The 57,243-nt window shown below is 52.7% G+C and carries 53 protein-coding genes, 1 other RNA gene and 2 pseudogenes; 30 read left to right on the plus strand and 26 right to left on the minus strand.

The window, feature by feature from the left end; genetic code table 11:
- Window positions 1-19: 19 nt before the first annotated feature.
- The 3 genes from EGO56_RS04710 to EGO56_RS04720 are packed head-to-tail and all read right to left on the minus strand — an operon-like array spanning window position 20 to window position 3,155.
- A complete protein-coding gene (locus EGO56_RS04710) occupies window positions 20-802 on the minus strand; it encodes a transglutaminase family protein (RefSeq protein ID WP_135907827.1) in 783 nt (260 codons plus the stop codon).
- Entirely contained in the window at window positions 799-1,725 is a 927-nt protein-coding gene (locus EGO56_RS04715; RefSeq protein WP_013358779.1) for an alpha-E domain-containing protein, read from the minus strand. Before EGO56_RS04715 ends, EGO56_RS04710 begins: the two co-directional genes overlap by 4 nt.
- Entirely contained in the window at window positions 1,719-3,155 is a 1,437-nt protein-coding gene (locus EGO56_RS04720) for a circularly permuted type 2 ATP-grasp protein (RefSeq protein WP_135910523.1), read from the minus strand. The genes EGO56_RS04715 and EGO56_RS04720 overlap by 7 nt, the downstream gene beginning before the upstream one ends.
- A gap of 236 nt (window positions 3,156-3,391) precedes the next feature.
- Here EGO56_RS04720 and EGO56_RS04725 point away from each other — a divergent pair, with 236 nt between their 5' ends.
- Window positions 3,392-3,727: a TroA family protein gene (locus EGO56_RS04725; RefSeq protein WP_135907828.1), complete on the plus strand. Its 336-nt coding sequence runs from the start codon at window positions 3,392-3,394 to the stop codon at window positions 3,725-3,727.
- Between the two features lie 264 nt (window positions 3,728-3,991).
- Here EGO56_RS04725 and oxlT read toward each other — a convergent pair whose 3' ends face one another.
- From oxlT to EGO56_RS04760, 8 genes and pseudogenes are all read right to left on the minus strand, one after another.
- A complete protein-coding gene (gene oxlT, locus EGO56_RS04730) occupies window positions 3,992-5,266 on the minus strand; it encodes an oxalate/formate MFS antiporter (protein WP_135907829.1) in 1,275 nt (424 codons plus the stop codon).
- Window positions 5,267-5,720: 454 nt separating this feature from the next.
- Window positions 5,721-6,017 carry a contact-dependent growth inhibition system immunity protein gene (locus EGO56_RS04735; protein ID WP_135907830.1) on the minus strand — a complete coding sequence of 99 codons (297 nt, stop codon included), beginning with the start codon at window positions 6,015-6,017 and terminating at the stop codon, window positions 5,721-5,723.
- A gap of 7 nt (window positions 6,018-6,024) precedes the next feature.
- Window positions 6,025-6,681 carry an RNase A-like domain-containing protein gene (locus tag EGO56_RS04740; protein ID WP_238348997.1) on the minus strand — a complete coding sequence of 219 codons (657 nt, stop codon included), beginning with the start codon at window positions 6,679-6,681 and terminating at the stop codon, window positions 6,025-6,027.
- A 22-nt stretch (window positions 6,682-6,703) separates the two neighbouring features.
- A pseudogene (locus EGO56_RS04745) lies at window positions 6,704-6,862 on the minus strand (SOS response-associated peptidase family protein); the annotation flags it as partial.
- A gap of 121 nt (window positions 6,863-6,983) precedes the next feature.
- Window positions 6,984-7,310, minus strand: a complete 327-nt coding sequence (locus EGO56_RS04750; RefSeq protein WP_135907831.1) for a hypothetical protein — start codon at window positions 7,308-7,310, stop codon at window positions 6,984-6,986.
- A 253-nt stretch (window positions 7,311-7,563) separates the two neighbouring features.
- On the minus strand, window positions 7,564-7,827 hold the full coding sequence (locus tag EGO56_RS04755) for a hypothetical protein (protein WP_135907832.1): 264 nt from the start codon (window positions 7,825-7,827) through the stop codon (window positions 7,564-7,566).
- A gap of 20 nt (window positions 7,828-7,847) precedes the next feature.
- Window positions 7,848-7,988 (minus strand): hypothetical protein, encoded by a 141-nt coding sequence (locus tag EGO56_RS22250; RefSeq protein WP_167493417.1) that lies wholly within the window; start codon window positions 7,986-7,988, stop codon window positions 7,848-7,850.
- 158 nt (window positions 7,989-8,146) lie between these two features.
- Window positions 8,147-8,761 (minus strand): DUF6338 family protein, encoded by a 615-nt coding sequence (locus EGO56_RS04760; protein WP_135907833.1) that lies wholly within the window; start codon window positions 8,759-8,761, stop codon window positions 8,147-8,149.
- A gap of 367 nt (window positions 8,762-9,128) precedes the next feature.
- On the opposite strand from EGO56_RS04760, the gene EGO56_RS04765 reads away from it, so the two are divergent.
- Genes EGO56_RS04765 through EGO56_RS04775 form a run of 3 tightly spaced genes read left to right on the plus strand, consistent with a single transcriptional unit; the run spans window position 9,129 to window position 13,509 of the window.
- Entirely contained in the window at window positions 9,129-11,693 is a 2,565-nt protein-coding gene (locus tag EGO56_RS04765; RefSeq protein WP_135907834.1) for an AAA family ATPase, read from the plus strand.
- A gap of 26 nt (window positions 11,694-11,719) precedes the next feature.
- The gene (locus tag EGO56_RS04770; RefSeq protein WP_135907835.1) at window positions 11,720-12,826 is read left to right on the plus strand and encodes an AAA family ATPase; all 1,107 of its coding nucleotides are present in this window, start codon (window positions 11,720-11,722) and stop codon (window positions 12,824-12,826) included.
- Window positions 12,823-13,509: an HNH endonuclease gene (locus EGO56_RS04775; protein WP_135907836.1), complete on the plus strand. Its 687-nt coding sequence runs from the start codon at window positions 12,823-12,825 to the stop codon at window positions 13,507-13,509. The genes EGO56_RS04770 and EGO56_RS04775 overlap by 4 nt, the downstream gene beginning before the upstream one ends.
- Before the next feature lie 876 nt (window positions 13,510-14,385).
- Here the strand turns inward: EGO56_RS04775 and EGO56_RS04780 are convergent.
- On the minus strand, window positions 14,386-15,345 hold the full coding sequence (locus EGO56_RS04780) for a hypothetical protein (RefSeq protein ID WP_135907837.1): 960 nt from the start codon (window positions 15,343-15,345) through the stop codon (window positions 14,386-14,388).
- A 436-nt stretch (window positions 15,346-15,781) separates the two neighbouring features.
- Here EGO56_RS04780 and EGO56_RS04785 point away from each other — a divergent pair, with 436 nt between their 5' ends.
- Window positions 15,782-16,399, plus strand: coding sequence for a hypothetical protein (locus tag EGO56_RS04785; RefSeq protein WP_135907838.1), 618 nt, complete (start codon window positions 15,782-15,784; stop codon window positions 16,397-16,399).
- 152 nt (window positions 16,400-16,551) lie between these two features.
- Here the strand turns inward: EGO56_RS04785 and EGO56_RS04790 are convergent.
- The 3 genes and pseudogenes from EGO56_RS04790 to smpB all read right to left on the minus strand — a co-directional run bounded on the left by EGO56_RS04790 (window position 16,552) and on the right by smpB (window position 18,837).
- A pseudogene (locus tag EGO56_RS04790) lies at window positions 16,552-17,745 on the minus strand (integrase domain-containing protein).
- Window positions 17,746-17,949: 204 nt separating this feature from the next.
- Window positions 17,950-18,311: a transfer-messenger RNA gene (gene ssrA / locus EGO56_RS04795) on the minus strand.
- Between the two features lie 43 nt (window positions 18,312-18,354).
- Window positions 18,355-18,837 carry an SsrA-binding protein SmpB gene (smpB, locus tag EGO56_RS04800; RefSeq protein ID WP_010257694.1) on the minus strand — a complete coding sequence of 161 codons (483 nt, stop codon included), beginning with the start codon at window positions 18,835-18,837 and terminating at the stop codon, window positions 18,355-18,357.
- A 158-nt stretch (window positions 18,838-18,995) separates the two neighbouring features.
- Between smpB and EGO56_RS04805 the strand changes: the two genes are divergently transcribed.
- Window positions 18,996-19,430 carry a type II toxin-antitoxin system RatA family toxin gene (locus EGO56_RS04805; RefSeq protein ID WP_013358774.1) on the plus strand — a complete coding sequence of 145 codons (435 nt, stop codon included), beginning with the start codon at window positions 18,996-18,998 and terminating at the stop codon, window positions 19,428-19,430.
- Entirely contained in the window at window positions 19,423-19,716 is a 294-nt protein-coding gene (locus EGO56_RS04810; protein ID WP_013358773.1) for an RnfH family protein, read from the plus strand. Before EGO56_RS04805 ends, EGO56_RS04810 begins: the two co-directional genes overlap by 8 nt.
- A gap of 91 nt (window positions 19,717-19,807) precedes the next feature.
- Here EGO56_RS04810 and bamE read toward each other — a convergent pair whose 3' ends face one another.
- The 3 genes from bamE to nadK form a co-directional block, all read right to left on the minus strand.
- The gene (gene bamE / locus EGO56_RS04815) at window positions 19,808-20,155 is read right to left on the minus strand and encodes an outer membrane protein assembly factor BamE (RefSeq protein ID WP_013358772.1); all 348 of its coding nucleotides are present in this window, start codon (window positions 20,153-20,155) and stop codon (window positions 19,808-19,810) included.
- Between the two features lie 186 nt (window positions 20,156-20,341).
- On the minus strand, window positions 20,342-22,003 hold the full coding sequence (gene recN / locus EGO56_RS22255; protein ID WP_143813124.1) for a DNA repair protein RecN: 1,662 nt from the start codon (window positions 22,001-22,003) through the stop codon (window positions 20,342-20,344).
- Between the two features lie 84 nt (window positions 22,004-22,087).
- Window positions 22,088-22,966 carry an NAD(+) kinase gene (gene nadK, locus EGO56_RS22260; protein WP_003848582.1) on the minus strand — a complete coding sequence of 293 codons (879 nt, stop codon included), beginning with the start codon at window positions 22,964-22,966 and terminating at the stop codon, window positions 22,088-22,090.
- Window positions 22,967-23,088: 122 nt separating this feature from the next.
- Between nadK and grpE the strand changes: the two genes are divergently transcribed.
- A complete protein-coding gene (gene grpE, locus EGO56_RS04825) occupies window positions 23,089-23,670 on the plus strand; it encodes a nucleotide exchange factor GrpE (RefSeq protein ID WP_003848585.1) in 582 nt (193 codons plus the stop codon).
- A 59-nt stretch (window positions 23,671-23,729) separates the two neighbouring features.
- Here grpE and ung read toward each other — a convergent pair whose 3' ends face one another.
- A complete protein-coding gene (ung, locus tag EGO56_RS04830; protein ID WP_033783913.1) occupies window positions 23,730-24,410 on the minus strand; it encodes a uracil-DNA glycosylase in 681 nt (226 codons plus the stop codon).
- A 242-nt stretch (window positions 24,411-24,652) separates the two neighbouring features.
- On the opposite strand from ung, the gene grcA reads away from it, so the two are divergent.
- The gene (grcA, locus tag EGO56_RS04835; RefSeq protein WP_013358769.1) at window positions 24,653-25,036 is read left to right on the plus strand and encodes an autonomous glycyl radical cofactor GrcA; all 384 of its coding nucleotides are present in this window, start codon (window positions 24,653-24,655) and stop codon (window positions 25,034-25,036) included.
- A gap of 217 nt (window positions 25,037-25,253) precedes the next feature.
- On the opposite strand, the gene srmB is transcribed toward grcA, so the two are convergent.
- A complete protein-coding gene (srmB, locus tag EGO56_RS04840) occupies window positions 25,254-26,582 on the minus strand; it encodes an ATP-dependent RNA helicase SrmB (protein ID WP_033783912.1) in 1,329 nt (442 codons plus the stop codon).
- Window positions 26,583-26,746: 164 nt separating this feature from the next.
- On the opposite strand from srmB, the gene trmN reads away from it, so the two are divergent.
- Window positions 26,747-27,496, plus strand: coding sequence for a tRNA(1)(Val) (adenine(37)-N(6))-methyltransferase TrmN (gene trmN / locus EGO56_RS04845; RefSeq protein WP_135907839.1), 750 nt, complete (start codon window positions 26,747-26,749; stop codon window positions 27,494-27,496).
- Here trmN and nadB read toward each other — a convergent pair.
- Complete coding sequence (gene nadB / locus EGO56_RS04850; RefSeq protein ID WP_135910525.1) at window positions 27,481-29,100, minus strand: L-aspartate oxidase; 1,620 nt, start codon at window positions 29,098-29,100, stop codon at window positions 27,481-27,483. The genes trmN and nadB overlap by 16 nt on opposite strands.
- Window positions 29,101-29,514: 414 nt before the next feature.
- Here nadB and rpoE point away from each other — a divergent pair, with 414 nt between their 5' ends.
- From rpoE to acpS, 11 genes are all read left to right on the plus strand, one after another.
- Window positions 29,515-30,090, plus strand: a complete 576-nt coding sequence (gene rpoE / locus EGO56_RS04855; protein ID WP_013358764.1) for an RNA polymerase sigma factor RpoE — start codon at window positions 29,515-29,517, stop codon at window positions 30,088-30,090.
- Between the two features lie 30 nt (window positions 30,091-30,120).
- A complete protein-coding gene (gene rseA, locus EGO56_RS04860; protein ID WP_135907840.1) occupies window positions 30,121-30,774 on the plus strand; it encodes an anti-sigma-E factor RseA in 654 nt (217 codons plus the stop codon).
- The gene (gene rseB / locus EGO56_RS04865) at window positions 30,774-31,730 is read left to right on the plus strand and encodes a sigma-E factor regulatory protein RseB (protein WP_135907841.1); all 957 of its coding nucleotides are present in this window, start codon (window positions 30,774-30,776) and stop codon (window positions 31,728-31,730) included. The genes rseA and rseB overlap by 1 nt, the downstream gene beginning before the upstream one ends.
- A complete protein-coding gene (gene rseC / locus EGO56_RS04870; RefSeq protein WP_033783909.1) occupies window positions 31,727-32,191 on the plus strand; it encodes a SoxR-reducing system protein RseC in 465 nt (154 codons plus the stop codon). The genes rseB and rseC overlap by 4 nt, the downstream gene beginning before the upstream one ends.
- A 218-nt stretch (window positions 32,192-32,409) precedes the next feature.
- Window positions 32,410-34,209: a translation elongation factor 4 gene (gene lepA / locus EGO56_RS04875; RefSeq protein ID WP_013358760.1), complete on the plus strand. Its 1,800-nt coding sequence runs from the start codon at window positions 32,410-32,412 to the stop codon at window positions 34,207-34,209.
- 9 nt (window positions 34,210-34,218) lie between these two features.
- Window positions 34,219-35,193: a signal peptidase I gene (gene lepB, locus EGO56_RS04880; protein ID WP_033733550.1), complete on the plus strand. Its 975-nt coding sequence runs from the start codon at window positions 34,219-34,221 to the stop codon at window positions 35,191-35,193.
- 131 nt (window positions 35,194-35,324) lie between these two features.
- Entirely contained in the window at window positions 35,325-36,005 is a 681-nt protein-coding gene (rnc, locus tag EGO56_RS04885; protein WP_010257656.1) for a ribonuclease III, read from the plus strand.
- A 144-nt stretch (window positions 36,006-36,149) separates the two neighbouring features.
- Window positions 36,150-37,055: a GTPase Era gene (gene era / locus EGO56_RS04890; RefSeq protein ID WP_135907842.1), complete on the plus strand. Its 906-nt coding sequence runs from the start codon at window positions 36,150-36,152 to the stop codon at window positions 37,053-37,055.
- A 4-nt stretch (window positions 37,056-37,059) separates the two neighbouring features.
- A complete protein-coding gene (gene recO / locus EGO56_RS04895) occupies window positions 37,060-37,788 on the plus strand; it encodes a DNA repair protein RecO (RefSeq protein ID WP_135907843.1) in 729 nt (242 codons plus the stop codon).
- Between the two features lie 72 nt (window positions 37,789-37,860).
- Window positions 37,861-38,592 (plus strand): pyridoxine 5'-phosphate synthase, encoded by a 732-nt coding sequence (pdxJ, locus tag EGO56_RS04900; RefSeq protein WP_013358756.1) that lies wholly within the window; start codon window positions 37,861-37,863, stop codon window positions 38,590-38,592.
- The gene (gene acpS / locus EGO56_RS04905) at window positions 38,592-38,972 is read left to right on the plus strand and encodes a holo-ACP synthase (protein WP_013358755.1); all 381 of its coding nucleotides are present in this window, start codon (window positions 38,592-38,594) and stop codon (window positions 38,970-38,972) included. The genes pdxJ and acpS overlap by 1 nt, the downstream gene beginning before the upstream one ends.
- Here acpS and EGO56_RS04910 read toward each other — a convergent pair.
- The gene (locus EGO56_RS04910) at window positions 38,969-39,217 is read right to left on the minus strand and encodes a YfhL family 4Fe-4S dicluster ferredoxin (protein ID WP_110330757.1); all 249 of its coding nucleotides are present in this window, start codon (window positions 39,215-39,217) and stop codon (window positions 38,969-38,971) included. The genes acpS and EGO56_RS04910 overlap by 4 nt on opposite strands.
- 55 nt (window positions 39,218-39,272) lie before the next feature.
- Window positions 39,273-40,112 carry a MurR/RpiR family transcriptional regulator gene (locus EGO56_RS04915; protein WP_010257643.1) on the minus strand — a complete coding sequence of 280 codons (840 nt, stop codon included), beginning with the start codon at window positions 40,110-40,112 and terminating at the stop codon, window positions 39,273-39,275.
- Window positions 40,113-40,267: 155 nt separating this feature from the next.
- On the opposite strand from EGO56_RS04915, the gene yfhb reads away from it, so the two are divergent.
- Both yfhb and tadA read left to right on the plus strand, forming a co-directional pair.
- Window positions 40,268-40,906 carry a phosphatidylglycerophosphatase C gene (yfhb, locus tag EGO56_RS04920; protein WP_033733545.1) on the plus strand — a complete coding sequence of 213 codons (639 nt, stop codon included), beginning with the start codon at window positions 40,268-40,270 and terminating at the stop codon, window positions 40,904-40,906.
- 87 nt (window positions 40,907-40,993) lie between these two features.
- Window positions 40,994-41,461, plus strand: a complete 468-nt coding sequence (tadA, locus tag EGO56_RS04925) for a tRNA adenosine(34) deaminase TadA (protein WP_041457032.1) — start codon at window positions 40,994-40,996, stop codon at window positions 41,459-41,461.
- Here tadA and mltF read toward each other — a convergent pair.
- Window positions 41,458-42,915, minus strand: a complete 1,458-nt coding sequence (gene mltF, locus EGO56_RS04930; protein WP_013358751.1) for a membrane-bound lytic murein transglycosylase MltF — start codon at window positions 42,913-42,915, stop codon at window positions 41,458-41,460. The two genes, tadA and mltF, sit on opposite strands and share 4 nt — an antisense overlap.
- A 267-nt stretch (window positions 42,916-43,182) precedes the next feature.
- Between mltF and purL the strand changes: the two genes are divergently transcribed.
- The 5 genes from purL to glnB all read left to right on the plus strand — a co-directional run bounded on the left by purL (window position 43,183) and on the right by glnB (window position 51,590).
- The gene (purL, locus tag EGO56_RS04935; RefSeq protein ID WP_135907844.1) at window positions 43,183-47,070 is read left to right on the plus strand and encodes a phosphoribosylformylglycinamidine synthase; all 3,888 of its coding nucleotides are present in this window, start codon (window positions 43,183-43,185) and stop codon (window positions 47,068-47,070) included.
- A gap of 563 nt (window positions 47,071-47,633) precedes the next feature.
- Window positions 47,634-49,061, plus strand: coding sequence for a sensor histidine kinase (locus EGO56_RS04940; RefSeq protein ID WP_061063128.1), 1,428 nt, complete (start codon window positions 47,634-47,636; stop codon window positions 49,059-49,061).
- 3 nt (window positions 49,062-49,064) lie between these two features.
- On the plus strand, window positions 49,065-49,733 hold the full coding sequence (gene qseG / locus EGO56_RS04945) for a two-component system QseEF-associated lipoprotein QseG (RefSeq protein ID WP_107320023.1): 669 nt from the start codon (window positions 49,065-49,067) through the stop codon (window positions 49,731-49,733).
- Window positions 49,733-51,067: a two-component system response regulator GlrR gene (glrR, locus tag EGO56_RS04950; RefSeq protein WP_135910526.1), complete on the plus strand. Its 1,335-nt coding sequence runs from the start codon at window positions 49,733-49,735 to the stop codon at window positions 51,065-51,067. Before qseG ends, glrR begins: the two co-directional genes overlap by 1 nt.
- Before the next feature lie 184 nt (window positions 51,068-51,251).
- The gene (gene glnB / locus EGO56_RS04955) at window positions 51,252-51,590 is read left to right on the plus strand and encodes a nitrogen regulatory protein P-II (protein WP_003848647.1); all 339 of its coding nucleotides are present in this window, start codon (window positions 51,252-51,254) and stop codon (window positions 51,588-51,590) included.
- Between the two features lie 283 nt (window positions 51,591-51,873).
- On the opposite strand, the gene hmpA is transcribed toward glnB, so the two are convergent.
- On the minus strand, window positions 51,874-53,058 hold the full coding sequence (gene hmpA, locus EGO56_RS04960; protein ID WP_135907845.1) for an NO-inducible flavohemoprotein: 1,185 nt from the start codon (window positions 53,056-53,058) through the stop codon (window positions 51,874-51,876).
- A 327-nt stretch (window positions 53,059-53,385) separates the two neighbouring features.
- Here hmpA and glyA point away from each other — a divergent pair, with 327 nt between their 5' ends.
- Window positions 53,386-54,639 (plus strand): serine hydroxymethyltransferase, encoded by a 1,254-nt coding sequence (gene glyA, locus EGO56_RS04965; RefSeq protein WP_013358744.1) that lies wholly within the window; start codon window positions 53,386-53,388, stop codon window positions 54,637-54,639.
- Between the two features lie 128 nt (window positions 54,640-54,767).
- Window positions 54,768-55,916 carry a 3-phenylpropionate MFS transporter gene (locus tag EGO56_RS04970; protein ID WP_135907846.1) on the plus strand — a complete coding sequence of 383 codons (1,149 nt, stop codon included), beginning with the start codon at window positions 54,768-54,770 and terminating at the stop codon, window positions 55,914-55,916.
- Here EGO56_RS04970 and csiE read toward each other — a convergent pair.
- Complete coding sequence (gene csiE, locus EGO56_RS04975) at window positions 55,898-57,166, minus strand: stationary phase inducible protein CsiE (protein ID WP_135907847.1); 1,269 nt, start codon at window positions 57,164-57,166, stop codon at window positions 55,898-55,900. The genes EGO56_RS04970 and csiE overlap by 19 nt on opposite strands.
- Window positions 57,167-57,243: the final 77 nt, after the last annotated feature.

A 57,243-nucleotide genomic window follows, 5' to 3' on the forward strand; every position in this document is an offset into this window, starting at 1 on the left:
ACCATCAGCAAGTCGCGATTTACATCATTTGTACGGCAGCAATCGCGCACATATCTTCGTATCCCCCGCCAATCCGTAAACCGCGCACCGGACAGGCATCCAGGTAATCAATGCCGACGGCAAGCTTAAGATGTTGATCAGGGATACGGGTGTTGTTGGTGACGTCAAAGCAGTGCCAGCGGTCTTCTACCCAGACTTCGGCCCAGGCATGCGTGGCGACATGGGTAGAATCTTTGCTGTGCAGGTAACCGCTGACATAGCGTGCCGGTATATTCAGGCTACGACAGCAGCTCAGAAAGACATGCGTATGATCCTGGCAGACGCCGGTACGGGCGGCGAAAGCCTCCGCGGCACTGTCGGTCACCAGGGTAGAACCTGGGGTGTAAGGCATCCTGAGCAGCAGGTCTGCCATCAGGTTTTCCAGGGCGGCCAGAATCGCCTGAGGCTGATGATAACGCAGGGCAAACGCCTGAATCGCTGCATCGGGCTGGGTCAACGGGCTATGGCGCAGGAAGACCAGCGGCGACAGATGCCCCTGAGCCTGATCTTCAATGCCGTGTTTAATCTCGACCACGCCATGTGCCTGAATGGTGATGGACTCATGCGGTTCATCGAGTGTCAGAACATGCATGATGTTGCCGAAGGCATCCGTGGTGCAGACCGCCTTCTCCGGCAAGGTCAGTTGCCAGGAAAGTATGCGTTGATGAGGCGATTCCTGAGGCGTCAGACGCAGGTACTGGATACTCCGTTGCACTGCCTGGTCGTAGCGATAGTGCGTGTTGTGCTCAATGCTAAGTTTCATTGCGCCTCCAGATACGTGTGATGAATACTTTCGGCGATCTCGTTGACCTGGGCGAGAAAGGCTTCCAGCCAGTTGTTCAGCCCGATTCTGTTCAGGTCTTTCATGGAACTGAAGCGCAGCTCGGCGTGCAGGATATGCGCCAGGCGGCGTGGCGGATTTGCACGGCCCCCAATCAGCTCCAGTTGCTGAACCATGTCGTTAATACACGCCAGCAACGAACGCGGCAGCTCGTTGCGCAGGATCATCAGTTCGGCGATAGTCTCCCGGCTCAGTGGCTGCTTATAAATACTATGGTAGGCTTCGCGCGCGCTCACCGCCTGCAGCAGTGTGTCCATGCGGTAATATTCGCGCACCGGGTCGTCATCAATGTCCATCAGTCGGTTTTTCACCTCCAGCAGACGGGCGGTGCCATCAGCCCGTTCCAGCAGCGTCCCCAGGCGGATAAAGTGCATCGCATCGCTGCGGAGCAGGGTACCGAACATGGCACCGCGGAACAGATGAGAGCGCTCTTTGACCCAGTCAAAGAAGGCGTCGGCACCGTCTGAGCCGATGCCCTGACGGCGTATCGATTTCATCCCGATCCAGGTGGCATTGATACACTCCCAGACTTCGGATGACAGGCTGCCACGCACCGCATGCGCGTTGTTCCAGCCCATCTGCAGGCAACTGAAAATGCTGCTGTGATTCCGGTTATCCAGAGCGAAAAAACTGACCAGATTAGGCATTGTCAGTGTCGGGTAGGTCTCAGCATACAGCCCGCTGGTGCTGGTCAGGTTGAGCGGTACCAGCAGATCATGCGTACCCCCGTTACGGATTGGCATCATCGACAGCTTGTTGGTGACGTCCAGCACCCGGGCGATATTTTCTGCCCGCTCCAGATAGCGGGCCATCCAATAGAGTTCACTGGCTGTCCGGCTCAGCATAGATCATCCTCCAGTACCCAGGTGTCCTTGGTTCCGCCGCCCTGAGATGAATTGACGACCAGCGATCCTTCCGTCAATGCGACGCGGGTAAGCCCGCCGGAAACCAGTCGGATCTCCGCGCCACTGAGCGCAAAGGGCCGGAGATCGATATGACGTGGTGCCAGACCGTCGTTGACAAACGTGGGGCAGGTGGACAACGCCAGCGTGTTTTGCGCGATGTAATTCTGCGGACGCGCCAGCAACAGGTCACGGAAGTGGGCAAGCTCAGCTTTGCTCGCGGCGGGGCCAATCAACATGCCGTAACCCCCAGCGCCATGAACTTCTTTCACCACCATTTTTTCGAGGTTGGCCAGCACATACGACAGCTCATTTTTATGCCTGCACTGCCAGGTTGGGACGTTGTTGAGGATCGGTTCTTCCTGCAGATAAAAGCGCACCATATCCGGTACGTAGGGGTAGATAGATTTGTCATCAGCCACGCCCGTGCCGATGGCATTGGCCAGAACAACATTGCCAGCCCGGTAAACCGACAGCAGTCCTGGCACGCCGAGCATGGAGTCCGGGCGGAACGCCAGCGGATCGAGGAAGGCGTCGTCAACCCGACGATAGATCACATGCACTCTGCATGGCCCGGCGGTCGTGCGCATAAACAGCATGCCATCCTTCACAAACAGATCGGCGCTTTCAACCAGCTCAACGCCCATTTGCTGGGCCAGGAAGCTGTGTTCGAAGTAAGCGCTGTTAAAGCGGCCTGGGGTTAATACCACCACGGTGGGATCGTTGACGGGTGAGCTTTCGCGCAGCGTTTGCAGCAGATGCGACGGATAGCGTTCTACGGGCGCAATGCGTTGCTGGGCAAACAGTTCCGGATAGAGCCGCATCATCATCTTACGGTTCTCCAGCATGTAGGAGACGCCGGAGGGGGTACGCAGGTTATCTTCCAGGACGTAATATTCGCCATCACTGTTGCGCACCATATCCACGCCGATAATGTGTGCGTAGATGTTACGGTGGAGATCAACACCCTGCATGCAGGGCTGATACTGTTCGTTAGCCAGAACCTGTTCTGCCGGAATGACGCCCGCTTTCAGAATGTGTTGTTCATGGTAGATATCGTAGAGAAAGGCATTGAGCGCCTGCACACGCTGGCGAATGCCGGCATCGAGCATGGCCCACTCGGCGGCCGGGATAATACGTGGCACGCTGTCGAACGGGATCAACCGTTCAGCACCATTATCGTCATCGTAGACATTGAAGGTAATCCCTACCCGGTGAAACAAAAGGGCGGCTTCTTCCCGCTTGCGCTGTACCGCCTGGTGATCGGCCTGCTGCAGCCATTGCCAGTAGGCGGCGTAGTGGTCACGGTGTTCACCTTCAGCCAGAAGCATCTCATCAAAAAAGGGTGAAGCGGAGAGATTGATATTCAGCATCGTCACCTCGCAGACGTTAAAGGCTGTCAGTCTATCCAAGCATAAAGTGTGCCAGCCTCAGAAGAAGCGGAACGGTGCAACGCCGTGATAGTGCAAGGGTTAAAGCACTTTTTTGGTGCATGCGCAGAGCAGCAATGTCTTAATATGGCGCTTAGTCTTTCGTGGTGAACAACAAAATGGTCATGGCTCAGGCGTCTTAAGCCCATTAATGCTTGCGCTCAGCCGGTAAGGGTAATATGCGGGATTTTATCGATCTGCCGGGCGTGCTCGGGCTGGTCAATCTGGAAAAAGTTATCGCCGCGCAGCCGGATGTCCATCTGGTCAGCGGCGCCAGGGCGCCGAAAGCGGGCGATCCACTACCCGCCGGTTTAGTGCCGGGCACGCAGACTACTGCAGAACTGGCGATTGCCAGCCTGAAGCTGCTGCTGGCGCGTAAAGGTATCAGCACGCTGAAAGCGGTTGAAGCCGGTCGCAGTTTTGGCATCTGGTACCATTCCTCCTGTAACGTGCTGGCCGTGCAGTTCTTCGCCAGGGTGTTTTATCCGCAGCAGTTTAGCGCTCCCGATGCGTAACAAACACAAAAACAACGCTATAACCCGTTCCTCGCCGTCAAACCGACCGGCACTTACTGGACAAAATAAAAGGAACTTTGCCCCGGCTGCCGGGGCGTTTTAATTCACGGAGAGAAGAGAATGAAGATCAGCGGATGGTCACTGTCTCCGCTATCGAACAGAGTCATAACGATGCGCCCGGAGTTCTGACAGGCGAAGTATTTTCAATGGCAATACACGCAGTTGGGGGACGCTGTTTTAAGCGATTTATTCACTACCGGATAATCAGCGTAAAAGAGTATCTTGCGCCTGCATAAATCGCGCACGCCAGGGCTTGAGAACCCACAACGCCAGACCGGCGGTAATGAAGTCGAAGGTAATTGCGCAGCCAAAGACCAGGTGCCAGTTATGGGTGTGCTGATACATCAGCGCCGCCAGCGGACCACCAAAGACCGCGCCGATACCCTGCGAGATATACAGCCAGCCATAGTTCGCTGAAGCATTTTCACTGCCAAAGGTGTCGGTCAGTGTGGATGGGAACAGCGAGAAGATTTCGCCCCAGCCAAAGAACACGACGCCTGAAAGCAGTACGAAGAGCAACGGATCTTCGCGGCAGGCAAGCCACAGCGTCATCGCAATACCTTCCATTGCAAAGGCAATGAACATGGTATTTTCGCGGCCGTAGCGGTCAGAAATAAAACCAAAGAGGGGACGCGTTAATCCGTTAGTGAAACGGTCGATAGTCAGCGCCAGGGGCAGGGCGACCATACCGAAAATTACCGCCTTGCTGATGCCGAAGTCTTCGGCAAAAATCGCCATCTGCGAAGTCACCATCAGCCCTGAAGTCGACATCATGGTCATCATCATGAACATCAGCCAGAACAACGGCTGGCGCAGCATTTCCCCGGATTTAAACTGGCGCTGGCCCGGCACGGGAGACGGTGTTTTGCTGGCCGGTATCATCATGCTGGTTTCAGGCAGTCTCAGGTTCTGGCTGGCGAGAAGACCCACAGCGGCGAAGATGAGGCCAAACGTTGTCATCGTCTGCTCCAGCCCGTAGCTATTAAGAGAAATAGAAATCGGGAAGGTGGTGAAAATGGCCCCCATGCCGTAGCCCGCCGCCACGGTTCCGGCGGCAAAACCGCGCTGCTGTGGAAACCACTTCATCACCAGTCCCACCACGCCGATGTAAACAATACCCGTACCCAGTCCGCCAAGGCAGCCGTAGGCCAGATACAGTGAGGTGAGGCTGTTGACCCGGGCGGCGATCACCCAGCTGAAACCCGCCATCAGTGTACCGATGGAGATCAGCAGACGTGGTCCAAAGCGTTCGACCAGCCGACCCTGAAAAGGTGAGAAAAAGGTCTGCAGAATAATCAGCAGCGAGAATGTGACCTGCAGTTCCGCCAGCCCGACACCGAGTTTAGCAATCATCGGTTTGGTTAACAGCGTCCAGACGTACTGCGGGCTGGAAATGGCTGCCATGCAAAGTAATCCAAGCAGAAGCTGTACCCACTTGCTGTGTTTCGCTATTACTACCGGTTCGCTCATTGAGGCCATTGCCTGTCTCCATAATTACGCTTTGCTCTGCTTAACTACTTTTTTGTTGTCGCACCTATTCAAATCATTACCTGCATATGCTCATTATCCGAAACCATCCCGATACGCAGATATGGACGTAAAGCGATAAAGCAGGATGTGTGCCACTTTAAAAAAATGATTAAATTCAATCAGTAGTAGAATTGCGGGCGGAATAAATGTGATGAGGTGCAAAATTGTAGTGCGCTGAGATGGTGCGTGGGAGACGGTTGATGGCCTGTCAGAAAGGTCATCCGGTACATTCTGGTTTTGGTGGCGATGCACAGAAAGGCGTTAACGGAAAATGATGGCTCGGTGTTTGAAATATTAGGATTGCAGACACAAAAAAGCCCGCAGGGCTTGTGCTGTAAGAGCTTTAATGACTCCGATGATGGTTCTAGTAATCATCAACCAGGAAAGTATTCTCCTGAAAGCCTCATTTCTCTGACGAGATCTGACGAACAGTCATCAGGAATTCCTGAGCCGTGGTTTCCCATAGTTCAGGGGAAAAATCAAACCCATATCGTTTCCTGAACTCCTCTTCGACACCATCACCATAGGCGGAGATAAAATCATCAGCTTCTTCGGCGAGATCTTTGAGCATCCAGTCTGGTACTGACTTTTTGAATAGCCGTACTATGCCTTCGACCGTATCCTCGCCATCATTGATGATGTCCGCGTCCTGGTTGAAATAACCGAAAATAAGTTGGTCAAGAAAGTGGAATTTTTGCATTTTGTACCTATAGATCCGGGAATGCTGTGAGCATGTAATAGGGTTTGCCGTTATATTGCTGAAACTCGATAACAATTCTCACATTTGTCATGACTATTCGCTGGTTACTCCCGCGCCGGAAACCGTAGCCAATTGCTTTGCCAGATGCATTTCGAATAGTTAACCTGGCTCCCTGTCTGCCTCCGCCAAGGACCGATTTTATAACGTCCCGATTAGCAAAAATCGCTTTCGATATGGCTTCTTCGGCTATCTGCACGTTGGTAAAGGTAGTGGAATACTGCAAACGCTTATTGGCTTCAAAGCGGGATAATAGTTCTGCATCGCTTTTGCCAACATGTGTGGAAAGCGTATGCCCGCCGGGTTTCAAACCTGTTACTGACTCATGCTCAGTAAGTTTAATGCGGCCAGCTCTTACTGCTGCTACACGACTTGCGCCGATGCCAAGTGCAAATCCTAGTGGAACAGCGATATCGACAGTCAGGCCGATTTTCATCGCCGTATCTTCATCTGCTCCAAAGGATTTGGCAATTGCTGTTGCTGCCGCGTATGTTGCTGTGCGAGTGTCTCTGCCCACAATGAGCTGATTTGCAGCAGCATTAATGCTATCGAGACTATGCGCGCCGACGACAACACATCCTGCTTTTGTTAATCCGGTAGGGTTCACCGGCTCGGTAATTTCACAACATCAGCCACTGTCTGACAGCTGACGCCTTCAGCACCAGTGGCCTTTGGTTGTGAATATCCACCATGCCTATGTTGCTGGCTGCGGTGACGATCAGAAAGCTTTCGTGCCCAAGCGTACCGCCAAAGGGAGCTTTGACGATCGCCGCAAAGAACAGCGGTTGATGGCTTATCTAATAGATGAGGTATGGCTATTCAATATTTATGCAATGGGGAAGCACTACCGGTATATCCTGATGAAGACGGAGTGAATCCACTATCCGCCAGATGCTCTTGGGTCAACACTCATTTGAGTAATGGGATAATAAATCCAGCTGCTTTTGCAGCCAGACCATTTAGGCTTAAAGGCTCGGGGCGGTGCAATCCGTCCAGAGATAAAACTTCGTTTAGATCATAAGTGTTAATGCTGCGCGGGCTCAATTCATAACCGTTAAGCGGATGTGGCGTGGCGAGCTTTAGTAATTGAAACAACTCCAGCGGTACGCCTAGCATGCGACGCATCACATAGCGTAGCCACATATTCTTCTCATCAAACTTAGCTTTGATTATGGATAAGTCCATAGCGCGGTACCACTTTCCTCCGGCATACAGAGCGATAGTAGTTCCACTCATATTTCAGGTCCAATGATTTGCAACCAATAATTTTAACAACGACCTTAAGTCTCAGAAGCAGCAGGAATTATTCCGAGGTTCGCCGACGCTTCGCTTCCTACACTTAATCCTTGCGAATCGCTTATGCAGGAACGGATAAGGGCCATAATGGCTAAAAGAGAGAGAGCAATGGTCTCATAAAAAAATTCGCTGTCATTATTAGGCATCAATGCAACTATGTCGCATCTATAATCAGATATAAAATGACGTGATATTAAATGAAATGTTGCGTGAAACTCGAAGAAAATGAAATTCGACATTTCGGGAGGGTAATATTCTCTGTGAATAATTTAAAAGGCTTTAAAAAAGGATGGCCCCAAAAGTGAGGGGCTCTAACATCTATGGTTTTTTTGGGGGGGGAGCAGGGGGAAATTTGCTTCGGAGGCTGATAACCTGGTTTCATACCTGAATCCTTTGGCTGATAACCGTATTCTTTTGGTTGATAACCATTATTTACAAATTTTTGTTTATCACTCATGTAAGAATCCCTTCCAGGCTTTAGGGTTTTTTAGGTGGTGGGGCGGGTTTAGATACTTGCTTTGGGGGTTGATACCCTTCAAAAATAGGGCTGTCACTGGATTGTGGTGTATTTTCTTTTGGCTGGAAACCGTCGTGTCGGAAATTTTCTTTTTGGCTCATTAGTCCTCCGGACTACACAGTAAATCAAGGTTTTTTGGGTGGTGGGGATGGCTTGTCAGTTTGTTTAGGCGGTTGATAGCCACCGTTCGGCTTAGGTTGGTAGCCTTTGTCTAAATCCTTATAGCTACCTGGTTTATTATTACTCTTTTCAGTCATTTTTACTCCGTTGACGTCTCATCTACTTCAGATTGGTACCTGAAAAATTCAATGCTTTCAATATCCTTGGATAGCACTAAAATGCCTAATGTTTCACTTCTTGGCCTTTCAAAGCCGCCATCTTCATTTATCACCCAGTTTTCTTCAAGATACAATTGTTCCGGGTTAGGGGCGCTTGATGCAAAGGAATCCTGACTAAATTTCCCACCAATTTTTTTACCATCCTTAAGTGTTATAATTACCCACGCGGGCTGTTGAAGACCAAAAAAGTAATCCCATGCGCGGCCTGTTGGATGTGGTAAAAAACGACCTAGCCATCTCCATGTTCGCATCCATACCAAAAAAAAGGTAAGGAGGATTGGACTTATGAACAAAACAGCCAGATAAAAAAGGTAATAGGTCACAGGGCTGCAGAAATATCTGCTCGACTCAATGAAGTAGATTGGATAAAACCAAATTGCATAATTTATGCAGCTATAAGTGACAACTTCAACAATAGTTTTTGTTGTATCAATATCAGAGTTTGGATGAAGGATGCTGTACATCTTCATACTAAGAAAACCAGGTATAACAAAAATGATAAAGAGTAGAATTTTAGACTTATCCCAAATATCCATTTCAGTCTCTTGATGGCTCGATATTTACTCATGGTACATTTTAGCCATGCCACTTGCCAGAACTCTTCTTTGGATCCCAATACGGTTAACTTACAAACTTGTCTTGAAATACTCTCTGATTGACCCTTTCCTGCCATCTTCTGATGGCGTTCATAAGCCATATTCAGGGACTGTTGAAGTCTAGAAAGTTGGCATACGTACAGTCAATAAGATGCTACCTCTTTGTATGATGATTAAGTATTGCTCATTTTAAAAGGCTGATGCATTATCGGATGATTCTCAATATCACCGAGTGTGGCATTAATGTGCAGGGAAGCGCATCCAGTTTCGCTTCCTTTATCATCATGAAGGAAAGAGGGCAGAAGCAATGGACGTGAAGGCCGATATCATCGCGTGGTTGTTAAAGCAGCAGGACTGGTTTCAGGATCTCGCGGAAAGACTTATTGAGCAGGGCGGCCTGACAGCTGATGATCTTCAGCAAGTTGTTGCCTTGCTCAAGACACCCAAGGGACAGGAAAAAACGGCACACCGGACTTTTCCCGGCTTAGCATCTTCAGAGCTGGGTGCTGGAACTTTGAGGTTGAGCCAGATCGAAGCGGTGAGGGGAATTGAGAACCTCGCTCCCCGTTTACCGCTAGATTTCGGCACGGGGAATCTGACGGTCATTTACGGCCATAATGGGTCCGGTAAATCCAGCTACACGCGTGTTCTTAAGCGGATTTCCGGGAAGCCCAGAGCTGCTCAGCTTAAATCTAATGTTTTTCATCCCTTACCTCCTGAACGAAGTTGCCATATTAAATGGGAGGCGAATGGCGCCGCTGCAGAAGCGGGCTGGTCCCCTAACAGTCCTCCGATCGATGCCCTCAAAGGCATCGATATATTCGATACCGATGAAGCTCAGCACTACCTTACTCAGGAGAGTGCCGCAACTTATATACCGGGGGTGGTGGGGCTGTTTGAAGAACTTGCGCAGTACCTCAAACTGGTGCGCGACAGGCTAAATGAAGAACAGTCTCAACTTGTAAGCAAGCTTCCGGTACTGCCCGCCGTTTATCAGCGATGCAGTATCGCCGCCACTTATGGGGCCCTCGGTACGTCAACTTCGGAAAGTATCGCGGTGATGACGAGTTGGTCTGAGGCAGATGAACAGGCTCTTAGAGTCCTGAATGAGCGTCTGAGCGTTCAGAATCCTGCTGAGAGTGCCCGTAGCAAGCTTGCAGTTAAATCATCTGTTGATCAGCTAATCTCTAAGCTTGAGCAGACGGCACGAGCTTTTAGCCAGACAAGTATTGACGGTCTAAGGGCGTTACGTGCTGATGCCGCTGCCAAGCGGCGTGTAGCGCTTGACAGTGAGCGAGTAAAAAATGGCTTACTGGAGGGGATAGGCTCGCCTGTATGGCGTGCAATGTGGGAGGCTGCTCGTGAATACTCCAGCCTACCCTATCCGGATAAGGCTTATCCGGTAACTGATGAAGCCCGCTGTATATTATGCCACCAGGAGTTATCTGTAGAGGCTCAGCAGCGTTTGAACGACCTCGAAGCTTTTGTGCAATCCCGTCTTGAGGTCGATGCGACCACAGCTGAGCGTCTTTATGCTCAGGCAATAGGCGAGATCAATATCCCTCCCTCAACGGCAGAAATTGCTACCCTTTGCGCAGGGGCTGCGATTCAGGAAGAATGGAATCAGTGCTTGACGGGAATTTGGAATGCCGCCTCCCACTGCCGAAACACTCTTACCGAACATGAAGCCACCCAGCCTGCAGCGCCATTGCCTGATTTGACCGATGCTGTCACGAAATTAAGTACCTACCGCGACCGGCTTCTTGGGGAAGCCGATCAGTTTAAGAAAGACGAGGCAGGATTCGATAGGGCTAAAGCCTTGCAGGATAAAAACGAAGCTGAAGCTCGCAAGTGGTTATCTGGTCAGGCCGAGGCGATTAGGGCCGAAGTTGAGCGCTTAAGAACAATAAGTGAGTTTGATGCATGGATATCTCTTGCTGCTTCCCGTGCGTTATCGACTAAATCGGCTGATATTACTCAGAAAGTTGTCACCGAAGCCTATGCGGCAAGATTCAACCGCGAGCTGAAGGTTCTTGGTGCCCCTAGCTTGCAGGTCGAGCTCGTTAAGATCAGGACAGAAAACGCGAAGGTATTGCATAAGCTGCAGCTTAAAGGGGCGCAACGGGATAGGTTGCACAATGTTCTTAGTGAAGGGGAACGCAGGGTTATCTCACTGGCTGCTTTTTTAGCCGATGTCAGCGACCGGCCAGGATCTGCTCCCTTCATTTTTGATGACCCTATTTCATCGCTGGACCACGAATTTGAGTGGCACGTTGCTAAGCGCCTCGTTGAACTAGCTAAATTGCGTCAGGTGATTATATTAACCCACAGACTTTCTCTGTATGGCGTAATTGAAGATTTGGCAAAGAAGGAGGGAGACCTGTGGAAAAAACAGCACCATAAATCGATATGCATCGAATCATTTGATGGCGCTGCTGGTCATCCTGCCGATCAGGAGGTCTGGAATGCAAACACCAAATCGGCTAATAATATCCTTCTGGCCAGGCTAGAGGTAGCCTACAAAGCTGGGCAAGAACATGGTGCAATGGCTTATCGTGGGTTGGCTCAGGGCATTTGCAGTGATTTTCGTAAACTCATTGAACGCTCTGTCGAGGAGGACTTGTTTAATGGGGTCGTTATACGTCATCGAAGAGGGATCCAGACTGACGGAAGGCTTCCATATGTGCAGGATATAACGCCAGATGACTGTAAACTAATTGAAGGTCTTATGACTAAATACAGTTGTTATGAACACAGCCAATCAACAGAGATGCCAGCTTTTATACCCGAGTATAGGGAGTTAAAGGAAGATATCAGCACGTTAAAAGACTGGCGTGATAATCTCAAAACAAGACGGGCCCCGACGAAATAATTTGACTAACTTTATCCGGTGAGAGCATGCAATTTTCAGAAACTAATAGATTTACTTATATTATAGGTAACAATGGTTCAGGAAAGAGTCGAGCGCTAGAAGAAAATGCAGAACGATTTTCAGAAAATCGGGATGTTGTAGTGATCGCATCTGGTGTATCAGATAAATTCAAATTTAGAACTCAAATTAAGAAAACGGCCAATGGTTCATATCGTTATTTAGGAAATAGAACCGTCGGTAATGGTACTCATAACGGTACTTTAGCAGCAAATGCAGTATTGCTTTATCTTGCTATATTAGACACTGATTTATGCCCTGCATTAATGATGTTCCTTGAAGAAATAGGGTTTGAAGGTAAGTTTGGTATTAGTTACAGAAAAACAAAATTTTCAAAATCGCAGCCATTTGACACACAAGAATTAACAAGTGATTTTGCAACGTTAAATAAAGATATGCTTGCAATTAAAGAACGTCCTTTTGAAGCTGTTTTTTACAAAAATGATACTCCATATTCCTTTTCCGATTTGAGTTCCGGTGAACAGTACATCATTACCACCGCGTTAAAAATAGTCACATCTATTAATGAGAATCTATGCTATTTCATCGACGAGCCAGAAGTAAGCTTGCACGTTGAGTGGCAAGTTAAGTGGCCAGAACTTTTTCATCCATTGTTGTCTTTAAAAAACAATGTCAATTGTTATATCGCTACTCATTCACCGGTAATAATTTCAAGCGCGTTACAAATGGGCGCGGATTGTTACAATCTATCCCATGGAGAGTTATCTAAAATAATAGATGATGAATTCAATGTTGAACGAATTTTATATAAAAACTTCAACACGCTGCCTCCTGATAATAAATATATATTCGAAGAGCTTGCTGCTATCGTAACAAAAACTATTGACAATTTAACTGCCGGAAACATTACCAGGGGGAATTATAACAGAGTAGAGCAATCTACGCTTGAATCCGTTGAGGAATTCAAAACAAAGCTAAAACTTGCATCTCATACAGAAAAGGACAGCGATGATATTAAGCGAACACTTGAAGATTTCGATATGGCTATCAACGACTTGATTGCAATGTCTAAACATTCTGTGGTGACTACTAACCTTCAGGGAGAGACCGAATGAAACTTCTGAGGGAAGTCCGCAAATCATATTTGCAAAAAAGAAAAATCAAAGAAGCAACGAATAAAGCTATCGATTACTATAAGAAATCGCGTAATGGAACAACTAAGTTATGGGCGAATTTATACAACGATGGTCCCGTTGGAAAACGAGTCTACAACGCCATTACTGATTATGTACATGGACTTTCAGAGCGTTGTGGTTATTGTCAAGATAGAATCTTTCACAATAGCAATTCGAATATTGATCATATATTACCGTGCTCAATCTATCCACAATTCACATTTGTTGAAGAGAATCTAGTTCGTGTATGTATGACATGCAATATGATTAAATCTGCACACGACTATTATGTCCTATCTGTACCAACTGGAAACGGATATCGGCAACACACCAGTGCATGGGTATGTTATCATCCACGCCATCACATTTTTTCTCAACACATTGACCGACTGGTTGTGCAGACCAATCACCTGCACTTTCGTGCTTATATAGGTAAAACCTCGCAAGGGAAAAAACTTTGCAGTACCCTATTACAGAAAGTTAGTGAGTTTGAGGTAAGATCAACAGCAAATCCAGTCGTCGCTCAGGCGGCACAGAAACTTAGTCAATTCATACAATCAAAAGGTAGTATGCCAACAAAAGCCGTCAACAAATTGCTACAATCGCTAGTGACAAAGACTTAATTTTAAAGCACGGCAGCTGAATTATTATCGCGTTAATAATAATTTTTTGAGCTATTATCAGTAACTCATTATCCATACAGTCGTCATTACTAGAATATCATGATGACTGTTTTGAATGAGACTATTAAGGATGTGCTCATACATCTTTTTATTCTACTATTCAGGTTTTTTAGTTGTTTATTTTTATTTTCTCAGTAGAGGGGTAAGCGGATTTTTTTTGAGGTGGTGCATTTATTATTTTTATCTGAATAATTAATCCAGATTTATCGTTATGATGATTTCGGTTTATTTCTTTTGAATAATCACTGAAACTCCTTAACGTAAACGGTGTTTCTGTTAACTATAAGTAGAATTTCCGGCTCTGCACTGTTAAACGCTTGAAATGATAAATGTATCAGATGGTTATATTATTCCACCAAAACTAGGCTGTATTGCTATTTAAAAAACCTCAAACAAATCATCACCAAATACTGCCCTTTAATATTATGAAAAGTTTGACTAAGTTTATATTTTGAAACGTAGTTGCCTTATCGTAAAGTAATACTGTAACTTAAATATATTTTTATCTTAATGTTTTTTACGGGAGCTATGATACAGCATTAGTAGAGTTGAACTTAAAGTGCATGGATTTGGTGTCAGCTGAAGTTAGTGCAGCAATAAGTTGGAGAAGAACAACTTATTGCTGCACGTGTCGGACATTTCCAGAAAGTATAGTGTTCGTTATGACCTAAAAGTGGACGTTGCTTTAGCATCTAGGAGAATTCATCTCTAAAAAATAATGTGCCTCTATTACTGAATGGCTCTATTTTAGACTATTATTTCCCCTTAGTCTTTCCGATGATATTTCTACAAACTTGTAAAGATGAATTTCTGTAATCAAAACGGATCATCACCTTTTATCCATTTGTTAATGTTTTTATAAAATAATGTATCAAGTGTCGGGAATTCAAAGTCGATTCCTAATTTAATCAGGCGCCTTTTTGAATTTTTTGATTCTCGATTGCTTAGAAATATATCCTTCATTCTTAGACACCTTTCTACGTGTTCAGAGGTTTCAAGCCTTTCACCAATGCTATTTATAGCTAACCTAGGATCAGGGAAAACTGGGAGTAACACTCTTTTTTTTATGATTTTTATCTCGACTGAGCGAAGGATTTCCCTAACGGCAGGATCTGATTTTATTGAGAGTACATTCATCTCTAGTTGACCTAAATAATCATCAATAACAGGTTTTGCTTTATATGCAAAATAATCCAAAACAAGTTCATGTAAATGTGAGGCAGTATCTATCCATTCAACTACAATAGAATTTAATTCGATAGGAAGAGGAGATTCAATCTCTCCTTTTATTTTTCGTTTTGTTTTGCTGTCCTTACCAAGTTCTTGTTTGTTTATAAATATATAGCTCATCCCTTCAAAGTCAGAGAAAATATCCATGGGTATTGTATTAGTATGTTGGCAGTAATTTCTCAACACCTCGAACATTCGATAATTAAAATCATTGTCATAGTGATAGGCAGCTAGGGTCTTAAACCGTCGAAACATTTTTTCATCTGTTTTTTCATGTTCCCTTTTCAATATATCTATAAAAAACTTATGGGAATTTAGAAGGTTTAATAAAGAGTTTTGCACTCTAGTTTTTTTATCTAAAATAGCACGCTTATCGGTGTTAAAAGTTAAATCTTGTAAATCGGATAAGTCATCAATGAGCTTTTTATGGTTTTTATGTATTGAGATTAATAATGAGTGAAAAAATAAATAATTTGTAATGTATGTGTATTTTTTATTTGACTCTAGAATTTTTATATTGCATGCTAAATTAATTTCAGGGTTCATTGAATAAAATCCTTGCTTTAAATAGAACTGGAACAATGAATGTCAGTTCGCATTGTTTGAGTTGAAAGTTTTTCATAATCACCTAAAAGGTGATGATACATTGAAAAGTCTGATGTACTCAAGGCTGCTGAGAAAAATACTTACATTGAAATATTATATCCTAATTTCTTAAGCAGAGATAATTACAGTATTACTCCAAGTAACATAGTTGTAATTAAGACTAACCAAAGGTAAGCCAGAGTTCGCAATGAGCGCAAGTAGAAATTTAAACTTCTATATGGATTTTTATTATTCATGTAAATACAAGGCATGCAAGTGTCATTGCAATAAAATTAGTGCATATTTTTTTGAAACTGCCGAATTCCCCTTAAGAACAGAAAAGCATTGCCGATAACTTTAGGTAAATAAATTACGAGGAAGAGAAATGATAAGAAATATGACTGAGTTAGAACAAAAAATTGCAATCTTGTTAGTAGAGGCCGGTGAGAGTGCTCGCTGGGAATACTCTGCTTCACTTGAATGCTCAACTGGCCCTCTTCTTGAGTTCATTACTGAAAGGTTAGACTACAAAGCTAATCCCTCGCTCTCATTACTGGAAGATGCCAAAAAATTACCTAACTATGTATTGCATCATAATCACCTGAGTGGGGAATCTCTGAGCTTTGGTGATTGGCGAGGGGCATCCTGTTGCTTCAATGAAATATACGCGCATTGCAATGACGGAACATCATATTATGGCAAGGTGCTAGATAAAGAAAAAGTGCTTTCAGCTATCGAAAATAGAGAGTTTATTGAGAGTAATGCTGAGGACTGTCTTTTTTATTTTACATGCAATACTCTATTAGGTTCTTTTTTTAGAAAAGAAGTTATTTGCCGAGCTTTAAAGATTAGAACGTATGTAGAATACGGGAGTTCTTGGGGGAAGAAGCATCTCAGTCATCAAGCAATATTAAATATAAATATGGCTGGCGTTGAAACCATCGGACAGTTGGGAGATATCTGTGAGCAATTGATCCAATCCGCAGCTCTTAAATTATCAAATATAGAATGGTGACCGCACCGTTAAGAACATATATTGATGCTATTAATGTCCGCTGTTGGCAATTAGCGGCTGATGAGTCTCATCGTGCCTAAACATTGGGCACGATGTAATTAGGCCATAGAAATTAGTTTGATGCCTTTATATCCGCTTTCAATGACACTTCCTCAGTCTGCCGCTGGAACGAAATTTGCCCACCACTGCATCATCGGGCGTCGCTGCTCAAGATAATCGCTTCGGTTGTACGCGCGACGAACCTCATTTTTGTCCACATGAGCAAGCGCTGCTTCAATGACATCAGGAGGGAAACCTTGCTCATTGAGCGCGGTGCTGGCAATTGAACGCAACCCATGTGATACGAGGATACCGCCGAATCCCGCTCTTTTAAGCGAAGCATTTACCGTTTGGCTATTCACTGACTGAGTAGGCTTCAAACGACTTGGAAAAATGAATTCACGATTGCCACTTAACGGTTTCATCATCTCTAAAACAGCAATTGCTTCATCTGATAATAGGACAGTATGATCACGGTTCATTTTCATGCGTGATGCGGGAATCTTCCATTCTCGCGTTTCCATATCTACTTCTTCCCAACGTGCTTCAGCCGCTTCGGCAGGGCGGGTGATAGTAAGAAGCTGCCACATGAATAGGCACCGTGTAGAAAGGCTAATGCTGGCCGTGCGCATCGTCTGTATTAACTGAGGCAGCTGATCCGGACGAATACTGGGCATGTTTTTCTTGTGCGGTTTCTCGAATGCTTTGCCAATATTGACGCTGGGAACAGCATCAATCAGCCCCGTGTTCTGGGCATAGATCATGACCTCATTAATGCGCTGACAAAGGCGACGAACAGTTTCCAGTGCTCCTCTGGCCTGAACCGGTTGCACGTCCTGAACCAGAGTATGAGCTTTGATATCTGTAACGCTGACGTCACCAATCGCCGGAAAGACATCTCTTTCAAGAGATCGCCAAATATCCTCTGCATAGTCCTCGGTCACGCTGGCTTTCTTCACATTCTACCAACGTTCTGCCTCGAGTTGGAAAGTATTAGTTTTGGCTTCAAGTGAGCTGCGTAATTGTTCTTCCTGATGTTCCTGGGGATCGATTTGTTTTGCCAAGAGAGAGCGGGATTCTGCCCGATAGCTTCGAGCGTCGGCAAGCGTAACTGCCGGGTAGGGGCCTATGCTCTTCTTCGCACGCTTTTTGGTGACAGGACGAATGTAACGAAATTGCCAGATTTTACTTCCGCTGGATTTGATCAGTAGCTCAAGGCCATCGCCATCATAGAGCACATAGTCCGCGTCCTTGGGTTTGGCAGATTCGATTTCCTTAACGGAGAGAGGTTTGGTTTGTCTTGCCATTGCCGGGTTTCCATAGTTTTAGGCACCTCAAAAACAATAAAGCTTTATAAGGTGCCTAACAAGGTGCCTAAAAGGTTCGGATTTGATTAGTTCTCTTCGGACTTCGCGGGACAAATTGAGGGTACAAAAAAGCCCGCAGGGCTTGCGCCGTGCGGGCTCTTAGGACTTCATCGGATGACTCTGGTAATCACCGATGGAGAATTTTGGTGGAGCTGGCGGGAGTTGAACCCGCGTCCGAAATTACTACACCGTCGGCACTACATGCTTAGTCAGTTTTTACATTCGCCGGTTAGCTGCGAACAGACACGCCACTAACAGACTATCCTGATTGGATTTAACGCTTCAACCCCAGGCAAGGCATCCACGCGATCTCTTTTGGGTTTGACTTCTCTTGATCCCCGTCTTAAGAGCGGAAGCTAGGGAGAGAAGGCTAAGAGCAGGTTATTAAGCTGCTAAAGCGTAGTTTTCGTCATTTGCGACTATTTTTTTGCGGCTTTTTACGAGGCAAACCGCCCCTCGGCATGCTCCTAAGGCTTCACAATCCCGTCGAGTCCAGAATCAGCCCCAGAACTTCAAATACTAGCAACAAATCAAATGAAAATCCAGTGCTTAACGCTTTGAATTCTTCATGATACGTGCTTTGTCTAACTGCCATTCGCGGTCTTTGATATCGTCGCGTTTGTCGTGCTCTTTCTTACCGCGTGCGACACCAATCTTCAGTTTGCACCAGGCATTCTTCCAGTACAGCGACAGTGCCACGATGGTGTAGCCTTCGCGGTTAACGCGGCCATACAGGGAGTCGAGTTCACGTTGCTTCAGCAGCAGCTTACGGCTGCGCGTCGGGTCACAGACCACGTGGCTGGAGGCAACGGCTAAGGGTTGAAAGGTTGAACCGAACAGAAAGGCTTCGCCATCGCGCAGCAGAATATAGCTGTCGCTGATGTTGGCTTTACCGGCACGAAGTGACTTAACTTCCCATCCTTGTAACGACAATCCCGCTTCATACTCCTCTTCAATGAAGTACTCGTGGCGGGCGCGTTTGTTCATGGCAACAGTGGCAGAACCGGGTTTGTGTGCTTTTTTCTTTGTCATAGTGCGGCGTATTTTACATCACTTAGTCGGTTATCGCATCCCCAGTCCAGCGGGGCAGCAGGAAACGGGATATTCTAGCACACCCTCACTCGGGGACATTTTTGTTTAATCGCTGAAAATGCTATTATTCAGCGGTTTTGTGATGAACAGGAACCATTATGGCTCAGATTAGTCGTTCGGCGCTGGTCCCGTTTAGTGCCGGGCAGATGTACCAACTTGTAAATGACGTGGATGCCTATCCGCAATTCCTGCCGGGTTGTACCGGAAGCCGCGTGCTGGATGCGTCTGATAATCAGATGACGGCATCCGTGGATGTGTCGAAAGCGGGCATCAGCAAAACGTTTACCACCCGCAACACCCTGACGGATAACCAGAGCATCCATATGCAACTGGTTGATGGGCCGTTCCGCAAGCTGACCGGCGGCTGGACGTTCGTCTCGCTGGGCGATGACGCCTGTAAGGTTGAGTTAAGCCTGGAGTTCGAATTCACCAACATGCTGGTAGAGATGGCCTTTGGTCGTATCTTTAAAGAGTTAGCCAACAGCATGGTGCAGGCCTTCACTCAGCGTGCCAAAGAGGTTTATCGTGCCTGATATCTCCGTCGAGGTGGTCTATGCCTTGCCTGAAAAGCAGTATCAGCTTTACGTGAAAGTGGAGCAGGGCAGCACGGTAGAGCAGGCCATCCTGAAGTCAGGATTGCTGGAACTACGTCGGGAGATTGACCTCGCCAGCAACAAAGTCGGCGTCTACAGTCGACCAGTGAAGCTGGATGATGTGGTTCAGGAGGGCGATCGTATCGAGATCTATCGTCCGCTGATTGCCGATCCAAAAGAGCTGCGTCGTCAGCGCGCAGAGCGAGCGGCAGAAAGCAAAAAATAAGTCGTTATATCGCCGGAATCAGCGGATAACAGGCATAAAAAAGGCGCTCAATGCGCCTTTTTTGCTGTCTTTAAAACGGTCTGTCGTGAAATCAGTCGTTGTTCTTAGACAGATTCTGCTTGTTATCGATGTTGGTCAGAACACCGTTGCCATCAAAGGTCAGCGTCAGCGTCTGCTGCTTCACGCTCTCATGGCCTGGCTCCTGACGGAAAACGTAATACCAGACGTTGCTGCCAAACGGATCTTTCATCATCGGCGTACCGAGCGTGTAAGCCACCTGCTGCTGTGTCATACCGGTATGGATCTTGGCCACATCGTTGGCAACCAGATAGTTACCCTGGTTGATATCAGGACGATAGACCACGCGCTCTAAGGTGGAACATCCGGCGGTCATCATCAACATTACCACTGCCGCGGCAGTCAGCGTTTTACAGCGCATCTATACATTCCTTTTCCGGGGCCAAACGCCTTTAACAGGCGGCTTTCTTGCCATCAAAATCTGAACTCTGCCTGCGGCAGGCTTTATTACTCTGACAACATAAGTGCCGATGATAATAAACCTTTTCGCCGTTGGAAACCTCTGCAGAGCAAGCATATGACCACGGTACGTTAAAAAAGTGCGCTGCTATGCGGCTAAAAGTTCTTTTGCGTTGGCCAGGGTATTGCGTGTCACCTCGCTGCCGCCGAGCAGTCGCGCCAGTTCCTGCAGACGCGCTCGCTTATCCAGCGGCTGCATATGGGTTTCGGTCATCGCGCCATCGGTCTCTTTGCTGACATAGAAGTGCTGATGTCCGCAACCGGCAACCTGAGGCAGGTGGGTGACACACATGACCTGGGTCGATTCACCCAACTGACGCAGCAGTTTACCGACGACGGCAGCGGTCGGGCCGCTGATCCCGACATCCACTTCATCGAAAATCATCGCCGGGGTTTCCATTTTCTTCGCGGTGATTACCTGAATCGCCAGCGCGATACGTGACAGTTCACCGCCCGAAGCGACTTTGCCTAACGGCTGCAGTGGCTGACCTGGGTTGGTGGTCACCTGGAAATCGACGCGGCTCGCGCCATCTGCCGTCAGCTGATCCGGATTAAAGGTCAGCGCGATTTTAAACTGGCCGTGTGGCATTGAGAGCAGATGCATACTCTGCGTAATCAGCTGCTGCAGTTCATCGGCAAAGTGGCTGCGCTGCTGATGCAGCTGCTCTGCACTTTGCAGTGCCGCCTGGTAATGTTCACCCACCAGCGATTGCAGGCTTTCCTGATCGCTTTCGTGCTGTGACAGTAGCTCCGCTTCCGCCAGCAGTTGCTGATGCAGTTCAGGCAGTGCTTCTGGCGTGACGTGATGCTTACGCGCCAGCGCAATCTGGCGGGAAATACGCTTTTCCAGTTCGTACAGGCGATTAGGGTCCAGATCAAGGCTGTCGCAGTAGTGACGCAGTTCGTCGCTGGCTTCGCTCAGCTGAATCGCCGCCTCTTCCAGCAGGTTATGAACGCCGTTCAGTTTCTCATCCAGCGAGGTCAGTTCTGAAATCATCTCACGCGCAGTGTAGAGCAGGCTGTTGAGATTATTGTCATCGCTGTCTGCTAACAGCTGCAGCGCCTGCTGGCTGGTCGACAGCAGCTGTCCGCTGTTGGCCAGGCGCTTATACTCTTCGTCAATCTGCTCATATTCGCCCTGCTGCGGTGCGAACTCGTTCAGCTCTTTCAACTGATACTGCAACAGCTCGCGGCGTGATTCGCGCTCCTGCGCCTGCTGCTGATGCAGCGCGAGGGTGCGACAGCTCTGGTGCCAGGTCTGATAACTGGCGCGCATTTGCTGCAGGAGATCGTCGTGACCGGCATAGGCATCCAGCAGATGCTTCTGATGATCGGGTTTGAGCAGAAGCTGATGGGCATGCTGACCGTGGATCTGGATAAGCAGCTGGCCCAGATCGCGCAGCTGAGAAAGTGGCACCGCCGTGCCATTGATAAAGCCACGGGAACGACCATCAGCGCTGATCACCCGACGCAGCAGACACTCGTTACCGTCGTCGAGTTGATTATCCATCAGCCAGCGCTGAGCAGAAGGGGAGGACTTAAGCTGGAAGCGGGCGCAGAGGTCGGCCCGGCTGGCACCCTGACGCACCATGTCAGCATCGGCACGGCCGCCCAGACATAATCCCAGCGCATCAATCGCGATAGACTTACCGGCACCGGTTTCACCAGTGATTGCTGTCATGCCGCGTTGGAAATCAATGTCGAGCTCACGAACGATAGCGAAATTACTGATGGTCAGTTGGGCCAGCATAGGTTCACCTGTACGAATAAACACATATGGTTTTTCATACAGTATAAACTGGTTTTTTATCCAGTAAAGAGGTGAGACCGGTTTTCAGAACAATTTTTTTGACCAGCCCAGCTTTGAACTCAGCGTATTGAAATAGCTATAGTTTTTAGGATGAATTAAATCAAGATGGCCAGCACTGCGCCGAATCAGTACATCCTCACCTTCCTGAATTGGCAACGCGATCTGGCTGTCACAGCTGATTTCCAGGTCGCTGCGACGTGAAGAAAAGCGCAGACGAATGGTACTGCTGCTGTTAATGACCAGTGGCCGCGCTGACAGCGTATGCGGGAACATCGGCACCAGCACAATCGCTTCGAGTGATGGCGTCAGAATCGGTCCACCCGCAGAGAGGGAATAGGCGGTAGAGCCAGTGGGGGTCGAAATAATCAGTCCATCAGAGCGCTGGGAAAAGGCGAACACTTCATCAATGTAGACCTCAAATTCGATCATGTGCGCGACTTTACCGGGATGCAGCACCACTTCGTTGATGGCGGAGCCAATACGCGGTGAGCAGTCAGATTTGCACACCTGCGCTTCCAGCAGAAAGCGGCTCTCGACGAAATAGTTACCCTGAAGCACCTCATCCAGCTGTTGCTGCGCATTGTCGGGGTCAAGGTCGGTGAGAAAACCGAGGTTACCGCGGTTAATCCCAATCACTTTAATGTCATAGCGCGCCAGCACCCGCGCGGCGCCCAGCATGTTACCGTCACCGCCCACGACGACCGCTAAATCAGCCTGCTGACCAATCTCCGCCAGCGTGCCGGTCTGCACGTCGTGAAGCGACAGCTCCTGCGCAATCTGCTTCTCAACGATCACTTGATAACCTTTGGCTGTCAGCCAGCGCCAGAGCATCTCATGCGTGGTTAACGCGGTGGGATGGCGCGGATGACCCACGATACCAATGCAGTTAAAGTGTTTGTTCATCTGGTCGGTGTTCCTTATAAGCCAAAACGGCAAGGCAATGTGATAGGTTCCCTTGAATCCGTCATACCAATCCCCATAATAAGCCAACCAGCGAAATGAATGTGCAAAACGCGGAGAAATTCATGAGTAGTAAAGAACAGAACACCCCAAACGAGCAAGTCTCAGACGAAATTCAGCAGGATCAGCAGCAACCTCAGGAAGCGGAGACAGCAGCAGAGGTGGATCCGCGTGATGAGCGTATTGCTCAGCTCGAAGCTGAATTAGCGCAGTCGCAGACCGGTGTACGCGATGCCCAACTGCGTGCGCAAGCTGAGGTTGAAAACATTCGTCGTCGTGCCGAGATGGACGTTGAGAAGGCGCACAAGTTTGCGCTGGAGAAGTTTGCCAATGAACTGCTCCCGGTCATCGACAGCCTGGAACGTGCGCTGGAAGTGGCCAATAAAGAGGACCCACAGCTGGCATCCATGATCGAAGGGATTGAACTGACGCTGAAGGGCCTGCTCGGTGCCGTGCGTAAGTTCGGTGTTGAAGTGGTCGGCGAAACCGGCGTGCCATTCAACCCTGAAGTCCATCAGGCGATGTCGATGATGGAGTCTGAAGAATTTGAACCTAACCATGTCATGCTGGTGATGCAGCGTGGCTATACGCTGAATGGCCGCCTGCTGCGCCCGGCGATGGTTGCGGTTTCTAAAGCTAAAAGCTGATTCAACGCCTGAATCCTGTTACACGGCCGCGCACTGACGCGGCCGTGTGCATTTGGGCGCTATTCAGGCAAGACCGGCGTCCAGTCCACCGGCTTTTTACCGGCAGCGCTCAGCAGTTCATTAGTCGTTGAGAAGTGTTTGCTGCCGAAAAATCCACGGTGCGCGGAGAGCGGCGAGGGATGCGGCGCCTGCAGCACATGATGGCGCTTGCGATCGATAATGCTGCCTTTCTTCTGCGCATGTGAGCCCCACAGCAGGAAAATCACCCCTTCACAGTGCTGGTTAATCGCCGCAATCACGTTGTCCGTAAAGGTCTCCCAGCCAAATCGCGCATGGGAATGGGCTTTACCCGCCTCCACCGTTAACACCGTGTTCAGCAACATCACCCCCTGTTTTGCCCAGCTCTCAAGAAAGCCGTGATCGGGTTTTTGGAAGCCGGGAATATCCTGCATCAGCTCTTTATAGATATTCTGCAGTGAGGGCGGTACCTGAACGCCCGGCAGCACCGAGAAAGCCAGCCCGTGCGCCTGATTCGGCCCGTGATAGGGATCCTGCCCCAGAATCACAACGTTGACGTCACCGAGTTCCGTCAGGCGAAACGCATTGAACACATCTTTCTGCGGTGGATAGACGGTTATGCCCGCGGCGCGTTCATCGGCGACCTGCTTCAGCGTCTCAATAAAATAGGGTTTCTCTTTCTCTTCAGCCAGCACATCGTGCCAGGTCAGCTTTTCAGCCATGTTTAACTCCCTTAACGTTAGTGGAGTAAGCTTAGCCGTTCCTGCCGCTGACCTGAAGGCAAAAATAATTTGAAAAATAAAAATTATTTTTAGCTGGCAGGCATTTTGAGATCAATGGGTTAGCTAAAAAGCGCGCTGAATGGCTGATTAATATTGATACAGGTCAAGGCTGTGTCGAATGAACGATGGTATACCGGGGCCTCAAATTTGATTTATTCACGTATTATCCGGGAGACGCAATCATGATCACTGGTATCCAGATCACTCAAACTAACAATTCACAACTTCTGAACTCCTTCTGGCTGCTGGATGAAGAGAAAGCTGAAGCGCGTTGCCTGTGTGCAAAAGCGGGCTATGAAGAAGATCAGGTTGTCGCCATCAGCGAACTGGGCGAATTCGCTTACCGTGAAGTGCCGGTTGAAATCAAACCGCAGGTGCGCGTTGAAGGCGGACAGCATCTGAACGTCAACGTTCTGCGTCGCGAAACACTGGAAGATGCGGTAAAACATCCTGAAAACTACCCGCAGCTGACCATTCGTGTTTCAGGCTATGCCGTGCGTTTTAACTCACTGACGCCTGAGCAGCAGCGCGATGTGATCACCCGTACCTTTACCGAAAGTCTGTAAGCCGCCTGAATTATCGGGCGCTGAAAATTAGCGCAAAGCACACACAGCAATTTTTATTAGTATTATGAAAGAGATAAGCAGTTAATTACCCGGCATGCGGATGCCAGTGTTGTGAAGAAAGGGCACTGGCAGAAAAAACATTCTGAAAAGGCCGTAACTGATTATCAGATAAAAAAAATCGCCTCCTGTGAGGCGATTTTTTTATGCGTGTGATGTTTTATTCCGCATTCTCGTTAGCTGGCGTAGTGCCGCTTGCCTTGCGGCGTTTGCCGACGTTTTTGGCATCACGATGGCGTTTTTTCACGCGCGGTTTTTCTGTTTCGCTCGCTTTCTTCTCGGCACGCTTTGCCAGCACCTTTTTCGACGGTTTACCCGTGGTTTTAGCACCAGGCGCACGCGTTTCAGGGCGCAGCTCATCAATCACACGCGCTTTGATCGGCTCGTTCACGTAGCGTGTGATTTTGCCCAGCAGCACGAAGTCATGCGCTTCAACCAGCGAAATGGCTATGCCTTTACGCCCCGCACGACCGGTACGACCGATGCGGTGCAGATAGGTGTCGGCGGTACGCGGCATGTCATAGTTGAAAACGTGACTGACATCTTCAACATCGATGCCGCGCGCGGCGATATCCGTTGCTACCAGCACGTTAACGCGGCCTTCACTCAGACGTTTGATCGCTTCGTTACGCTTGGCCTGCACCATTTCGCCTTCAAGATAGCTGCTACGAATCCCCGCTTCGTGCAGCCAGCTCACCAGTTCATGAAGACGTTCACGCTTACGTACGAACACAATGCTGCGCGTTACATCCGGCTGCTTCAGCAGATGAATCAGTAATTTGGTTTTATGCTGCAGGTCATCCGCGCGGTAGTACCACTGCTGGATCTTTTTGCGCTCGCGACGGCTCGGATCCGCTTCCAGTTCAACCGGTTCGTTCAGCAGACGCTCGGCGAAGTCACGGATATTGTCGCCTTCCAGGGTGGCGGAAAACAGCATGGTTTGCTTGCGCCAGCGCGTTTCAGCCGCGATGGTTTCGATATCCTGAGCAAAGCCCATATCAAGCATGCGGTCCGCTTCATCCAGCACCAGGGTTTCTACGGCGCGGCAGTCAAAGTTCTCTTCTTTGATGTACTGCAGCAGACGGCCGGTGGTCGCGACCACGATGTCCTGATTTTCGCTGAAGACTTCGGCATGGTTCATGTAAGCCACGCCGCCAGTAATCGTGGCGATGTCCAGATGCGTATGTTTCGCCAGCTCACGCGCATGATCGGCAACCTGCATCGCCAGTTCACGGGTCGGGGTCACAATCAGGATGCGTGGCGGCCCGGATTTCTTGCGCGGAAAATCAAGCAGGTGCTGCAGCGCCGGTAACAGATACGCGGCGGTTTTCCCGGTTCCTGTAGGTGCCGAACCCAGAACGTCACGGCCCTCCAGCGCGGGCGGAATTGCAGCGGCCTGGATCACTGTTGGGCGCGTAAAGCCTTTTTCCTGCAACGCTTGTAGCAGGCTTTCGTCGAGTTCGAGTTCGGAAAATGTGGTTACTGTCATGGTCTACCTCAGTTTGGGGCACTGATTATAGACAGATCAGACTGAATCTTCATCTGTTAATCCGTTTCCGCTGCGCCTGGGGTTGTCTGCTGCGTGAATTCCCACTGTCGTCACGTTACACTCATGCGCTGCCGTGCGGCAGGAAAAAACGATGGTAGTGACGAATGATGCAGGATAAGCCGCGTGAACGGCCTCAGTTAAACAAGAACGGATTTACCTTTAAACAATTTTTTGTTGCCCACGATCGCTGTGCGATGAAAGTGGGCACCGATGCCATTTTGCTTGGTGCCTGGGCGCCGGTCGCCGGAGTCAGACGCATTCTGGATATTGGCAGCGGCAGCGGGTTAATCGCGCTGATGCTAGCGCAGCGCACGCCGTCACAGGTCCAAATCGATGCGGTGGAGTTAGAACGTGAAGCCGCACAGCAGGCGCAGCAGAATGTGCAGCAGTCACCGTGGCCTGAACGTATTCAGGTTCATCAGCAGGATATCGCCAGCTGGTCTGAACAGTGCGATAAACGTTACTCGCTAATTGTCAGCAATCCCCCTTATTTCGCGCCGGGCGTAGCCTGTTCTACCGTGGCACGGGACAATGCACGCGCAACGGCCTCGCTCGATCATCAGACGCTGTTACGCAGTGCAGCCTTATTAATTGAAGAAGAGGGGATGTTCTGCGTGGTGCTGCCCGTCGATATTGGGCAGACGTTTATCACCCTGGCGCAGGCTGATGGCTGGCATCTTCGTTTCCGGCTAGACGTGGCGGAATATGCTCATCGTCCGCCGCACCGCGTCGTACTGGGTCTGTCGCCGCAGGCTGGGGAAACGCTGCTGGAGCGTCTCGCAATCCGCGCACCAGACACCCGCTATTCCGATGAGTGGTGTAGCCTGACGCAGGACTTTTACCTCTTCATGTAACCCGGCGGGGTCAGAATAGTCGGCAGCGCTTCTGGCAGTAAGTCTGGATAGTCACGGATATAGTGCAGGCCGCGACTCTCTTTTCGCTCCAGCGCGCAGCGCACCATCAGGTCAGCGACCTGCACCAGATTCCGCAGCTCCAGCAGATTATTGGAGAGGCGGAAGTGGTGATAATATTCATCGATTTCCTGCTGAAGCAGGTTGATGCGACGCAGCGCCCGTTCCAGCCGCCGGGTGGTGCGGACGATTCCCATATAATCCCACATGAATAACCGCAGCTCGTGCCAGTTATGCTGGATTACTACGCGTTCATCGGCGTCATCGACCTGACTCTCATCCCATGCAGGGAGGGCAGTGACGGCTTCAATGCCGGGCAGGGTACGCATCAGCTCCTCTGACGCGGACCAGCCATACACCAGACACTCCAGCAGCGAATTGGAGGCCATGCGGTTAGCGCCATGCAGGCCGGTATAACTCACTTCACCAATGGCATACAGGCCACTAACATCGGTCTGACCGTGCTGATCGACGACGACGCCACCGCAGGTGTAATGCGCGGCGGGCACGATCGGAATCGGCTCTTTGGTCAGGTCAAAGCCAAAGGTCAGCAACTTCTCATAGATCATCGGGAAGTGCGCGCGCACAAACTCTTCAGGCTGGTGGCTGATATCCAGATACATACAGTCCACACCCAGCCTTTTCATCTCGTGATCGATAGCGCGGGCAACAATATCGCGCGGGGCCAGTTCGGCGCGCTCATCGAAATCGGGCATAAAACGGCTGCCATCGGGACGTAACAGCCAGGCACCTTCTCCGCGTAACGCTTCGGTTAACAGGAAATTCTGCGCCTGAGGATGAAACAGGCAGGTCGGATGAAACTGGTTAAATTCCAGATTGGCTACCCGGCAACCCGCGCGCCACGCCATCGCGATGCCATCACCCGAGGCGATGTCAGGGTTAGTAGTATATTGATAGACTTTGGCGGCACCGCCGGTTGCAACGACGACGGCCCGCGCCCGACAGGTTTCGACCTGCTCGCGATTACGATTCCAGATCCACGCACCCACCACCCGGCGTGGGCCAGGCAGGCCGATTTTATCTGAAAGAATCAGATCGACCGCGTTGGTGCGCTCCAGAATCCGGATGTTAGGATGGCTCAATGCCTGGCTCACCAGCGTGGTTTCTACTGCGTGGCCGGTGGCGTCAGCACTGTGCAGAATGCGGCGATGACTGTGGCCGCCTTCGCGCGTCAGGTGATAACGCATGTCACCCGCCGCCTGCGGATCGAGATCAAACGCAACGCCGTTGTCGATTAGCCACTGCACGCAATGCCGGGCATTACTGGCAATAAACGACACGGCCTCACGGTCGCATAATCCCGCGCCGGCAATCAGCGTGTCTTCGATGTGCGACTCGATGCTGTCCGTCTCATCAAAGACCGCAGCAATACCGCCCTGCGCATAAAGGGTTGACCCTTCATTGACCTGCGCTTTACTGAGAACGGTCACCTGATACTGTTTTGCCAGCCGTAACGCCAGCGACAGTCCAGCCGCACCGCTGCCCACAATCAACACATCACACTGATAATCCGGGTTTGCATTCATCATAATGTTTAATTTACTAAACAAGACCAGGCCTGAGCATAAGCTTAACAGGGAGTTCTGTGAAGTATTTTAAACATCAGATGCGCGCGTTAATCTGACAATTATCTAAAGTCACCTATAATCAGTAAGTTAAAAACATACCGCTTCAGCCGTGGTTTTTTATAGCAAACTTATTAAACCTAAAGGATTTAATGATGAAAAAGCTGTTGTCATAGGTTACTCTGCCTGCGATTTACGCTCCTGACACTGAACGAAAACGAACAACCTGTGTTATCTCCATCGGAGCGGTAAATATCACGGCGGGAAGTGAACTTCGCACCACATCACAACTCTAAGCGCATGCTTGCTCAGAAACATGAGATGTGCTGGCAGTTACTTTATGCATATGAAAAATTTGGGGAGACATTACCTCGGATGAGCGAGCAGTTAACGGATCAGGTCCTTGTCGAGCGGGTTCAGAAGGGAGATCAAAAAGCGTTCAACTTACTGGTGATTCGTTACCAGCATAAAGTGGCGAGTTTGGTTTCACGCTATGTTCCCTCGGGCGACGTACCTGATGTAGTACAGGAATCGTTTATTAAAGCGTATCGCGCACTGGACTCTTTCCGGGGCGATAGCGCGTTTTATACCTGGCTGTACCGCATTGCGGTAAACACAGCGAAAAATTACCTGGTTGCTCAGGGGCGTCGTCCGCCATCCAGCGATGTGGATGCGATTGACGCAGAAAATTTCGAAAGTGCGGGTGCATTAAAAGAAATTTCGAACCCTGAGAACTTAATGTTGTCTGACGAATTGAAACAAATTGTCTTTCGTACCATCGAGGCGCTACCCGAGGACTTGCGTATGGCAATCACCCTCAGGGAACTGGACGGTCTGAGTTATGAAGAGATCGCCGTCATTATGGATTGCCCGGTAGGCACTGTTCGATCACGTATCTTTCGTGCGCGAGAGGCCATTGATAACAAAGTTCAACCGCTTATCCAACGTTAGTGATAACGGCTACTGGAAGGGTACATAGGCATGCAGAAAGAAAAACTTTCCGCTTTAATGGATGGTGAGACCTTAGATAACGAGCTGTTTTCCGCCTTGTCTAAGGATGCAGAACTACAGAAAAGCTGGGCGAGCTATCATCTTATTCGCGATACCATGCGCGGTGATGTGGGCGATGTCCTGCATTTTGATATCTCTGCGCGCGTCGCTGCTGCTATCGAAAAAGAACCGTTGCGTACGATTACCACGCTGATCCCTGAAGCTCAGCCAGAACCTTCCCGCTGGGAAAAAATGCCGTTCTGGAAAAAAGCGCGCCCGTGGGCTGCGCAACTGACTCAGGTGGGCGTAGCTGCCTGTGTGTCACTGGCCGTGATCGTGGGTGTTCAGCACTACAATCAGCCGCAGGGTAGCGCCACGCAGACCTCTGACTCTCCGGTGTTTAATACGCTGCCGATGATGGGTAAAGCTTCACCGGTGAGCCTGGGTGTGCCATCCGATGCCTTTGACACCAACAGCTCAAATCAGCAGGTTCAGGATCAGCGTCGTCGCGTGAACGCCATGCTGCAGGACTATGAACTGCAACGTCGTCTGCATGCTGATCAGCTGCAGTTTGAAACCGATGCGCCAAAACAGGCGCAGGTTGATGTTCCCGGAAACCAGTCATTAGGACAGCAGCAGCAGTAATGAAGCCGTTTTGGTATGCTGTTAGCCTGCTGACAGGCAGCCTGTTGTGGTCATCTGCCGCCCCGGCGCAAACTACTGCGTCCGGGGCGCTATTGCAGCAGATGGAGCAGGCAAGTCAGAACCTTAACTACGAATTTGCCTATATCAACGTCTCGCGCATCGGCATTGAATCGCTGCGTTATCGTCATGCTGTGATCGATAACCGGATATTCGCGCAGCTGTTGCAGATGGACGGGCCACGTCGGGAAGTGATTCAGCGTGGCAACGATATCAGCTACTTCGAACCCGGCCTCGATCCTTTCTCGCTTCCTGGCAATCACATTATCGACGCTTTGCCGTCGGTGATTTTTGCTGATTTCACCAAACTCGCCACTGCCTACGATTTTATTACCGTGGGTCGCTCGCGCATTGCCGATCAGATGTGTGATGTGTTGCGCATTGTGTCACGCGATGGCACGCGCTACAGCTATGTGGTCTGGCTGGATGTGGATACCAAGCTGCCGCTGCGCATCGACCTGCTCGATCGTGATGGTGAAACGCTGGAGCAGTTCCGCGTCATCAGCTTTGCGGTGGATGACGGAGTACGCAATCTGATGCAGGGGCTGGAGAAAGCGAATCTGCCACCGTCACTGTCCGTACCGAAAGGGGACGCGGTTACCGTCGCCTGGCAGCCAGGCTGGATACCCGCAGGCATGTCGCTGGTGTCGCAGAATCGTCGCACGCTGCCGGGGCTGAACAAAAATATTGAGTCGAAGCTCTACAGCGATGGTCTGTTTAGTTTCGCGATCAACGTGACGCCAGCTGATAAAAGCAGCACAACCCAGACATTGCGCACTGGGCGTCGTACGGTCCAGACCGTTGTGCGCAATAATAACGAAATTGCGGTGATCGGCGAATTACCGCCCTCAACCGCAAAACGTATTGCGGACAGCATCGACCTGGGGTCACAAAAATGATGAGAGAATGGGCCACCGTGGTGGCATGGCAGGATGGCATTGCCACACTGCACACCGAAGCAAAAACGTCCTGCAACAGCTGCCAGGCACGCAAAGGCTGTGGCAGCCATATGCTGAACAAACTCGGTCCGAAGAATGCTCACGTGATGCAGATTGCCAGCAGCAAGCCGCTGCAGCCGGGACAGCGCATTGAGTTAGGCATCAAAGAGAGCAGCCTGCTGGGTTCAGCGCTGCTGGTCTACATGACGCCGCTGTTTGGCCTGTTCGTGGTTGCTGGCCTGTTTCAGTCGCTGTTCAGCAGCGATCTGGCGGCCGCCTGTGGCGCACTGCTGGGTGGCATCGGCGGCTTTATTGTCGCGAAAGGCGTTTCAATGAAATTTGGCGATCGCGAAGCCTTTCAGCCGGTCATTCTGAACATTGCCCTCCCTCCCGATGCGCTGCGTGTTGAAAGCGAAGCGTAATGTACGTCCAGGCCGCGCATCCCGCGGCCTTTGTCCGTTCTGCCTTGCGCAGATATCTGTTTCGCTTCCACCACGTTCCATTCTTTTATGCGCGGCGTTAACAGTGTAATATGCGTCGTCATTAATGAGGCTGACAGGATTGTGGGTAAAGAGCGATCTTCCTGAATGTGTCTGTGCTCAGATTTTCAACTGAATTTTAAGCGAAGATATCCCTATAAATGAAGCACATAAGAAATTTCTCCATCATCGCTCATATCGACCATGGTAAATCTACGCTCTCTGACCGCCTTATTCAGATCTGCGGTGGCCTCTCTGACCGTGAAATGGCTGCGCAGGTTCTTGACTCTATGGATCTGGAGCGTGAGCGTGGCATTACTATCAAAGCACAGAGCGTCACACTCGATTACCACGCGAAAGACGGCGAAACTTACCAGCTCAATTTCATCGATACTCCGGGCCACGTAGACTTCTCTTATGAAGTTTCCCGCTCACTGGCTGCCTGCGAAGGTGCATTGCTGGTGGTGGATGCGGGTCAGGGTGTTGAAGCGCAGACACTGGCGAACTGCTACACCGCGATGGAGATGGATCTGGAAGTAGTGCCGGTTCTGAACAAAATTGACCTGCCGGCCGCCGATCCCGATCGCGCTGCGCAGGAGATTGAAGATATTGTCGGCATCGATGCGGCTGATGCGGTGCGCTGCTCCGCTAAAACCGGCGTCGGCGTTCCGGACGTGCTGGAACGCTTAGTGCGCGATATTCCGCCGCCGGAAGGCGATCCGGAAGGCCCGCTGCAGGCGCTGATTATCGATTCCTGGTTTGATAACTACCTGGGCGTTGTCTCGCTGGTGCGTGTGAAAAACGGCACCATGCGTAAAGGTGACAAGATCAAAGTCCTCAGCACCGGCCAGGTCTATAACGCTGACCGCCTGGGTATCTTTACCCCGAAACGTGTCGATCGTAATGAACTGAACTGCGGTGAAGTCGGCTGGCTGGTCTGCGCCATTAAAGATATTCTCGGCGCACCGGTGGGGGATACCCTGACCACCGCACGCAACCCGGCAGACAAAGCGCTGCCAGGCTTTAAAAAAGTGAAACCGCAGGTTTATGCCGGTCTGTTCCCGATCAGCTCTGACGACTATGAAGCGTTCCGTGATGCGCTCGGCAAGCTGAGCCTGAACGATGCCTCGCTGTTCTATGAGCCAGAAAGCTCAACGGCGCTGGGCTTTGGTTTCCGTTGTGGCTTCCTCGGTCTGCTGCACATGGAAATCATCCAGGAGCGTCTGGAGCGCGAATACGACCTCGATCTGATTACCACTGCACCGACGGTAGTGTATGAAGTCGTGACCACCGGCGGCGAAATTGTTCATGTCGACAGCCCATCCAAGCTGCCGCCACTGAATAACATCGAAGAACTGCGTGAGCCGATCGCGGAATGTCATATGCTGCTGCCGCAGGAGTATCTGGGCAACGTCATCACGCTCTGTATTGAGAAGCGTGGCGTGCAGACCAACATGGTTTACCACGGTAATCAGGTTGCACTGACGTATGAAATTCCGATGGCAGAAGTGGTCCTCGACTTCTTTGACCGTCTGAAATCCACCTCGCGCGGTTATGCCTCGCTGGATTACAACTTCAAACGTTTCCAGCCTTCAGACATGGTGCGTGTCGATGTACTGATTAACTCTGAACGTGTGGATGCGCTGGCGCTGATTACTCACCGCGACAATGCGCCTTATCGCGGCCGCGATCTGGTTGAGAAAATGAAAGAGCTCATCCCGCGTCAGCAGTTTGATATTGCGATTCAGGCTGCGATTGGTAACCACATTATTGCTCGCTCAACGGTTAAACAGCTGCGTAAAAACGTTCTCGCCAAGTGTTATGGCGGTGACGTCAGTCGTAAGAAGAAACTGTTGCAGAAACAGAAAGATGGTAAGAAGCGTATGAAGCAGGTTGGTAACGTTGAGCTGCCACAGGAAGCGTTCCTCGCCATTCTGCATGTCGGTAAGGACAGCAAATAAGGATTTCCAATGGCTAATATGTTCGCCCTGATTCTGGCGATAGCGACGCTGATTACTGGCATCGTCTGGGTAATTGATCGTTTCAAATGGGCACCGGAGCGTCGCGCGAAACAGGCGGCGGCACAAGCCCAGACCGGTAACGCACTTGACAGCAAAACGCTGGCGAAAGTCTCTTCACAGCCAGGCTGGGTTGAGACCACCGCCTCCGTGTTCCCGGTGCTGGCCGTGGTTTTCATCGTGCGTTCGTTTATTTACGAACCGTTCCAGATTCCCTCTGGCTCGATGATGCCAACACTGCTGATTGGTGACTTTATCCTGGTAGAGAAATTCGCCTACGGCATCAAGGATCCGATCACCCAGACCACGCTGATCCCAACCGGTCAGCCGAAGCGCGGCGACATTGCGGTATTTAAATACCCGAAAGATCCGAGCCTGGACTACATTAAGCGCGTTATTGGCCTGCCAGGCGATAAAGTCATCTATGATCCTTACAGCAAAACGCTGACGGTGAAACCGACCTGTGGTGATGATAAAGCCTGCGACACAGCGTTAGCAGTGACTTACACCGACGTTGAGCCAAGCAACTTTATCCAGACCTTTAGCGGCTTTGATGGCAACGAAACCGGCAACGGTTTTTATCAGGTGCCACAGGGTGATACCCTGCGCGGTGGTCTGCGCCTGGGAACCCGCAAAGAGACAATTGGCAACGTGACGCATGACATTCTGCTGGTTAACGAAGCGCAGAGTCAGGCGGGCATGTATTATCAGCAGCCGGGTCAGCCGCAGGCGAGCTGGGTCGTGCCGAAAGGGCAATACTTCATGATGGGCGACAACCGTGATAACAGCGCCGACAGCCGCTACTGGGGCTTTGTCCCTGAGCGTAATCTGGTCGGCAAAGCGGTCGCTATCTGGATGAGCTTTGAGAAACAAGAAGGTCAGTGGCCAACCGGCGTGCGATTCAGTCGCATCGGCGGTATCCACTAATAATTTTGTCTGATTAACAGGCAAATCGGGTGGCCTCCTCAGGGAGGCCACTGCACACCAAACGGAACGTGTTGGACTGCCAGCCCCGTTTGGTATGCAGAGTCACAGACGCAACAAAGAACTGGAATCGCATGAACCCCATCCTGATTAACAAGCTTCAGCGCAAACTGGGCTACACTTTTACTCATTCGGAACTGTTACAGCAGGCCCTGACTCACCGCAGCGCCAGCAGTAAGCACAACGAGCGCCTGGAATTTCTGGGCGATTCTATTCTTAGCTATGTGATTGCGAATGCCCTTTATCACCGCTTCCCGCGGGTTGATGAAGGTGACATGAGCCGCATGCGTGCCACGCTGGTGCGTGGCAATACGCTGGCTGAAATGGCTCGCGAATTTGATCTTGGCGAGTGCCTGCGCTTAGGGCCGGGTGAGCTGAAAAGCGGCGGTTTCCGTCGCGAATCGATCCTGGCGGATACGGTGGAAGCGCTGATTGGCGGCATCTTCCTCGACAGCAGCATCGAGCGGGTAGAGCAGCTGATCCTCGACTGGTATCAGACGCGCCTGGATGAAATCAGTCCTGGCGACAAACAAAAAGATCCCAAAACGCGCCTGCAGGAGTATCTGCAGGGACGTCATCTGCCGCTGCCAAGTTATCTGGTGGTGCAGGTGCGTGGCGAAGCCCACGATCAGGAATTTACCATTCACTGTCAGGTGAGTGGCATGGCCGAGCCGGTCGTCGGCGTCGGCTCCAGCCGCCGTAAAGCCGAGCAGGCAGCGGCTGAACAGGCACTGATAAAATTAGGTCTCGAATAGGTCTGTCGGGGTGACAGTGCCGGACCGGCGCTGAATCAATCACCCTCTCACAGCTCTATCCCGGCGTCAGAAGACGCTGAATGACACATGACTCAAATAGCACTCTACGGCGCCGCATCAGGCGCTGAACAATTCAGGACTCGAATGAGCGAAAACGTTACTTATTGCGGCTTTGTCGCGATTGTTGGCCGACCGAACGTCGGTAAATCCACCTTACTGAACCAGTTGCTGGGGCAGAAGGTGTCGATCACCTCGCGTAAGCCGCAAACCACGCGCCACCGCATCATGGGCATTCATACTGAGGGCAACTATCAGGCGATTTACGTCGATACCCCCGGACTGCACATGGAAGAGAAGCGCGCCATTAACCGTCTGATGAACCGTGCAGCCAGCAGTTCCATTGGCGACGTTGAGCTGGTGATCTTCGTCGTTGAAGGTACCCGCTGGACGCCAGATGATGAGATGGTGTTAAACAAACTGCGCGACAACAAAGTGCCGGTTGTGCTGGCTGTGAATAAAGTCGACAACATCCAGGATAAAACCATTCTGCTGCCGCATCTGCAGTTCCTGAGCCAGCAGATGAACTTCCTTGATATCGTGCCAATCTCTGCGGAGAGCGGCAAAAACGTCGATACCATTGCGGCGATTACCCGCAAGCATCTGCCGCAGGCCGATCATCACTTCCCGGAAGATTACATCACCGATCGCTCTCAGCGTTTCATGGCGTCAGAGATGATCCGTGAAAAACTGATGCGTTTCCTGGGCGCTGAACTGCCTTACTCGGTCACCGTGGAGATTGAGCGCTTCGTGACCAACGAACGCGGCGGTTACGACATTCATGGTCTGATTCTGGTCGAGCGCGAAGGGCAGAAGAAGATGGTGATTGGCAACAAAGGTGCCAAAATCAAAGTCATCGGAACAGAAGCGCGCAGGGACATGGAAGAGATGTTCGAAGCGAAAGTGCATCTCGAACTGTGGGTGAAAGTGAAATCCGGCTGGGCAGATGACGAACGAGCGCTGCGTAGCCTGGGTTATACAGACGAGCTCTGATTCAATGGAAGGCTGGCAACGCGCCTTTGTGCTGCATAGTCGTCCCTATAGCGAAACCAGCCTGCTGCTCGACCTGTTCAGCGAAAACGAAGGGCGGGTTCGGGTGCTGGCCAAGGGCGCACGCTCGCGGCGCTCCCAGCTGAAAGGTGCGTTACAGCCTTTTACCCCGCTGCTGGTTCGCTGGAGCGGGCGTGGGGACGTTAAAACCCTGCGCAACGCCGAAGCGGTGTCGCTGGCTTTACCGCTCAGCGGCATTACGCTCTACTGCGGTCTCTACGTCAATGAGCTGGTCTCTCGCGTACTGCAGCCGGAATCGCCCTTCCAGGAACTCTTCTTCGACTATCTCAACTGCCTTCAGGCATTAGCCTCAACGCACGGCAAGCCCGAACCGGCCCTGCGCCGTTTTGAACTGGCGCTGCTCGGTCACCTGGGCTACGGCGTCGACTTCCTGCATTGCGCTGGTAGCGGCGAGCCGGTCAGCGACGACATGACGTACAGTTACCGTGAAGAGCGCGGTTTTATCGCCAGTCTGGTGGTTAATCAGCGCAGCTTTACTGGCCGTGAGTTGCACGCCCTGTGCGAACGTGAGTTTCCCGATGCCGACACACTGCGCGCCGCGAAGCGGTTTACCCGTATTGCCCTGAAGCCCTACCTGGGTGGCAAGCCGCTGAAAAGTCAGGAGCTGTTCCGCCAGTTTATCCCGAAGAAAAAGCCCGAACAGACAGATGAATAGCGCAGGGTGTACTGACGGTTTATAGTTGCGCGGTACACTCAACATCACGATGGAAAAGAAGTGAGGATGGTTATGGCTGAGTTGCTGTTAGGCGTCAATATCGATCACATTGCCACGGTGCGTAACGCCCGTGGGACAAACTATCCCGACCCGGTGCAGGCGGCGTTCATCGCCGAGCAGGCAGGCGCAGACGGCATTACGGTGCACCTGCGCGAAGATCGCCGTCACATTACCGACCGCGACGTACGTATTCTGCGGGACACCATCCAGACGCGCATGAATCTGGAGATGGCGGTCACCGATGAGATGATCGGCATCGCCTGTGATATCCAGCCCCATTTCTGCTGTCTGGTGCCGGAAAAGCGTCAGGAAGTGACCACGGAAGGCGGACTGGATGTGGCAGGGCAGCAGGAGAAGATGAACGCGGCCGTAAGACTGCTGCGTGACGCGGGCATTCTGGTTTCACTGTTTATTGATGCCGACCACCGCCAGATCGAAGCGGCCGTTGCCACGGGTGCGCCTTACATCGAAATTCACACCGGCGCTTATGCCGAGGCACCCGAGGGACGTGCGCGTGACGCAGAGCTGGCACGCATTCGCCATGCCGCGACCTTTGCCGCCAGCCTGGGGCTGAAGGTGAATGCCGGTCACGGTCTGACCTATCACAACGTGCTGCCGATTGCGGCGCTGCCGGAAATGCATGAGCTGAATATCGGCCATGCGATTATCGGCCGTGCGGTGATGAGTGGCCTGCCGGATGCGGTCAAAGAGATGAAGCAACTGCTGCGTGAAGCCCGCCGCTGATGGCTATTCTGGGACTGGGCAGCGACATCGTTGAGATTGAACGCATCGCCGACGTGATAGCGCGTTCCGGTGACCGGCTGGCGCGTCGGGTATTGAGTGAAGCCGAATGGCAGCAGTATCAGGCGCACAAACAGCCGGTGCGCTTTCTTGCTAAACGCTTTGCGGTTAAAGAGGCGGCAGCCAAAGCCTTTGGCACCGGCATTCGCGGTGGTCTGGCGTTTAATCAGTTCGAAGTTTACAACGATGCGCTGGGTAAACCGGGGTTACGCTTCTTTCAGCAGGCCGCTGACGTGGCAGAGAAGCTGGGCGTTAACCACGTTCACGTAACGCTGGCCGACGAGCGTCACTACGCCTGCGCCACGGTAATCATTGAAAGCTAGCCGTGCAGCAGCACGAACTTATCCCACAGCGCATCGCGTGATTCGGTGTGCTGTGGGTCAGTGATAATGGTATTGTCGATGGGGCAGACACGCTGACAGGTTGGCGCTTCGTAATGCCCGACGCATTCCGTGCAGCGGCTGACATCAATCTCATAGATCGTATCGCCCAGTGAAATCGCCTGGTTCGGGCACTCCGGTTCGCACATATCACAGTTAATGCATCTGGACGTAATCAACAGCGCCATTTATCCCACCTGGTAACAACAGAAAAAACGCGGGTATTATACGCGCTGCCACTGATCAGACCAGCTTTTTCACCAGCGCTTCGCTGTGACGGATATGACTCGACGCGCGTTCCGGATCGTTTTGCACCAGCGCCATAAACAGCAAATCGGTCAGGGCCAGTTGCGCCGTAGTGGAAGAGATCGCCGCGCTGCGGGTGCTCTGCTCTTCCGCCACCGTGTAGAGACAGTAGCTGGCACTCTGTTGCAGGGTGTTCGGCGTAAAGCCGGTAAATGCCACCACATCGGCCCCAACCTGAACCGCTTCCTGCGCCGCCAGATTAATCTCGCGCCGTTCCCCGGTGTAGGAGATAGCGAGCAGCACATCGCCTGGCCCCATCGCCTGCACGCTGGCCAGCAGGGCATGCATGTCCTGTTCCGCCACCGCATTGATACCAATCTTCATCAGCTTCCAGGAGAAGTCCTTTGCCACCAGGCCCGATGCGCCGATGCCGACCAGTAAAATACGCCGGGCATTTTTCAGCAGCTGTAACACATCGTTGAGCTTCTCTTCGCTATTAATATCCAGCGTGGCGCGGATCGCCGAGAGCTTTTCGGTCAGCAGCTTTTCCCCCACCATTTTAAGCGGATCGTCGCTGAGAATATGGTTATGCACGGTAATGGCATCCTTGTCCGCCAGTGACTCACTCAGAGCCAGCTTAAGCGCCGGAAAGCCTTTATATCCCAGCTTCTGAGCAAATTTCACCACGCTCGACTGGCTGACGCCCGACTCTTCCGCCAGCTTTTGCGAACTCAGGTGACGTGCCCGATCGGGTTGCGACAGTAAAAAATCCGCCAGCCGACGCTCGTTCAATGCCAGACGTGGATAAAGCTGGCGAATGCGCAGCAATGAACTCATGCCCAATCCTCGTAATTCAGGGATAATCAGTGAAGAATAAACTATTCATTGGGCATTGTAGTCATCGGAATTAAAAATGACCGTCATCGCCGTACCGCCTGATGATGGCTACACTACTCTTTATCATCCCGGAATCAGCCGTTAAGGAGAGTTGTTTGACCAGGGGAACACAACGTCGCATCGTATTTTTCGACCTCGATGGCACTTTGCATCAGCAGGACATGTTCGGCACCTTTATGCGCTATCTGCTGCGTCGCCGCCCGCTTAATCTGCTGCTGGTGGTGCCGTTACTGCCGGTGGTGGGCATCGGTCTGCTGTTTAAAGGCCGCGCGGCACGCTGGCCCATGAGCCTGCTGCTCTGGTCAATTACCTTTGGCCGCTCCGAGCAGACATTGCTGCGCCTCGAAGCCGAGTTTGCCCAGTGGTTTCGCCTGCGCGTAAAGGCCTTTCCGGTGGTGCAGCAGCGCCTGACGGATTACCTCGGCAGTGATGACGCTGACGTCTGGCTGATCACCGGATCGCCACAGTCGCTGGTGGAGCAGGTCTATTACGACTCCGCGTTTCTGCCACGCGTGAAGCTGATTGCCAGTCAGATGCGTCGTGGCTGGGGCGGGCGTGTGCTGGCGATGCGCTGCCTCGGTCATGAGAAAGTGGCCCAGCTTGAAGAGAAAATCGGCACGCCGTTACAGCTCTACAGTGGCTACAGCGACAGCAAACAGGACAACCCGTTACTGTTCTTCTGTCAGCATCGCTGGCGTGTAACCCCGGCGGGTGAACTACAACAGCTGGAATAAGTTTCGACACGCTCGCAGAGATCGCTATAATGCGCCGCTTTTCAGTCGCCCGGAGTGGTCAGCGTGAAACAACAAGATGAATACTGGATGCGCCACGCGCTTAGCCTGGCGCGCCGCGCCTGGGAGCAGGGCGAAGTGCCGGTGGGTGCGGTGCTGGTTCAGAACGACCGGGTGATTGGCGAAGGCTGGAACCGGCCCATCGGCCAGCACGATCCGACCGCGCATGCAGAGATCATGGCGCTGCGGCAGGGCGGTAAAGTACTGGAAAATTACCGCCTGCTGGATACTACGCTCTACGTCACGCTGGAGCCGTGTGTGATGTGTGCCGGTGCCATGGTTCACAGCCGTATTAGCCGACTGGTCTATGGTGCGCACGATATTAAAAGTGGGGCGGCGGGATCGCTGCTGGATGTGCTGGGCCATCCTGGCATGAATCATCAGGTTGAACTGCACAGCGGCGTGCTGGCTGAAGAGTGTGCCGCCATGCTGAGCGACTTCTTCCGTATGCGTCGCGAGCAGAAAAAAGCGCTGCGTCAGGCGCAACGCCAGGGTTAATTCATGGCGATCTTCGGTTCGACCGCCGGATAGCCCTTCGCCAGTTCGGCCTGGGCTTCAGCCTGCCGCGCCAGACGCTTCTCCTGCTCCTGCAGATAGCCCACCAGGCTTATCTGATACTTGCGGATATTCTCCACGTAGTTATAGGCTTCATGCCCACGGGCATAGCCATAAGCTGTCTGAGTGTAGTAGCGCTTCTGGCTTAACATGGGCAGACGCAGCTTCACATCCGCCCAGCTGTCCGGATTACCGCCCTGGCGTGCCGTCAGCTTGCGGACGTCGAGCATATGGGCATAACCCATGTTATAAGCCGCCAGCGCAAACCAGATGCGCTCATCTTCCGGGATGGTCTGCGGCACCTTCGCCATCATATCCTGCAGATACTGACTGCCGCCGCGAATGCTCTGTTCGGGATCGGTTCGATCACCCACATCCAGGCTATCAGCGGTGTTACGCGTCAGCATCATCATGCCGCGCACGCCGGTCGGTGAGGTAGCCTGCGGGTTCCAGTGCGACTCCTGATAAGAGATCGCCGCCAGCAGTCGCCAGTCGATGCTGGTGGCATACTTCTCAAACAGCGGCTTAATGTCGGGCAGCGTATTGTCGATGGCGCGCAGGAATGTGCGGGTATCAACATAGTCAAAGGTGCCGACGTGACCGAGATATTTCTCCTCCAGCCGCGCCATCGCGCCTTCTTCGCCCATACCATTAAAGAAGTCGAGCATTGCTGCATTCAGGCTGTCGTCATCGCTGTGCCGCACATACCAGGTCACCGGCTCTTCATCGGTAACATCGAACGCCACCGCCAGCTGCGGATAGATGCGCTGCAGCAGGGCGATGGTCACCGAGTCACCAATGGTGTAGTCGAGCTTGCCGTCGGCGACCGCTTCCAGCAGGGCTTTAGGACTCTGATCGGTGGAGATCGCCCAGTCCAGATCGGGGAACTGATTGGAACGCGCGCTCTTGAGCGTGGACAGATAGGCCGATCCGGACGCAACCGTCAGCCGCCCCTTTAAGTCACCGAGGTTTTTAGGGCGTGGCTTATCCACACGATAGACCAGCTGTTGTGAAACGTTGTAGTAACCTGGCCCGGTCTGATAGCGCGTCAGGCGTTCATTGTTGTAGTTCAGGCCAGCGGCCAGCAAATCGGCTTTACCCTCGTCAAGATCATCAAACAGATCGCTCAGGTTAGGACGAACCGTCACCTTCAGTTTGACGCCAAGATAATCGGCGAAGCGTTTTGCCAGCTCATAATCCATACCGGCCGGTAACTGGTTAACTGTGTAGTACGTTAATGGGGAGTTGATGGTACTGACCCGCAGGACTCCCCGTGATTTAATCTGTGAAATCCTGTCCTGCCCACCCCCATACCAGGGAATGGATGGCCACAGCGCTAACGCTAACAGCACGGCAACCAGACCGATAAACAGATAATTAAATTTTAGGCGTTTCAAATAGTTATCTCTCGCTGGCTCTAAGGCCTCTGTCTTTTAAAGGCAGTATTTATCTTCTTTGAACTCCCAGAGCGAGGGGCATTTTGCGCAACAAAATCACACTGAGCAACTTTTATAGCAGCTTTTGCGCAAAATTCAGGCAAATCCGGGTTGCCAAAAATTGTGCGCAAACGGTTTCGTCGCGAGGTCGCTTTCTCTATAATACGCCCCGTTTTCCCTGTTGCGCCCAATCAAGCGTCGCCCGGCGCCCTGACGAGAGACTTATTAATGGAAATTCTGCGTGGTTCGCCCGCCCTGTCGGCATTTCGTGTAAACAAACTGCTGACCCGCTTTCAGGACGCTCATCTGCCGGTGAGTGATATTTACGCTGAGTACATCCATTTTGCTGATGTCAGTACGCCTTTAACCGCTGACGAACAGAGCCGCCTGCAACGCCTGCTGAAGTATGGTCCCTCTCTCGCTGAACATGCCCCACAGGGACGTCTGCTGCTGGTGACACCACGTCCCGGCACCATTTCGCCCTGGTCATCCAAAGCCACCGACATTGCTCATAACTGCGGCCTGCCGCAGGTACGCCGTCTGGAACGCGGTCTGGCCTTTTATGTGCAGGCTCCGCAACTGACGGAAGCGCAGTGGCAGACGCTGGGCACACTGCTGCACGATAGGATGATGGAGACGGTCTATAGCGATCTGGCGCAGGCTGAGCAGCTGTTTGCGCACCATACGCCGCAGCCGGTGAAGAGCGTCGATCTGCTGGGTGAGGGCCGTCAGGCGCTGGTTCAGGCAAATATCTCACTGGGTCTGGCGCTGGCAGACGATGAAATTGACTACCTGGTGGCGGCATTTACCGCGCTGGGCCGCAATCCCAACGACATTGAACTCTATATGTTTGCGCAGGCGAACTCTGAGCACTGTCGTCACAAGATCTTCAACGCCGACTGGATTATCGACGGCGAGAAACAGCCGAAGTCGCTGTTTAAGATGATCAAAAACACCATGGAGCAGACGCCGGACTTCGTGCTCTCTGCTTATAAAGATAACGCCGCCGTGATGGAAGGGTCAGAAGTCGGCCGCTTCTTTGCTGACGCCGGCGAGAGCGAGTACCGCTGGCATCAGGAAGCCGCGCACATCCTGATGAAGGTGGAGACGCATAACCATCCAACGGCCATCTCGCCGTGGCCAGGCGCCGCGACCGGTTCCGGTGGTGAGATCCGTGATGAAGGCGCAACCGGACGCGGCTCCAAGCCCAAAGCGGGCCTGGTTGGATTCTCGGTTTCTAACCTGCGCATCCCTGGCTTTGAACAGCCGTGGGAAGAGGATTTCGGCAAACCGGCGCGCATCGTCAGCGCGCTGGAAATCATGACCGACGGCCCCTTGGGCGGCGCTGCGTTTAACAATGAATTTGGTCGTCCGGCACTGAATGGCTATTTCCGTACCTATGAAGAGCAGGTCACCAGCCACAACGGCACCGAGCTGCGCGGCTATCACAAGCCGATTATGCTGGCGGGCGGCATCGGTAACATCCGTGCCGATCACGTGCAGAAAGGCGAAATCACCGTCGGCGCGAAGCTGGTGGTGCTGGGTGGACCGGCTATGAACATTGGCCTGGGCGGCGGCGCGGCATCATCTATGGCCTCGGGCCAGTCTGATGCCGATCTCGACTTCGCCTCGGTTCAGCGTGATAACCCGGAAATGGAACGCCGTTGCCAGGAAGTGATCGACCGCTGCTGGCAGCTGGGCGATGAGAACCCGATTCTGTTTATTCACGACGTAGGCGCGGGCGGCCTTTCCAACGCCATGCCGGAGCTGGTCAGCGATGGTGGCCGCGGTGGCCGGTTTAACCTGCGTGACATCCTGAGTGACGAGCCAGGCATGAGCCCGCTGGAAGTCTGGTGTAACGAATCACAGGAACGTTATGTGATGGCCGTCGCGCCCGATCAGCTCGCGCAGTTTGAGGCGATCTGCCAGCGCGAACGTGCTCCGTTCGCGGTGATTGGTGAAGCGACCGAAGAACTGCACCTGAGCCTGGAAGATAGTCATTTCGATAATAAGCCAATCGACATGCCGCTTGACGTGCTGCTGGGCAAAACGCCGAAGATGACGCGTGATGTGGTGACACAGCAGGCACAGGGTACTGAACTGCAGCGCGACGGCATTACGCTGGTCGATGCGGTGAATCGCGTGCTGCATCTGCCTGCCGTAGCGGAGAAAACCTTCCTGATCACCATCGGTGACCGCAGCGTGACCGGCATGGTAGCGCGCGATCAGATGGTCGGCCCGTGGCAGATCCCGGTTGCCAACTGTGCGGTGACCACCGCCAGTCTCGACAGCTACCACGGCGAAGCCTTTGCCCTGGGCGAACGTTCACCGGTTGCGCTGCTGGACTTCGCGGCGTCGGGTCGTCTGGCGGTGGGTGAAGCACTGACTAACCTGGCGGCCACGCAGATTGGTTCGCTGAAGCGCGTGAAACTCTCGGCTAACTGGATGTCTGCAGCCGGCCATCCGGGCGAAGATGCCGGTTTATATGCGGCGGTGAAAGCGGTCGGCGAAGAGCTTTGCCCGGCGCTGGGGATCACTATCCCGGTCGGTAAAGATTCGATGTCGATGAAAACCCGCTGGCAGGAAGGCACCGAACAGCGAGAGATGACCTCACCGCTGTCGCTGGTGATTACCGCGTTTGCCCGCGTCGAAGATGTTCGTCGTACCGTCACGCCACAGCTGCAGGCCGATCAGGATAACCTGCTGCTGCTGATTGACCTGGGCAACGGCGCGAATACGCTGGGTGCAACCGCGCTGTCGCAGGTCTATCGTCAGCTCGGCGATAAACCTGCCGACGTGCGTAATGCCACACAGCTGGCGGGCTTCTTCAATGCGATTCAGGCGCTGGTGGCTGAGCAGAAACTGCTGGCCTACCACGACCGCTCCGACGGCGGTCTGCTGGTGACCTTGGCCGAAATGGCGTTTGCCGGTCACTGCGGTATCGACGTTGATATCGCCTCGCTGGGCAACGATGCGCTGGCTGCTCTGTTTACCGAAGAGCTGGGTGCGGTGATCCAGATCAATGCCGCCGATCGCGCGGTGGTTGAGCAGATCCTGGCGGATCACGGCCTTGCCGCCTCGACGCATCTGCTGGGCAGCGCACAGCCGGGCGATCGCTTTGTGATCCGTGCCGGTGACAGCGCGGTTTACAGCGAAAGCCGTACCACGCTGCGCACCTGGTGGGCGGAAACCACCTGGCAGATGCAGCGCCTGCGCGACAACCCGGCGTGTGCCGATCAGGAACATGAAGCGAAGAAGAACGACAGTGACCCTGGCCTGAACGTGAATCTGACCTTTAATCCGCAGGAAGATGTGGCGGCGCCGATGATCGCTACGGGCGCACGTCCACGCGTCGCGGTGCTGCGTGAGCAGGGCGTGAACTCCCACGTCGAGATGGCCGCTGCCTTTGACCGGGCCGGTTTCACCGCCATTGACGTTCACATGAGCGATCTGCTGGCCGGACGTCGCGGTCTGGAAGAGTTCCAGGCGCTGGTTGCCTGTGGCGGCTTCTCTTACGGTGATGTGCTGGGTGCCGGTGAGGGCTGGGCGAAATCGATTCTGTTCAACCCGCGCGTGCGTGACGAGTTCGAAACCTTCTTCCATCGTCCACAAACCCTGGCGCTGGGCGTCTGCAACGGTTGCCAGATGATGTCGAATCTGCGCGAATTGATCCCGGGCAGCGATCTCTGGCCGCGCTTCGTGCGTAACCAGTCTGAGCGCTTTGAAGCACGCTTCAGCCTGGTCGAAGTGGCCGCCAGTCCGTCACTGCTGCTGGACGGCATGGCCGGTTCGCATATGCCTATCGCGGTTTCGCACGGTGAAGGCTTTGTCGAAGTCCGTGATGCGACGCATCTGGCAGCGCTGGAGTCGAAAGGGCTGGTGGCACTGCGCTTTGTCGATAACTTCGGCAAGGTGACAGAAACCTATCCGGCTAACCCAAATGGTTCTCCTAACGGCATCACCGCCGTGACCAATGAAAGTGGCCGCGTCACCATTATGATGCCGCATCCGGAGCGCGTGTTCCGTACCGTCAGTAACTCCTGGCATCCAGCTGAGTGGGGCGAAGACAGTCCGTGGATGCGCATTTTCCGCAATGCGCGCAGACAGCTGGGTTAATTTAATCCACTGAAATGAACAGGAGGCCAGCGTGCCTCCTGTTCTTTTTTTGCGCCGCTGTTGGCAAATGGCGACAACAGGGTCGTTGCACTGTCGCTGTATGGCGACATTTATCTCGTTGATTTTTAATGTGTGCTTATCAGACTGGTTTTAGTGTCGCCTTACGGAGACAGGCAGCCTGTGCTGATATAAGATTTTTCGCGACAGTCAGCGGGCGGGCCTGCTCAATTTGCTGAAAAATATAATGATTTATTTTCTGGCATGGAACTTGCTATACTCATGCAGCTGCTCATTCACCTGTTTATGATTGCCCCGCTTAGCGGATAAGAGCTCATAAAGTCCGAATGACGCACCAAACGGAGCCTGCCGTCCACCTGACCGATAATCGCTTGCGTTATCAAACACCGGACGTAACGTTGAGTAAGGCTCCACCCATTCTTACGCGATGCACTACGCGTCGTGCCAGCGGCAGGCCATTGAGCCTGCCGTTTTCTTTTGTTCCCCTTTCTTCCGCTGACAGAGTCCGCTAGCATCCAGACAGCGAATCTTAAGGAAGCGGCTGCGTGAAAAAATGGCGTTTATTTCCCCGTTCTCTGCGTCAGCTGGTGCTGATGGCGTTTGTCCTGGTGCTGCTGCCCCTGCTGGTACTGGCCTGGCAGGCGTGGGAAAGTCTCTCTGCATTAAGCGAACAGGCTGCGGACACCAACCGCAATACCTTTACCGATGTACGCAGAAGTGAGGCGATGGCGCGAACGGCGGTTGAGCTGGAGCGTAGCTATCGCCAGTACTGCGTGCTGGATGATGCCTCGCTGGCGCGCCTCTATCAGACTCAGCATACCCGCTACAGTCAGATGCTGAGCTCACACAGCGCGAGCCTGCCCGAACTGCCCGCATTCCAGACCTTACAGGCGACGCTGCCGCTGCTGACGCCACTGAAATGTGACAATGGCAATCCGGTGCCAGTTGCCGCAGAGGCGCTGGATCGCTTTTCTGCGACCAATGCGCAGATGGTGCAGGACACGCGCGAGGTGGTCTTTTCGCGTGGCTTACAGTTGCAGCGCGAAATTGCCGATCGCGGCCAGTTTTTTGGCTGGCAGGCGCTGATTCTGTTTATCATCAGTCTGGCACTGATGACGCTGTTTACCGGCATGATTATCGGTCCGGTTAAGCGCATTGAGCGGATGATCAACCGGCTTGGCGAAGGGCGGGCACTGGGTAACAGCGGGACATTTCGCGGTCCGCGCGAATTGCGATCGCTGGGACAACGCATCGTCTGGCTCAGCGAGCGGCTTCAGTGGCTGGAATCGCAGCGTCATGAATTTCTTCGCCATCTCTCTCACGAGCTGAAAACGCCGCTGGCCAGCCTGCGTGAAGGCACGGAACTGCTGGCGGACGAAGTCGCCGGGTCGCTGAATGCCGATCAAAAAGAGGTAGTCACTATCCTCGACAGCAGCAGCCGCCATCTGCAGCAGCTGATTGAACAGCTGCTCGATTACAACCGCAAACTGGCGGATGGCCCGATCGCGCTGGAGCCGGTCAGCGTGGCGGAGATAGTGGAAGACGTCGTTAACGCACATGCGCTCTCGGCGCGCGCCAAACTGATGCAGACGGTCGTCGATCTTAAGGTCAGTCACTGCCTTGCAGAACCGATGTTACTGATGCGGGTCATCGATAACCTCTATTCGAACGCCGTGAACTACGGCAGCGAATCCGGTACCATCTGGCTTCGCAGTCAGCAGCAGGGCGATCGGGTCTGGATTGAGGTCGCGAATAGTGGCTCGCCGATCCCGCCGGAAGAGCAGGCGATGATTTTCGAACCGTTCTACCAGGGCAGCCAGCAGCGTAAAGGGCCGGTGAAAGGCAGCGGACTGGGATTGAGTATCGCTAAAGATTGCCTGCGCCGGATGCAGGGCGACCTGACGCTGGTCTCCTGCGAGCAGGCTGACGTCTGTTTTCGAATTGAACTTAACACCACAGCCGGGAAAGTCTGACTGATGAAATATTTACCCGCTTTGCTGTTGAGCACGCTGACTACGCTGCTCCTCAGCGGATGTACGACCTCCCCGGCCACCTCCTCTTTGCCGTCAGGCCATCAGGTGGCGGAACCCGAGGTCAGAATCGCTGATTACCTGGCGACCCGCTGCAGTGACCTGTGGCCGATAGAAAATAGTACGGCGCTGGGTAACACCCTCTACTGGATGCGGGCGATCGACTGTGCCGAACGTCTTTCTCCCGCGGAGGCCCGTGCCGAAGCCCATCGCTGGCCGGCTGAAAACTGGTCGCGCGCCTTCAAGCAGGGCGTACTGATGTCCAACGGCAACGTGACGCCTGTTGAACGTCGTCGCTATGTTGAAACCCTGGATCGCTACAGCAGCGATTTTCCGCAGTCCGTGCGCCCGCTGATTCAGCTGTGGCGCAGTAATCAGACCGCGCAGCTTGACCTCAGTGAAGCGCGCACCCGTTATGCCCATCTGCAGCAGAGCAGTGATACGCAGCTGGAGGCGATACGCCAGCAGATGGTGAAACAGCAGCAGCAGCTCAGCGACACGCAGCATAAGCTGGAGCGGCTGACTGACATTGAGCGCCAGCTTTCATCACGCAAAGCCCCGGATGTGTCTGACAGCGGTCACGGCACGGCACTGCCGCAGGATGAGGAGCAATGATGGTGAGACAAGCGGCAAAATTGCTGCTGGTGGATGACGATCCCAGCCTGCTGAAGCTGCTGGGCATGCGTCTTCGCAGCGAAGGATATCAGGTCACCACCGCGGCCAGCGGACCTGAAGCGTTGCGTCTGCTACAGAAAGAGAAAATCGAGCTGGTGATCAGCGATCTGCGGATGGATGAAATGGACGGTCTGGCGCTGTTTGGCGAAATCCAGAAGCGTCACACCGGTCTGCCGGTGATTATCCTGACGGCGCACGGCTCCATTCCGGACGCGGTCTCTGCCACGCAGCAGGGCGTCTTCAGCTTCCTGACCAAACCGGTGGACAAAGATGCGCTCTATAAAGCGATTGATGAGGCGCTGGCACAGCAGGCGCCGGTCAGCGATGACCGCTGGCGCGAAGCGATTGTCACCCGCAGCCCGCTGATGTTGAAGCTGCTGGAGCAGGCGCACATGGTGGCGCAGTCCGACTTCAGCGTGCTGATTAACGGTCAGAGCGGCACCGGTAAAGAGATGCTGGCGCAGGCAATTCACGCCGCCAGCCCGCGTAACGGCAAGCCGTTTGTCGCCATTAACTGTGGCGCACTGCCTGAGCAACTGCTGGAATCAGAGCTGTTCGGTCACGCTAAAGGGGCGTTTACCGGTGCGGTCAGTGCCCGTGACGGTTTGTTTAAAACCGCGGGCGGCGGCACGCTGTTCCTGGATGAGATTGGCGATATGCCGCAACCGCTGCAGGTGAAATTGCTGCGGGTGCTGCAGGAGCGTAAGGTCAGGCCGCTGGGCAGCGATCACGATATTGAGATCGACGTGCGCATCATTTCAGCTACCCATCGCGATCTGCCAAAGGCGATGGAGAAGAAGGAATTCCGTGAGGATCTCTTCTATCGTCTGAATGTGGTGAACCTGAAGATTCCGGCGCTGCATCAGCGCACCGAAGATATCCCGCTGCTGGCTAATCATCTGTTACGTCAGGCGGCAGAACGGCATAAACCGCAGATTCGCAGTTTTTCCGTCGATGCGATGAAGCGTCTGATGGCGGCCAGCTGGCCAGGCAACGTGCGTCAGCTGGTGAACGTGATTGAGCAGTGCGTGGCACTGAGTTCATCGCCGGTAATTAGCGATGCGCTGGTGGAGCAGGCCTTAAGCGGCGAAAACAGCGCGTTGCCGACCTTTGCGGAGGCGCGCAATCAGTTTGAGCTGAACTATCTGCGCAAGCTGTTGCAGATGACCAAAGGCAATGTGACCAACGCCGCACGTCTGGCCGGGCGTAATCGCACGGAGTTCTATAAGCTGCTGTCCCGGCATGAACTGGACGCCAGTGATTTCAAAGAGTAGCGGGGGAGGCAAAGTGATACCGGGAGGTTGACTGCTCAGGCCCGACGCAGAATGGCTGCAGTCAGCACAATCTGACAGCGCTTGCGGCAACCTGAAGAAACCCGGATATTACCGCCCGACAGCGCCAGTAACATTTATACTTGATAAACCCTCTGACCATGGAGGGAGTGAAAAAGGGTCTGACATGAAAAAGATTGATGCGATTATCAAACCATTCAAACTCGATGATGTTCGTGAAGCCTTAGCGGAAGTGGGCATCACCGGGATGACCGTGAGTGAAGTGAAGGGCTTTGGTCGCCAGAAAGGGCACACCGAGCTGTACCGCGGCGCAGAGTATATGGTCGATTTTTTACCTAAAGTGAAAATCGAGATGGTGGTGGGCGACGATATCGTTGATACCTGCGTCGAGACCATTATGCGCACGGCGCAGACCGGCAAAATCGGTGACGGTAAGATCTTCGTTTTCGACGTGGCGCGCGTGGTGCGTATCCGTACGGGTGAAGAGGATGAAGAGGCGATCTGATTGTCTTTTTATGCTGGAAAAACCTGGTGAGGTTAGCTGTGAGACAGTATTTATCCGGCTTTTAGCTGATTTTTCGCTGCCAGATTTATATTGGATTAGCAGCAGTTTGCAACAAGTAGCTGCTTGATTGTGCCTGCTCAGGAAACACGGTCAGATCGGAAAGGCGCTTAAACCGTCCCTGGCCGCTCGGCCCGCGCCGTCCCTGGCGCGGGACGCTTTCCTCTTCTGCCCGTGTTCCCTCCGCCTCAAGATGATTCGGTGCTGACAGACCCATATCGCTGAATCACATCCCTTTGTGCGGACCAAAGAGTTCGTAATGAATGCGTGCATCTGCCACACCGGCATCACGCAGTTGCGCTACCACATGTTGCATAAAGGGCAGCGGGCCGCAGAGATAAAAGTGGGTGGCTGGTGAGGTGAGACGAGCTGAAAGCGCGGTGATATCCATCAGACCACGCGCATCATAGCGACCGGCATCTTCAGCGGCGGGATCGCGATACCAGACTTTGCTGACGAAATCGTCGAGCTGCGCGCCAGTGGCACGAACTTCCTCGCCAAACGCGTGCTGTTTGCCGTTCTCTGCGGCGTGCAGCCAGCTGACCGGCGCATGGTGCTGGCTTGCTGCCAGCGCATGGAGCATCGCCAGCATCGGCGTCTGTCCTACGCCTGTGGAGATGAGCGCCACCGGTGTGGCAGGATCGACCTCAAGGAAAAAGTCACCGTGCGGCGCGGCGAGCATCAGCTCATCCCCCACCTTGCCATTCTGATGCAGCCAGCCGGAGACGGTGCCCTGCGCTTCGCGTTTCACCGCAATCCGGTACGCTTTGCCGTTGCTGAGATGCGTCAGCGAATACTGACGAATCTGGTGATGTTCGAAGCTGGCAGGCTGTAGGTGTACTGTCAGATACTGACCGGGCTTGAATGCGGCGACCGGGCCGCCATCCACGGGACTGAAGGTAAAGCTTTTAATCACATCACTCTGCTGCGCAATCGCGCTGATGCGAAACGCCCGGGTGCCGCGCCAGCCGCCGGTTTGCTGCTCCGTGGCCTGATAAATTTCCTCTTCGCGATTGATGAATACGCTCGCCAGTACGCCGTAGGCCTGGCCCCATGCCGCCAGCGCCTCTTCGCCTGGATCCAGCAGCTCTTTGATGGTTGCCAGCAGATTTTCACCGACGATGGCATATTGCGCAGGCTGGATATTCAGGCTGGTATGTTTCTGCGCAATCTTTTCCACTGCAGGCAGCAGCGCCGCCAGATTCTCCAGATTCGCGCCATAGGCACAGATGGCGTTGAACAGCGCTTCGCGCTGATCGCCGTTGCGCTGGTTGTTCATGTTGAAAACGTTTTTGAGTTCCGGATGGTGCGACAGCATGCGGTCATAAAAGTGGGCGGTCAGCTTTGGACCGCAGGCAGCGATGGCAGGCAGGGTCGATTTAACGGTAGCGATGGTGTGGCAATCAAGCATAGAAGTAGCCTCTCAGATAAACATGTATTTTAAATGCATCTTATAGCCGCTTCGTCTGCGGTGTAAATAACCCAATGAACTTTCTGGTTGTCTGAGTGGCAACTTTTTAGTGCATCATGAAAAACCTTTGTCACAGCCTGAAGAAAAATCGTGGCGTCTGAACGGGATAAAAAGGTGTAAAAATGCCATGCCAGCGGGTAGCCAATCGTTTGCGTAAAAAGAGGCGGTTCACCCTACCTTCACCTGTTAAAACGGTTTACACTGTGGGCCTTCGCCCCTGAAGGGGGGTAAATACCGTCAGAAAGTTAGCTGAGTCAGGAGATCCGGATGTTAAAGCGTGATATGAACATTGCCGATTACGATGCCGAGTTGTGGCAGGCAATGGAGCAGGAGACAGTGCGTCAGGAAGAGCACATTGAACTGATTGCTTCTGAAAACTACACCAGCCCGCGTGTTATGCAGGCGCAGGGTTCTCAGCTCACCAATAAATACGCTGAAGGCTATCCGGGCAAACGCTACTACGGCGGCTGTGAGTACGTTGATATCGTTGAGCAACTGGCGATCGACCGTGCAAAAGAACTGTTTGGCGCTGATTACGCTAACGTGCAGCCTCACTCTGGTTCACAGGCTAACTTCGCGGTTTACACCGCGCTGCTGCAGCCGGGCGATACCATCCTCGGGATGAACCTGGCGCACGGTGGACACCTGACTCACGGATCACCGGTTAACCTCTCCGGCAAACTCTATAACGTAGTGGCTTACGGTATCGATGAGACCGGTAAAATCGACTACGACGAACTGGCTGAACTGGCGAAAACCCACAAGCCAAAAATGATCGTTGGCGGATTCTCGGCGTACTCCGGCGTCTGCGACTGGGCGAAAATGCGCGAAATCGCGGATAGCGTAGGTGCATGGCTGTTTGTCGATATGGCACACGTTGCTGGCCTGATTGCCGCAGAAGTCTATCCAAGCCCGATTCCACATGCGCACATCGTGACCTCCACCACCCACAAAACGCTGGCGGGTCCGCGCGGCGGCATCATTCTGGCGAAAAACGGCGACGAAGATTTCTATAAGAAACTGAACTCTGCTGTCTTCCCTGGCGGCCAGGGCGGTCCACTGATGCACGTTATCGCCGGTAAAGCCGTTGCTTTCAAAGAGGCGATGGAGCCGGAGTTCAAAACCTACCAGCAGCAGGTGGCAAAAAACGCCAAAGCGATGGTAGAAGTGCTGATCGAGCGTGGCTATGACATCGTGTCTGGCGGCACCCATAACCATCTGTTCCTGATCGATCTGGTGAGCAAGAACCTGACCGGTAAAGAAGCCGATGCGGCGCTGGGCCGTGCCAACATCACGGTTAACAAGAACAGCGTACCAAACGACCCGAAAAGCCCGTTTGTGACGTCCGGTATCCGTATCGGTACACCAGCCGTTACCCGTCGTGGCTTCAAAGAAGCAGACGTGCGTGAGCTGGCTGGCTGGATTGCCGATGTGCTGGATAACATCAATGACGAAGCAACCATTGAGCGCACCAAGAAGAAAGTGCTGGATATCTGCAGCCGTCTGCCGGTCTACGCTTAATCGCTAACCTGTTGTGAGACAGTATAAAAAGGATGGCATCTGCCATCCTTTTTTATTGCCTGTCCCGCGGCGCTCTGCCAGAGTAGCGCCCACTCATGCTGCGAGGCAGCACACTTGCTGGAGGGAATATGGCAATCGGCTCCGCCAGATGGCTCGGATTGGGCTACTTCACTTACTTCTTCTGTTACGGCATCTATCTCCCATTCTGGGGCGTGTGGCTGAAAGGCACCGGCCTGGATGCTGAGAAGATTGGCCTGCTGCTTGGCTGTGGTATGGTCGCGCGCTTCGTCGGTAGTCTGCTTATCGCTTCTCAGGTTAAGAATCCCGGCCGGTTGATTACGGCGCTGCGTCTGCTGGCGCTGATGACCTGCCTGTTCGCCGCCGGTTTCTGGGTAGGTGAGCAGTGGATGTGGCTGCTGACTGTGATGATCGGCTTTAACCTCTTTTTCTCGCCGCTGGTGCCGCTCAGTGATGCGCTGGCCGCGACCTGGACACAGCAGATTGGGCTGGCGTACGGGCCGGTGCGGCTGTGGGGATCGCTGGCCTTTGTGATCAGCTCGGCGTTAACCGGCGTGCTGGTCAGTGCTTACTCCTCTCGGGCTATTCTGCTGCTGCTTTCCGTTGGTGTCATCGCCATGCTCGCGGGCATGATGCTGAGACCGGCCACCCGGCCACAGGGGCATGAGCGTCAGAGTGCTGCGGGCGGCGGCTGGCAGGAATGGCGTGATTTGCTGCGTGAAAATGCAGTATGGCGATTTATGCTTTGCGTAACGCTGCTGCAGGGCGCGCACGCTGCCTATTACGGCTTCAGCGCTATCTGGTGGCAGGAGAGCGGCTACTCCGCCTCGACGGTGGGTTACCTCTGGTCGCTGGGCGTAGTGGCGGAAATTATCGTATTCGCTCTGAGCAGCCGCCTGTTCCGCCGCTGGAGCGCGCGTGACCTGCTGCTGCTTTCAGGCATCTGCGCGCTGATCCGCTGGAGCCTGCTGGGAGCCAGCACCGCGTTACCGCTGCTGATTATGGCGCAAATCCTTCACTGTGGCAGTTTCACCGTCTGTCATCTGGCGGCGATGCGCTTTATCGCGGCGCGGCAGGGGGCGGAAGTGATCCGGCTGCAGTCGCTCTATTCCGCGCTGGCGATGGGCGGGGGTATTGCAGTAATGACCATGATTTGCGGCGTGCTGTTCGCGCATCTGCAGGGGCATCTTTTCTGGGTGATGGCACTGGTGGCGCTGCCCGCACTGTTCCTGCGTCCCGGCTACGACTCCAGTAAATAACGAATGCGCTGCTGATGGTGCAGCGTCAGCGGCAGTTCCGCATGCACCAGCGGCGGAGAGAATAAGGGCAGCGAAGTCGGGTAGGGCGAAATGATGATGTCGACATCCCGTGGCGCGCCGTCCCGCTGAAACTGCTTCACGTCCAGGTAGGAAATATTGACAGGCAGCAGCGTGATCTCCCGGATCTGCTGCTCCACATCCTGCTCCAGGTCGGCGTCGTCGCCGGTCAGGATCAGCACCTGCTTTTCCTGCAGCGCACTCTCCTGCATCAGCCAGGCACCAAAAATAATGGTGACTAAACTCACCTCTTCCGGCGTAAAAGTAATGTTGTAGTGCTGCTCAAAAGGCTGCAGGGCCTGCTGAGTGGTGCGCAGCAGGCGAGGATAGAGGCGGCTGACATCCAGTGCGACGCTGTTGTCGATACCGATAGTAAAGTGAGTGCGATCGAGCGCCTGCGCCAGATGCGGATAGAGCTGGTGCAGCAGTTCGTCGCGGTCAGCAAAGGTGATTTCGGCGCAGGCTTCAAAGTCATTGATCAGTTGCTGCGTCGCGTTCATCAACTGCTGCTCAGCAGGATGGGTAATTGCGTCCACGACCGGCGTATGAATCTGGCTGAACAGCAGCGTCCAGAAGTCGGTTTCACTGACGTGCGGGGCGAGATGGCAGCGTTTTCGCCAGTGATGTATCACATCTTCGGCGGCCTGCCGCTCAGGCTTCTGCTGCAGCCAGAGAGACTGCGCCTCACTGAACAGCACCGGCTGACGCTGGCACAAGCCATACTTCATAAATATCTGCAGAAAAAGCCGGTCGCGTTCGCTGAAATCACGCTTCAGACGCAGGCTGCAGTGCTGAATCAGCGCCTGTAAATTGGTCTCATCCCACAACGCTTTTTCAATCTTCATGACCTTCAGGCGCTGGCGCAGCGGCGTGGCAAAATGCTGGCAGACAAAGTCCTGCGATAAACGCAGACTGCGTCGCAGGTTGTGCAACAGACAAAGGCGCCGGTCCAGCTCTGTACCATGAAGACGAAAGCTGCCATCCACCATCTGGTGTAATTCCAGCTGGTGATATCGCTGTATCTCAAGGCCTACATCCGCGATATCCTGTCGGGCAACGGCAGAATCGATGCCATTCAGCTGGCAGATTTTTTCGAGCGTAAGCACGGGTGCGGGCAGAAACAGCAACAATAAAAGATGGCACTGACGCTGTGAACGGGTGAAGAGTGGTGCCAAAGGGGTAGCAGAACTCATCAATCAGATTTCCAGCAGGCTATTTTGAGCTAAGCGTAGTCAACCCGGTCAGCGCCCGCGCGGTTTACGCGGTTTAT

Source organism: Pantoea vagans, assembly GCF_004792415.1.
Lineage (GTDB): Bacteria > Pseudomonadota > Gammaproteobacteria > Enterobacterales > Enterobacteriaceae > Pantoea > Pantoea vagans.

Excerpts from the sequence above, each read along its gene's own strand:
- EGO56_RS04710 (WP_135907827.1), bottom strand. The coding sequence starts at position 802 with ATGAAACTTAGCATTGAGCACAACACGCACTATCGCTACGACCAGGCA.
- EGO56_RS04715 (WP_013358779.1), bottom strand. The coding sequence starts at position 1,725 with ATGCTGAGCCGGACAGCCAGTGAACTCTATTGGATGGCCCGCTATCTG.
- EGO56_RS04720 (WP_135910523.1), bottom strand. The coding sequence starts at position 3,155 with ATGCTGAATATCAATCTCTCCGCTTCACCCTTTTTTGATGAGATGCTT.
- EGO56_RS04725 (WP_135907828.1), top strand. The coding sequence starts at position 3,392 with ATGCGGGATTTTATCGATCTGCCGGGCGTGCTCGGGCTGGTCAATCTG.
- oxlT (WP_135907829.1), bottom strand. The coding sequence starts at position 5,266 with ATGGCCTCAATGAGCGAACCGGTAGTAATAGCGAAACACAGCAAGTGG.
- EGO56_RS04735 (WP_135907830.1), bottom strand. The coding sequence starts at position 6,017 with ATGCAAAAATTCCACTTTCTTGACCAACTTATTTTCGGTTATTTCAAC.
- EGO56_RS04750 (WP_135907831.1), bottom strand. The coding sequence starts at position 7,310 with ATGAGTGGAACTACTATCGCTCTGTATGCCGGAGGAAAGTGGTACCGC.
- EGO56_RS04755 (WP_135907832.1), bottom strand. The coding sequence starts at position 7,827 with ATGAGTGATAAACAAAAATTTGTAAATAATGGTTATCAACCAAAAGAA.
- EGO56_RS22250 (WP_167493417.1), bottom strand. The coding sequence starts at position 7,988 with ATGAGCCAAAAAGAAAATTTCCGACACGACGGTTTCCAGCCAAAAGAA.
- EGO56_RS04760 (WP_135907833.1), bottom strand. The coding sequence starts at position 8,761 with ATGGATATTTGGGATAAGTCTAAAATTCTACTCTTTATCATTTTTGTT.
- EGO56_RS04765 (WP_135907834.1), top strand. The coding sequence starts at position 9,129 with ATGGACGTGAAGGCCGATATCATCGCGTGGTTGTTAAAGCAGCAGGAC.
- EGO56_RS04770 (WP_135907835.1), top strand. The coding sequence starts at position 11,720 with ATGCAATTTTCAGAAACTAATAGATTTACTTATATTATAGGTAACAAT.
- EGO56_RS04775 (WP_135907836.1), top strand. The coding sequence starts at position 12,823 with ATGAAACTTCTGAGGGAAGTCCGCAAATCATATTTGCAAAAAAGAAAA.
- EGO56_RS04780 (WP_135907837.1), bottom strand. The coding sequence starts at position 15,345 with ATGAACCCTGAAATTAATTTAGCATGCAATATAAAAATTCTAGAGTCA.
- EGO56_RS04785 (WP_135907838.1), top strand. The coding sequence starts at position 15,782 with ATGACTGAGTTAGAACAAAAAATTGCAATCTTGTTAGTAGAGGCCGGT.
- smpB (WP_010257694.1), bottom strand. The coding sequence starts at position 18,837 with ATGACAAAGAAAAAAGCACACAAACCCGGTTCTGCCACTGTTGCCATG.
- EGO56_RS04805 (WP_013358774.1), top strand. The coding sequence starts at position 18,996 with ATGGCTCAGATTAGTCGTTCGGCGCTGGTCCCGTTTAGTGCCGGGCAG.
- bamE (WP_013358772.1), bottom strand. The coding sequence starts at position 20,155 with ATGCGCTGTAAAACGCTGACTGCCGCGGCAGTGGTAATGTTGATGATG.
- recN (WP_143813124.1), bottom strand. The coding sequence starts at position 22,003 with ATGCTGGCCCAACTGACCATCAGTAATTTCGCTATCGTTCGTGAGCTC.
- nadK (WP_003848582.1), bottom strand. The coding sequence starts at position 22,966 with ATGAACAAACACTTTAACTGCATTGGTATCGTGGGTCATCCGCGCCAT.
- grpE (WP_003848585.1), top strand. The coding sequence starts at position 23,089 with ATGAGTAGTAAAGAACAGAACACCCCAAACGAGCAAGTCTCAGACGAA.
- ung (WP_033783913.1), bottom strand. The coding sequence starts at position 24,410 with ATGGCTGAAAAGCTGACCTGGCACGATGTGCTGGCTGAAGAGAAAGAG.
- grcA (WP_013358769.1), top strand. The coding sequence starts at position 24,653 with ATGATCACTGGTATCCAGATCACTCAAACTAACAATTCACAACTTCTG.
- srmB (WP_033783912.1), bottom strand. The coding sequence starts at position 26,582 with ATGACAGTAACCACATTTTCCGAACTCGAACTCGACGAAAGCCTGCTA.
- trmN (WP_135907839.1), top strand. The coding sequence starts at position 26,747 with ATGATGCAGGATAAGCCGCGTGAACGGCCTCAGTTAAACAAGAACGGA.
- nadB (WP_135910525.1), bottom strand. The coding sequence starts at position 29,100 with ATGAATGCAAACCCGGATTATCAGTGTGATGTGTTGATTGTGGGCAGC.
- rpoE (WP_013358764.1), top strand. The coding sequence starts at position 29,515 with ATGAGCGAGCAGTTAACGGATCAGGTCCTTGTCGAGCGGGTTCAGAAG.
- rseA (WP_135907840.1), top strand. The coding sequence starts at position 30,121 with ATGCAGAAAGAAAAACTTTCCGCTTTAATGGATGGTGAGACCTTAGAT.
- rseB (WP_135907841.1), top strand. The coding sequence starts at position 30,774 with ATGAAGCCGTTTTGGTATGCTGTTAGCCTGCTGACAGGCAGCCTGTTG.
- rseC (WP_033783909.1), top strand. The coding sequence starts at position 31,727 with ATGATGAGAGAATGGGCCACCGTGGTGGCATGGCAGGATGGCATTGCC.
- lepA (WP_013358760.1), top strand. The coding sequence starts at position 32,410 with ATGAAGCACATAAGAAATTTCTCCATCATCGCTCATATCGACCATGGT.
- lepB (WP_033733550.1), top strand. The coding sequence starts at position 34,219 with ATGGCTAATATGTTCGCCCTGATTCTGGCGATAGCGACGCTGATTACT.
- rnc (WP_010257656.1), top strand. The coding sequence starts at position 35,325 with ATGAACCCCATCCTGATTAACAAGCTTCAGCGCAAACTGGGCTACACT.
- era (WP_135907842.1), top strand. The coding sequence starts at position 36,150 with ATGAGCGAAAACGTTACTTATTGCGGCTTTGTCGCGATTGTTGGCCGA.
- recO (WP_135907843.1), top strand. The coding sequence starts at position 37,060 with ATGGAAGGCTGGCAACGCGCCTTTGTGCTGCATAGTCGTCCCTATAGC.
- pdxJ (WP_013358756.1), top strand. The coding sequence starts at position 37,861 with ATGGCTGAGTTGCTGTTAGGCGTCAATATCGATCACATTGCCACGGTG.
- acpS (WP_013358755.1), top strand. The coding sequence starts at position 38,592 with ATGGCTATTCTGGGACTGGGCAGCGACATCGTTGAGATTGAACGCATC.
- EGO56_RS04910 (WP_110330757.1), bottom strand. The coding sequence starts at position 39,217 with ATGGCGCTGTTGATTACGTCCAGATGCATTAACTGTGATATGTGCGAA.
- EGO56_RS04915 (WP_010257643.1), bottom strand. The coding sequence starts at position 40,112 with ATGAGTTCATTGCTGCGCATTCGCCAGCTTTATCCACGTCTGGCATTG.
- tadA (WP_041457032.1), top strand. The coding sequence starts at position 40,994 with ATGCGCCACGCGCTTAGCCTGGCGCGCCGCGCCTGGGAGCAGGGCGAA.
- purL (WP_135907844.1), top strand. The coding sequence starts at position 43,183 with ATGGAAATTCTGCGTGGTTCGCCCGCCCTGTCGGCATTTCGTGTAAAC.
- qseG (WP_107320023.1), top strand. The coding sequence starts at position 49,065 with ATGAAATATTTACCCGCTTTGCTGTTGAGCACGCTGACTACGCTGCTC.
- glrR (WP_135910526.1), top strand. The coding sequence starts at position 49,733 with ATGGTGAGACAAGCGGCAAAATTGCTGCTGGTGGATGACGATCCCAGC.
- glnB (WP_003848647.1), top strand. The coding sequence starts at position 51,252 with ATGAAAAAGATTGATGCGATTATCAAACCATTCAAACTCGATGATGTT.
- hmpA (WP_135907845.1), bottom strand. The coding sequence starts at position 53,058 with ATGCTTGATTGCCACACCATCGCTACCGTTAAATCGACCCTGCCTGCC.
- glyA (WP_013358744.1), top strand. The coding sequence starts at position 53,386 with ATGTTAAAGCGTGATATGAACATTGCCGATTACGATGCCGAGTTGTGG.
- EGO56_RS04970 (WP_135907846.1), top strand. The coding sequence starts at position 54,768 with ATGGCAATCGGCTCCGCCAGATGGCTCGGATTGGGCTACTTCACTTAC.
- csiE (WP_135907847.1), bottom strand. The coding sequence starts at position 57,166 with ATGAGTTCTGCTACCCCTTTGGCACCACTCTTCACCCGTTCACAGCGT.